The organism is Kiritimatiellia bacterium (genome assembly GCA_025054615.1).
GTDB lineage: Bacteria > Verrucomicrobiota > Kiritimatiellia > CAIVKH01 > CAIVKH01 > JANWZO01.
On sequence record JANWZO010000020.1, the window covers coordinates 1 to 40964 of the forward strand.

Sequence of the window (40964 nt, forward strand, 5' to 3'; positions counted from 1 at the left end):
TCAGGGAAGCGGTTGATGAATTAGGAGGCCTTCATCGCCCTCGTCCGCGCCCGCCTCGAAAAAGCCCAAAGCGTGTGATGAATAATCCAATCCATGGAGGGTCGGGTTCCACCCCGACCATTGGAGGGACGGGTTCCACCTTGTCCCCAAAAGGCTCGCGTGGAACCGGGCCCTCCACGGTCAGGATGATTACGCGGATGGATAGATCGGTCTTCACCGCTAGGATTTTGGAATTGAAATGACCTCCAGATCGACCGGTTCACGCGGCCTTCCACCTTTGCGACCTCCGCACCCATCCGCGCCGACGATGCCGCAGATAACTGTATCCTCGCTGGACCCGCCTTTGACTATCGGACACGTTCGCTTGTTTTGCTCCTTCGAAGTTACTCCGATTGAAGGTGGCGTCCCTCCGCCTTCATTGGGTCAGTTCAATCGAGTGAGCTAGGGGCATTTTCAAAGCGTGATGACGTGGCCTTCGACCGCGCTTGACAGGCTGGCGAGGGGGAACCTATGGTCGAAATCTAGTGTCATTTGGTGCAGTAAGCCCCGCTAATAGGAGTCTGTTCATGGCCAAGAAGAGTTCGGCAACCAAAGCCAAAAAGTACGTCTACTTCTACGGGTTCGGCAAAAAGCACACGGAAGGCGATGCGTCCATGCGCGCGCTACTTGGAGGCAAGGGCGCGAATCTCGCCGATATGGCGCTGGCCGATCTGCCCGTTCCACCCGGATTCACAATCACAACCGAGGCGTGCGCCTACTACTCCAAGAACGGTGGAAAATATCCGCCCGGGATGTGGGAGCAGGTGCTCGAGCAGCTTGCCAAGCTGGAGAAAATGATGGGCAAGAAGCTGGGGGATGCGAAGGATCCGCTGCTCGTTTCCGTTCGCTCCGGCGCGGCGATCTCGATGCCCGGCATGATGGATACGGTGTTGAACCTCGGCATGAACGACAAATCCGTGCTCGGGTTTATTGAAAAGACGAACAATCCGCGCGCCGGCTGGGACTGCTACCGCCGGTTCCTCGACATGTTCGGCGACGTGGTGATGGGCCCGAGCACCGGGCTTACGCATCACGATTTCGAGGTCGAGATGAGCAAACTCAAGGCGAAGTACGGGGCGAAGGAGGACACCGACCTCACGGCGGACCAGCTCAAGGAGCTTTGTGAAATCTACAAGCGCGTCTATTACGAGAAGGTCGGCAAGCCATTCCCGCAGGATCCAATGGAGCAGCTCCGACTCGCGATCAACGCCGTGTTCAATTCCTGGAACTCCGAGCGCGCGGAGAAGTACCGCCAGATCAACAAGGTCACCGGATTGCTGGGGACGGCGGTCAACATCTGCACGATGGTCTACGGCAATATGGGCAATACCTCGGGCACGGGCGTGGCGTTCACGCGCGATGGAGCGACCGGCGAGAACAAGCCCATGGGTGAGTATCTCGTCAACGCACAGGGCGAGGACGTGGTGGCCGGCATCCGGACGCCGAAGCAGCTCGAGGAAATGGCGAACGAGCCGGATCCGGCGTGGAAGGCGGCGGACAAGCAGCTTCGCGAAATCATGCACAAGCTTGAGCGCCGCTACAAATATCCCCAGGACGTCGAATTCACCGTCCAAGAGGGCAAGCTGTGGATGCTTCAGACCCGCAACGCGAAGCGCACGGGTCTCGCCGGCGTCCGCTGGGCGGTCGAAATGGCGACCGGCAAGGATTTCTACACCGGGAAGAAGCAGGACAAAATCCTGACGCCGGAGGAGGCGATCAACACGGTCAGCGGGCAGGATCTCGAACAATTGCTCTTCCCGATCTTCAACGCCAAGGCGGAGGCGGTCGCGGAGAAACTCACGACTGGTCTTCCGGCAGGGCCTGGCGCTGCCGTCGGCAAGATTGTGTTCAGCGCCCACGATGCCGAGGCCATGGTCAAAGCGAATCCGAATGAAAAACTGATCCTTGTGCGTCATGAAACGTCGCCCGAAGACGTCGGCGGCATGTGGGCCGCGCAGGGCATCCTCACGTCCACGGGCGGCATGACTTCGCATGCGGCGGTCGTGGCGCGCGGCTGGGGCAAGTGCTGTATTGCCGGCGCCGGCGCCCTGCAGATCGATTATGTGAACAAAACCGTCACGTGCGGTTCGGTTGTCCTCCACGAGGGCGACTGGATCAGCCTGAACGGCTCCACAGGCACGGTCTATCGCGGGCAGATTCCGACGGAATCGAGCCCGATTGTCGCGGCCATCGTCGAAGGGAACAAGGAGGCGACAAAGCATCCTATTTATCGGATGTATAAGCAGATCTCTGACTGGGCGGACCAGATGCGGAAGATCAACGTGCGGACGAATGCCGACACGCCCAAAGATGCCGAGATCGCCGTCCGGTTTGGCGCTGAGGGTATCGGCCTTTGCCGTACGGAGCACATGTTCTTCGAAGGCGACCGAATCTGGGCGAAGCGCGAATTCATTCTCGCGGAGACGAAGGAGGAGCGGGAGCGCGCCCTCGCGAAACTGCTGCCCTACCAGCGCAGCGATTTCGAGGGAATCTTCGAGGCGATGGATGGCTACCCCGTCACAATCCGTCTCCTTGACCCGCCTCTGCATGAGTTCCTCCCGAAAGATGACAAGGGCCAGGAGGAAATGGCGCGCCGCATGAACGTGCCCGTCGAGAAGATTCGCCAGCGCGTCAATCAGTTGCACGAGATGAATCCGATGCTGGGGCATCGCGGCTGCCGGCTGTCGATCACCTATCCGGAGTTGATCGTCATGCAGACGACGGCGATCATCGAGGCGGCGATCAACGTCTCGAAGCGCCGCATCAAGGTTCTGCCCGAAATCATGGTGCCGCTTGTCGGCAACAAAACGGAGCTGGATTTCTGCGAGCAGATCATCCGCCAGACGGCCGACAAGATCATCAAGGAGCGCAAGGCGAAGCTGACTTATTTGGTCGGCACAATGATCGAGGTGCCCCGCGCGGCGGTCACGGCCGATGAAATCGCGTCGACCGCGCAGTTCTTCAGCTTCGGCACCAACGACCTGACGCAGATGACGCTCGGCTTTAGCCGTGATGACATTGGCAGTTTCCTGCCAGACTATCTCGAGAAAAAGATCCTGCCGTACGACCCGTTCCAAAGCCTGGATATCAATGGCGTCGGCAAGCTGATTGAGATGGCTGTCAAGAAGGGTCGCGAAACCCGGCCGGACCTCAAGTGCGGAATCTGCGGGGAGCACGGCGGGGATCCGAACAGCGTCAAATTCTGCGCGAAGGTGGGCCTCAACTATGTGAGCTGTTCGCCGTTCCGCGTGCCCATCGCGCGACTGGCGGCGGCGCAAGCCGCAACGGCCAAGAAGTAAGCCTTCAGGTCGTTTCCTTTCGAACAGGTGGGCCGGCCATAGTGGCCGGCCCGCTTGTTTTTGCGGGTGGCGCTGCACCCGTATGGAGTTGGCCCACCGCGAATTTTGGCGGGGCCCGGAGGAGTGAACGGATCTCTGCCCGATGCCGAGACCTTTACCCGGCGCGGGAAGGTTCTTTTGCGGCCGCTCGCCGCTGTGCGATGGCGCGGTGGGTAGTGACCGCTAGAGTGATGATCGTGAGGGGCACCACGAAGCACGCGATACCGACCATTACCCGCTGCGCATTCGGCCAGTGGGCGCCCAGCACGATTTGCTCAACGATGTAAAAGATGTAATAGCCCAGAAACAAAGCGCCCTCCCATCGCGCAATGCGGTGGCCGGTGAAAAAGATCGGGAGGCAGACGATCGCCACGGCCATCATGACGGGCACATCGAACCAGAGTGATTGCGGCGGGGCGGAGATGCCCTCGGGCGCGACGATGGCGGAGAACCCGAGCACGGACAGGAGATTGAAAATGTTGCTGCCAACGAGGTTCCCCACCGCGATATCCCGTTCACGCTTGAGCGCCGCGACTACCGAAGTGGCGACCTCGGGCAGAGAGGTGCCCGCCGCGACAATTGTCAGCCCAATGACGAGTTCGCTAACGCCAAGCCAGCGCGCGATGGTGATACAGGATTTGACCAGCATTTGCGACCCGACAACCAGGAAGGCCAGTCCGAGCAGGCAAAAAAAGATGTTGATCAGGATATCGCGCCGCGTATAGGCGCCCTCACCGAACTCGGATGCGTATTCTTCCAGGATTTCCTTTGACTCATCTCGGCTCTTCCGAATGCAGAAAACCGTGTAGCCTATGATGCCGGCGGCAAGCACAAATCCCTCAGCGCGGTCCACAAGACCGTCCGCTGCAAAAATCCAGGAGACCAAAGAGGCGCCAATCATGATCGGTACGTCGATCCATATCAGCCGGGCATCCACCTCGAGGCTGCTGATCAGCGCGCAAATGCCGAGGATGAACAGGATGTTGAAAATGTTGCTTCCGACGACGTTCCCGAATGCCAGGTCCGATTCGCCCATCCAGGCTGAAAAGGTACTGATGAACAATTCTGGCGCGCTCGTTCCGTAAGAGACGACGGTCAGACCGATCACCAGCGGCGATACTCCGAGACCCGCGGCGAGGCGCGAAGCGCCCCGGATCAGCAGTTCTGCGCCCCACACCAGCAGCGCAAAGCCGCCGATAAGAAGGGCGATCGTTATCCAGCTCATACGCGCGAAAGATGCTCAAAGGGCTGCGCGAACGCAAGCGGATGCGTTCCAGTCATTTCGTTTCCTTCAACTGCAGAGCCCCCTCGAGTTCGCCGAAACCGGCTCGGGGCAGGTCGGTCCACAGCGTGCCGGGGCCCGTGTGCAAGACGTTAATCCGAACCGATGGATTGAGCGCGCGAGCAAATTCCCAGAGCGAATAGGCTTGGGGATCGCCAAAGGCGCGCGTGCGGAGGGTTAGCCCCCGGGCGCGCTCGCCCTCCACCAGTTCCACGACTCTGGCTGCGGCCTCGCCGAGCAGACGCGTCCTTTCCGCGCGGACCTCAGCGGTTGCCTTCTCGATCTCGGCGACCTTTTTGAGCGTTTCGGCCTGGATCTGGGCGACCTGCCGTTCCTGGTCGGCGCGAATCTCCGCGCGCAGCTTTTCGGTCTCCTGGGCGACCTGCTCGCGGCGCTGTTCGATCATCTGCAATTCGGTATTCAATTCCGCCTGTTTTCGGGCGGTGTTTTGCTTTTCCTTGTTCGTCAGGTCCTGTTCGATCGCGATGCTGGACTGCTTGATGGGGGAGAGGATTTCCTCCGGCACATTGACGTGGCGGATCAGCGCGTTGTGGATCACGATCCGCTTGTCATCGAGCGCCTCGCGGAGGGCTTCGGTCAATTCGTTTTGGAATTTCTCACGCCCTTCCCCGACGATGAAATCCTTCGCGCGATAGGCCGAGCCTTTCAGGCGGGAGACGGAAAGGATCTGGGGCATAATGATTTTGTCCACGACCGCGGGCAGGTCGCCATACGTCCGATAAATCCACGCGATATGTTCGGGCAGCAATTCGAATTCGACGGTCATGTCGAGGCTGATTTCGAAGCCGTCGCGCGAGGGGAATTCGACGAACTGGTTCAAGCTGAGCATCGCTTCACCGGACGGTCCGGGCGCCGCCGGAAGAGGCCGTCCAGGCCGAGCGCTCGGCAGCGGGCTGTCGGAGGTGGCGAATTCCATTTCTGAGGGCATCAGTTGCACCGCCGCCGCGCCACGTTCGCGCGCCAGGTATTCCCGGCGTTTCTCCGCCTGGTCGAGCAGTGCGCGCTGGCTGAGCATCTCCACTGCTTGGTTTTGGGTGGCAAGTGGCGCCTTGGTGATGACAGCGCCGCCTATCTTCCCGAGCAGCGAGACCTGGTTGATGCCGATTTCGAGGACGTCGACCTTCAATTCCTTGGGATTGATGTAGTAAAGCCCCGGCTGGAGGATGTCGCTCCGCACGCCTTTTTCGCCGGGCCCGGCGAATGCCCCCTCTGGCGGCTGGTTGCCGGAGAGGCTGGTGACGACCCCCGCATAGCCAATGGGGATGCTGACCGCGTCGATGATATCGACCGAATAGCCGTACGGATTGAGGCGATACTTGCCGGGGCCAAGCACGCCGCGTCGGATACCCTTCTGCCCTTCATCCGCCAGAAAAACACCGTCCGGCAGCTCTTCGCCAAATTTTGCAGTGAGAATACCGACCTTGCCAGGCGGGATGAAAATAACAGGTACGATTTCCCAGTCGAAGAGGATGGGATTGCGGAAGTGGCGTCCTTCGCCGAGCGGAGCGGCCTGAATGCCCTTCTGGCCCGGCTCGGCCAGAAGCTGTCCCGGCCGCAGCGGTTCGCCGACTTTTGCGGTAAGGATCGCCATCTCATCCGGCCCCACATAAAACCGGCAGAAGAACCACATCCACATCGCCCAGAGCACCGCGAGCGCAATGGCGCCGGCGGCGGCCGTAAGGAGAAGCCGTTTCATCGCTCGCCTCCTTTCGTCGGAGGTGCCAGGGCGCGGAACAGCTCGCCGAGGCCGCCGTCGCGATCGCTGGTCAGCACGAAACCGATCTGCGGGGCGATTTTCTGATAGAGCGTATATCGGGCGAATGTCAGGCCGTCGCCAAACGCCGCGATCTGGTTGGTGATGACGGCAGCCTGGGCCTCATTGTCGAGCCGGATTACATCCCGCTCGGCCATGGCCCGGGCAATCTGTGCCTCCGCCTGGAATTTCGCCGCGTCGCGCTCAAGGCGCGCGACGTCGAGTTCGCGCTCTGCCGCCGACACGGCAACGGCCTGGTCCTGTTGCGCGCGGATCACGGCACGAATACGAACGGTTTCCTGCTGCACCTTCTCTTTGTTCTGGATAGCCAACATTTCCTGACGGACCAGTTCCGCCTTGGATTTGGCTTGTTCAATCTGTTGCTCAAACATCCGCGCGTTTTGAACGGCCACCTCCCGTTCGCGGATCACGCCGGCAATCTGGTCGGGCGGCCGGATGTTGCGGATCAGGACGGACTTGATCGAAACGCCCCACGGGGCGCATTTGTCCCGAAGATGCGCCTCGAGGTTGTCCTGGAACTGCTGTCGGGTTTCCCCAACGATAAAATTGATCGCGGGTTGTTTGCTGCCTTCGATCCGGCTGAACCCGCGGGCGCGGGGAAGGATGATTTTCTGAAGCACATCATCCATATCACCGATCCGGTGGGTCAGCAGGGCTGCGCTGGCGCGGTCGATGCTGAACTCGATCGTGCCCTCGACGTGGACCATAAAGCCGTCGAGGGTGAGAAAGGTGATCGCATCGTCTCCGCTCATTTCAAAGCGCTGGCTTTGCAGGTTGACCTCGACGACGTTGACGATGTAGGGGTTGAGATAATAGGTGCCGGGGTCGAGGACCTCCCGGACCACGCCCTTACGGCCCTGAGGAACGAGGAAGCCATTTCGCTCCTCGGCCGGGATATCATGGGACAGGATGTCTTCCCCGATCAGCGAGGTTACAACGCCGACATGACCCGGGCGGATCGTCGTCGCATCGAATAATTCCACGTGGAAGGCATACGGATTGATTCGGTATTTGCCGGGCCGGAGCACCTCCGCGAGAATCCCTTTGGTTCCCTCGCGCGCGATGATTTCACCCGGCGGCAGGTTGGATCCATACAGCCGAGTCATCACGCCGAGTTTTCCGGCGGGGATGTCCGTCACTTCGTGGAACCGCCAGCCCCATGTGTAGGGATTTTTGAAATAGCGGCCCTCGGGCAAGACCTCGAGCTGGATGCCCTTTTGCCCGGGTTGCAGCGCGAGGATCTGGTCCGGCGGCAGATCGGCGCCCGTTTTACGGATCAGGACGGCGATTTGGTCCGGACCGGGCTCGATTCGGCAGAAATACCAGATGAACACAAAGGAGAGCGCGACCGCGAGTACGAGGAAAATCCCCGCGGTCGCGCCCCGCGCGGCGGGCGGCAACGCGCGGGGAACTCTTGGGGCGCCATGATTTGAGAAAGGGTTACTCCGCATGCGATCACGATATCTCCGGTTCACCGTTGGCGAAAGCGCAGAATGACGGCGATATCAGGTCGCCAAAAAACCTAACCCCTCGCTGATGCTCCCTTAATAAATGTGGTTCAAAAACTTTATCTATGAAGTCATTCTTTCTCTCCGTAGGGGTCTGGATTCTGACGGCAACGCTGCTCCACGCTCAAACCCAGATCGGTTTGCAGGCGGATCGATTCCGGTGGCGGGAATTTGACGAGGGGTCGAAACTACTAGAGGAAAGCGGTGTGATACCGGGAATATTCGTCCGCCACAACAGATCGTTGAGCGACAAACTGGGCTTGCATGGCGAGCTTGTCGCTTTCGCCGGGACCGTGCATTACGATGGCGGTATTCAATCGCCCGAGGGTTTTATTCCCTTGGAGTCGCGTACCCGTTACACGGGGCTGAGGGCCGATGTCGATGCCTCCTATGCCTTTGGCGGCGAAGCCGCAATCGTGAGCCCTTTCCTCGGGATTGGCGCCCGGTATTGGCTGCGCGAGATCGGTCGCTTCATGCCCAACGGCTATGACGAGTACTGGTTCATGCCCTACGGCCGGGCCGGGGTTCGGCTCGATGTGCCCGCGAGCGGGAAGCGAGCTGATTTGTTCGCAACCGCGGCTGTAATTTTGCCCTTCGCGAATGACGAAGTGGTAAAAGGCGTCGAAGAGGCTGACGGAGATATTGAGGTTGAGCCGGACGAGGAGATCGGCTTCGAGGCCGAACTTGGCCTTAAAACAGGGCGCTGGAATCTCTCCGCATACTGGCAACTGCAGGATTTCGGCAAATCGGATTTCGATGAATCCGGCCAGTTCCTGCAACCGGATTCTGAAATGATGATCATCGGGCTCCGGGCCGGAATTTCCTTCTGATGTGCCGGGCCCAATTCAACGAGGTGCGTATATGAATAGACAATTTGTAGGGATGGCTCTGATGTCCGTCTTGCTGACCGGCGCCGCTGCGGCGGAAGACCTGCGGGCCGATGCTTCGCTGAAAGCATCGTCGGCGCGTATTTTTCGGGGCGTGACGCTCAACGACGGATGGGTGCTCGAGCCAGCCGTGCGGGGTCAGTGGCTGCCGTTCGAGATCGGGGCAACCGGTTTTTTCAATCTGGAGGATTACGACGGCGCGGCCGACGAATCGGAGTTTGCGGAAGTCGATTGGGATGTGGCGGTCCGCATCCCTGTGGACACTCCGGCCGTCGCAGTTCGGTACAAGGAATATCATTTCCCTGATCTCGATGAGGAGAACGTGTGGCGTGAGATTTCGGCCGACGGCGAGTTTGGCGGCGTGCCCCTGTCTCCGGGAATCCTGGTTGCGTATGGCTTGGATGGAGCGATCGAGGACTCGTTTTACTCGGAGGCCGGTATCCGTCATGACGCGGCGTTGGCGGATGACGTCAGCTTGAGGCTTGGCGCGCGCGTGGCCTATACAGTCCCCGAGGAGGGCGAGAGTGGCTTCAGCCACTACACGCTTTCGGCCTCGGTGTCTCACGGGATGGTCGAATTTGAAGTCGCGTATGTGGGCCAGCTCGACGACGAGGTGCTCCCGGACGCCTACATTGATCCGGACCTCGGCGTATTCAGGTACGGATACGATGCGAAATTCGCGGTGACCGCCGCGCTTCGGCACCGCTTCTAAACACCCGGGCCCGACGAGGGGCCGCACGGGAAATTGTCTTCGCAAAAGCCGCTACGCGCGCTAGCTTCCGCGCGTGGGTTTGAGGCGTCTTCGATGATTCGATCCAAATTCGGCCCGCCGGATTGGGCGCGCGATGCCATTTGGTATCAGATTTTTCCCGAGCGGTTCCGAAATGGATCCGCGCGGAATGATCCTCGGCCCGAGGATTTTTTGGACGAACCGATCGACGGCTGGCGCGTGACCCCCTGGGGGATGGACTGGTACGCGCTCGACCGCTGGGAGCGGCCTTTCGGCGACTTTTGGAGAACCGTCTTCTGGCGGCGGTACGGCGGCGACCTGATCGGAATCCGCGAGAAACTTGGATACCTGCAGGACCTCGGGATCAACGCGATCTATCTAAATCCGATTTTCATGGCGCCGTCGCTGCACAAATATGACGCCTCTTGCTTGCATCATGTCGATCCCTCGTTTGGCCCCGATCGTGCGGGGGATCTCAAGAAACTGGCGCGCGCTCGGGAAACAGAAGATCCGGCTTCGTGGATCTGGACGGAGGCCGACTTATATTTTCTCGAATTTCTAGCGGATGCGCACTCGAAGGGAATTCGGGTGATCCTCGATGGCGTCTTCAACCATTGCGGCCGTCGTTTCTTTGCTTTTCAGGATGTCCTCAGGTTCGGCCGGCACTCGAAGTACGCGGACTGGTTCAGGATCACGAAATGGAACGCCGACGGCACATTCGAATACCAAGGCTGGTTCGGCCACAAGATGTTGCCCGAATTCGCCCGAACCCCGCAGAACCTTGTGCCGCCGGTGCGCAAATACATATTCGAAATCACCTCCCGCTGGATGGACCCTAATGGGGACGGGGACCCATCTGATGGCATCGATGGATGGCGCTTGGATGTCGCATTTTGCGTGCCGCTCGGATTTTGGCGCGACTGGCGCAAACATGTGAAGCGCATCAATCCCGAAGCGTATTTGACCGCCGAAATCGTTGGACGAGCGGATGATTATCTTCGCGGCGACACGTTTGACGCGGTGATGAATTACATGTGGCTGTTTCCAACGATCAATTTTTTCGCACCGCATGCAAAGGAATTCCCAGCCTCTACATTGCGCAAGCGTCTGAATGCGCTGCGCCGCGCCTATCCGCGCGCCGCGCTGCCCGTCCTACAGAATCTGCTGGACTCCCATGACGTCGGACGCGCGGCGTCGATGTTAGAAAATCTGAGGGAGCGCATCGAAAATTTTGGGGAATACTTCGAGTTTTCACGCGCCAAAAACCGGCCCGCGTTTGTCACAACTCGGCCTGGGCCGGACGCGTGGCAGGCCCTCCGGCAGGCACTGCTGTTCCAAATTTGCTTCGAGGGAGCGCCCATGCTGTATTACGGCACAGAGGTCGGCATGTGGGGCGCAAATGACCCGTGCGACCGCCAGCCCATGTTCTGGGACGACATAGAATACGAAGACGAGCGACACACGCCCCAAGGGCTTTCGGATCCTGCACGCCGACAGGTGGACCAGGAATTACTCGCATTTGTCCGCCGTGCGATCGGCCTCCGGCGCCAGCACGCCGCCCTTCGGCGGGGCGACTTCCACTGGGTGAGGACCGCTAATGAATGGGTTGCCGCATTTGAACGCCGAGGAATGGGAGAGCGAATCCGCGCATACTTTAATACCTCGGATGCGCCTGCTTCCGTGCCACTCGCTCGCGGCTGGAATGATCTCTGGAATGGAGGGTCTCTCGCGCGCAATCCAAAGGTGCCTGCGAGAGGATGGCTCCTAGCTATCCGAGGCGCTTAAGGGCAGGAGTGCCAAGCAAGTGGTTCACAGCGTCCGCGCGGGTTCGAGCCGCGCTATAGATCGCGAGAGTCGCCACGAACATAGACTTGGTCGGCGATCGGTGCCGGATACCGGGACACGAGTGAACCCGTGCGTTCCTCGCAGACCCATTCCGCGACAGCGGAAATGATGCATCCGATACGACGCTACTCCGTCTCGCCGGTCGGCTCCTCGTCGTCCCCCTGAAGAACAGGCAGCACCGGCGGAATGGCCGGAGGCGATTCGGACGGTTGTTCACGCGACCGAGCGGCCTCGAGCTCGGCCCGGATGGCGTCGACGTTTACGCCGTTCCGCCGCAGTTTTTCAGCGACTTTTTCGTTCTCCGGATCCAGTCGGAAAGATTTTGTCCACCAGTCGACGGCCTCTTCGAGGATGCCCAGTTTTTCGTAAATGTCCCCCAAGTGGTCGGTCAGTGTGGGGTCATCCGGCATTAGCGAAATCGCGCGCTCGATTTCCTCCCGCGCCTCCTCATAACGGCCTTGCATGAAATAAATCCATCCACGCGTATCGATGTATGCAGCGTTATCGGGCGAGATTTCGAGCGCTCGGTTGACCAGACGGAGCGCCTCATCCAAGTTGAGGCCGCGTTCGGCCCACATGTAGGCGAGATAATTCAGGGCATCGACCCACGCATTGTAATCCTGGAGCCGCTCGGGCGTGGGGGCCATCTCGATGCATTTTTTGAACAGTGCGGCGGCTTCGTCAATTTGCCCTAGCCGCTCTCGAGCGGCGCCGTACCAGAAATAAAAGGACGCCGTGAGGATGTCATCGGCGAGATCGCTTTCGCGCGCGAGGGACTCGGCCCGTTCAAAAGCGGCTGCGGCCTCCTCGTAGCGCTTCATGTGGCCGGCCAGCAGGCCCTGGTAAAGAAAAACATAAGGATTGTCGGGCTCGACCTCGGCGAGCTGGCGGAGCGCGTCGAGACCCGTCTGCCTGCGCTTCGGATCGGTCTCCCGCATAATTGCGCGGGTGATCAACTCTAGAAAATCGCTATTGTTCTTGAGTTCGTCGTCGATCAAACGGACGGCAAGATCGATTCGCCCGGCGTGCAGCGCCACGAGGGCGTGTGTCACATTGAAGTAGGGCACGAGTGGGGACTGCTCGCCCTCTCGAAACCGATCGCGAAGCTGTTCAAAGAGGGAAAGCGCCTCTTCGAGCTGGTTCTGCCCGAGCCGTGTGTAGGCGAGCATCTCGATGAGACGGTTGTTCTCCGGGCGCCTACGGATTGCGTCCTCCAGTAGGGTTTGCGCGTCCTGGTTTCGCTGCTGGCTTAGCAGCAGAAGCGACAGCCGAAGGATAGCAGTTACATCGCCGGGCTCTAGCTCCAGCGCGCGCCGGTAGGCCGCCTCGGCTGCGGTGGGATCGGTCGCCATTTCATGGAGATGGCCGAGCATGATTTGCCGAAAAACATTAGTCGGCTGCTCGTCGGCGAGTCTGGCCATGGCGAGCACGGCGGCCGGCGCCTCAATCTGGCGCACCATCGCGGTCAGCAGGCTCAAGCGCCATTGAGCGTCGGGGGACTTGAGCCGCTCCACCTGCTCGATGGTTTCCAATGCCTTTCCGAGCTGGCCGCTGATGTTGTACAGCATGGCCAGGTGGAGCAGGGTCGCTTCATCGCGAGGTCCGCGAGAGACGAGCGGCTCGAAGATGCTGAGCCCCTCCCGGGCCGACCGGGCCGCGGCCTGCGGATCCTGGAGCGCGCTGGCGCGGCGAACAAGGATTTGGCCGGTCATCCGCACGAGATCCTGCTTTTCCCGCGCTCGCTCCAAGCCGCTCTGGAGCAGGTCGAGGGCGTCCTGGAATCGGCCCGCCCGCGCGAGCATCGCCGCGATCTCCAGGTAGGGCACCGGATCCCCAGGGTCGACTCGAATCGCCCGCCGGTAATAGCGGAGTGCCTCGTCCTGCCGCCCGGTAATGCGATGGATGACTGCCGCAAAGACTTGCGCCCGGGCCGATGCGGACCGCCGGTCAGCGAGGCGTTTTACAATCTCGCACGCCTCCTCGCCGCGCTGATCCCGCACGAGCATCAGCGCGACGCGGAACTGAAGTTCTTCGTTCTCCGGGTCCAGCTCGGCCGCCCGCAAAAAATTCGAAATGGCGCTGCCGTCACCCCATTCAGCGCTGATGCCGACAGCATAATGCGCGAGGGCGTCGGCAAAAGCTGCCCGCTCGGGCGGCAGGGATTTATCCGGCGCGAGGACCGGTTCGTCGGGTTCGGGGCGCTGCGATGGAGCCCGCGGCGTCGCGCAACCGGCCGCAGCCGCGGCGAGACACATCACCACCCCGAGCTGTAGTAATCCGGCCCGGCGCATAATGGAATTTGACGTTCGTATGAGGGTAGCGGGCGTTAGGAGCCCCACGTGCGCTTCTTGTGGCGCAGCATGCGCAAGCGTTTCCGGCGCTTGTGCTTGGCCATCTTCGCGCGTCTCTTTTTCTTGACGGAACCCATACTCTCCTTTGTGCGGGCTGGCAAGACGCCCAACCCAACTGAATTTATGGAATGACTTTGTTGAGGGAAAGTTCAATGATGCCTTCCGCGCCGGCCGCTTTCAATTTCGGAATCAGGTCGCGCACGACCGGCTCATCCACGACCGATTCGACAGCATACCAACCCGTTCCGCTCAACGGCATCACCGTCGGCGCATGAAGAGCCGGCAGCAGGCGCACCACGGGGTCGAGCTGGGCGGCGCTGACATTCATCTTGAGAAGCACTTTCGTCTCCGCGGCGAGCGCGCCACGCAGGAGAAGCGCAATATTTTCGATCTTCGCGCGCTTCCACGGGTCCTGCCATGCTGTCTTGTTGGCAATAAACCGCGTGGTCGACTCCAGTACGGTATCCACAATCCGCAGGTTGTTGGCGCGGAGCGAGGAGCCAGTCTCGGTGATTTCGATGATGGCATCTACCAGATCCGGCGCCTTGACCTCCGTGGCGCCCCAAGAAAATTCGACATGCGCTTCAACGCCGTGCCGGGCGAGATACTGCCGGGCCAGCCCTACCGCCTCGGTCGCGATTCGTTTGCCCTGCAGGTCCTTCACCGACTGAATGGGCGAGTCGTTCGGCACCGCCAGAACCCATCGAACGGGCCGCAACCCTTGTTTTGCGTAGACGAGATTGGCGACCTCGTGGACGTCGGATTGGTTTTCGACGATCCAGTCGTAGCCGGTCAGGCCAGCGTCGAGTAAGCCCTGTTCGACATACCGGCTGATCTCTTGCGCGCGGATGAGGCGCGCATCGATTTCGGGATCGTCCACGTTCGGCACATAAGACCGGGAACCTGCCGTGATTGTGAACCCGGCCTTTTTCATCATCGCAAAGGTGCTTTCCTGCAGGCTGCCCTTGGGCAGGCCCAGCACGATTTTTCGGGGTATCGTCATCCGTTTTCTCCGCCTCCCGCGGGGACCGCGCGGCCGGCGGCGAATGACCGCCAAAGCTGCTTCCCGCGGCGTCATGAGCCGCTCAAGCTATCGAATCGCGGTGTCCCTGTGCAATGACAAATCCGCAAACAGGCCGGGATGCAGCGCCCTCGCGAGATGTTCGAGGCTGTCCACCAGCCGGGGTCCCGGCCGATTGAAAAACTGAGACCCGTCGAAAAAGAGCACGTGTCCGTCGCGGACGGCGGGGATCGACTGCATATCCGGGCGGCTTGAAATCCGCCCCCAATCAGCCCGGGCCTGGTCCGGGGAGTAACCGCAACACGCGATCGCCAGGACGTCCGGCTTCGCACTGGCGATTTCATCCCAACCCACGCGTCGCGAGGGGCACCCTTCCTCACCCAACACGTTGACGCCGCCCGCCAGCCTCACCAGCTCCGGCGTCCAGTGCCCCGCGCAAAACGGCGGGTCAAGCCATTCCAGGAAGGCCACGCGGGGACGCGCAGAGAGATCATCCGTTCGCGCCCGAATTGCGGAGATGCGTGCACGCAGAGCGTCCACGGCCGCCTGTGCGCCGAAGGTCGCGCCCGCCGCCTCGCCGAGGGCCTGCATCCCAGCCAACACATCGTCCAAACGCGAAGGCTGTAGAAAAAGCACATGAGGAGGCGGCGAAAGGCGTTTGGCGAGCGACGAGACAGCCCCCTCGGAGACCGCGCACACGCCGCACAGGGCCTGTGCGACGATCAGCGAGGGGCGAAGGTCCGCGATGAGTTTTTCATCCAGATCGTAGAGCGGCTCTCCGGCGTGCGCACATTCGCGTACGAACCGATCGATCTCCGCGCTCGTGGCCCCGGCCGGTAGCCGGGAACGTGTCACGCGGGGGTATTGCGCGACCCACGCCGGATGGTCGCATTCATGCGAGACGCCAACGAGAGCATGGGCCAATCCGATCGCGCACACCATTTCCGTTGCGGCGGGGAACAGCGTCACAATTCGGGCAGTATCCGTCATCTTGCCGATCCTGCTCATCTCCACAGCACACTCATTTCGGACAAGCGCCCGGACTTCAAGGGCCTGGGGTCTTCCCGCTGAGTTGTCTATTTGCGGCATCTACAGAATTTGACTCGGCCTGGATGTTTTTGCCGAGTCTGTAATTTCCATGGCATGGAAATGGCGGCGAAAATTTTTCCATGGCATGGAAACAGTGGAGGAAATTTTTTCCATGGCATGGAAAAGCTGTGCGAAAATTTTCCATGCCATGGAAAATCGGGACGAAAATTTTCCATCGCATGGAAGCGCGCCGGCCATGCGGCACCGAATTCCGGAAGGCGTGAATCGAAAAGGCGGGACGCGGCGCCGCGGGTCCGATATGATCCTCGCTCGTGACAGCGCTTGCGCGGCTTCATCGGGCGCCAGGGGCGATGGCGCCGCGCGGCTGCGTCGACCCGGAGGAAATCAGCCATGAGCCACGGGAAAGGATTGGAAGGAGTCATCGCGGGAACGACGGCCATCTCCGAGATTCATGATGGAGTCGGTGGGATCCGGTATCGAGGGTACGAGCTGAGCGAACTGTGCGAACGGTCAACCTTTGAAGAGGTGGCGTTTCTATTGCTGCACGGCCGGCTGCCCGACCGCGCGGAGTTGAGTGCGTTCCGGCAGACGCTGGTCAACCTTCGGGCGCTCCCGGAGCGCATGCGCCTGCTGCTCGAACAGTTGCCCGCGGACGCGCATCCGATGGATGTGTTGCGGACTAGTGTCTCGGCGATGGGCTGCTTCGAGCCCGAGAGCCGCTTTCGGGACCAGTTTGCGGTAGCGTACCAGCTTATCGCGAGCCTGGGCTGCTGCGTCGTGTACTGGTGGATCTACCACCGGCAGGGCCGCCGCATCGATACGCGGATCGGCGATGACACGATCGCGGGAAATTTCCTGCAGACGTTGCTCAACCGGACGCCCGACCGGGCGCGCCTGCGCGCGCTCGACGTTTCGCTGATCATCTATGCCGAGCACGAATTCAACACCTCCGCTTTTGCCGCCCGAGTGATCGCGTCCACGCTGTCGGACTTTCATTCGGCCATAGCCGGGGCCATCGGTGCGCTCAAGGGCCCACTTCACGGCGGCGCAAACCAGGCGGCGATGGAACTGCTGGCGCGTTTTCGGACGCCGGAGGAGGCCGAAGCGGGTATTCGCGAGATGCTTGGACGCGGCGAGAAAATCATGGGATTCGGCCACCCGGTGTACAAACACCGCGCCGACCCGCGAGGCGATTTGATCAAGCCGTGGGCCGTCCAACTGGCCAGCGAGTCGGAAGAGGGGCGTCGAATGCTCGCCGTCGCCGAGCGGATCGAGCGGGTGATGCGCAGCGCGGGCAAGCCGGGGCCGAATGTCGATTTCTATACGGCTATCGTCTATGAGCAGATCGGGATTCCGGCTCCGTTGGCCACGGTCCTCTTTGCCCTGGCGCGGACAGTCGGCTGGTCGGCGCACATCCTCGAACAGCGGGCGGACAATCAGATCATTCGGCCGTCTGCCCGATATGTCGGCCCGGCCCCGCGGCCCTATCCGGGCTAAGGCTTTCTTGATCCCCGAGACCTTGGCCGCGCCAGGCCGAGCCCAGCCAGCCAACGCGCGACGCGCCGAGCCGCGTCCATTTCCTTCCCGTGAAAGCTGTGGTCCGCTCCGGGCACGATCTGCACGTGCTGGTTCGGCGAGCGAAGGAGGGCGCAAAGCCTTTCAGCCATCGCGGGAACCGGCATGCAGGCATATTGCTCGCGTTCGGGCAGCAGAACGAGCGCTGGGATCTGCAGGGATCCGAGTTCGGCCATCGGTCCCTCGAATCGGAACAACCGGGCTTCAATGCGCGACGGGTCGGCGATGCTCAGGAAGCGCCGCGCGGTGAACCCAAGAAACGCCGGCTCGCCCTGCAGGCGGAGAATTTTACGGCCCTGTCCCTGGTTGACCATGCGCCTGGCGACGCGTACAGCCGTCGAAAACCGCGCGCCCAGTTCGCGCCGCGCGATTGCGTAGTCATCGCCTGGCGCCGCGAACACCAGCGCCTGGACATCGAGGGGGCGCCGCAGCCGCACGTAATACAAGGCTTTCTGGCATCCGGTGCTGTGCCCGATGAGGATAAATCGCCGGTAGCCGCGCGATCGTCCGAAGGCAATCGCGCTGTCGAGATCGAACCGACAATGCTCGAACACCTCGTCAGCGGTCTGATGCTCGGCGCCCCGATTGTTGAACGAAAGCACGTCGATGCCGCGGGCGGGCAACAGGCGGAGAAACGCCTTTTTGAATGCGGACCGGTAGAAATTGCTGTGCATGCCATGCACGAAAATGGCGAGAGTCGGACTGCGCCGATCGCTGCGCGCCCAGAAACCATCCAGCGGCCGTTTGCAGCCTTTGGCGCACAGTTCGACCAGCGCGCCGTCAATCTTCCGGTGTTGCATCTTGAGATCAGAGAATCCAGTCTGGCGGGGTGCTGTGGATCGTTCAATGCGAATAAACAGCCTCATTGTATCAACGTGGATCCTCTGCGCGGCGTGTGCATCCGCCCAGATCCCGCCGGATTTCGGGGAGACGTTTCAGCGCGTGGCATCGCTCGTCGACCGCGAGGACCTCACCGCGATGGACCTGGCAAGAGGCTCGATGGATGCTGCCCGCCTGATCGCCGTGGGTCCCGCGGCCCTGGATGAAATGGGATCGAGGTTCCGAGGGGCTGCAACGTTCGGAGAGGCGGCTACATCCGGCTTATACCTCGCCGCGTGGGGCGGCAGCGCCCACCTTGCACTGATCAAACGCGAGTTGGAGTCGAATCCCACCAAGCGCGGTTGGCTCCATCGTTTGGTCGGCACAGAAGAGGCATTTTTGGCGCATCTAGACTCCGGAGGCCGCTATCAGCCGCTGCTTCAACTCATGCCGGATGTCGGTGGTGTACGCGCGCTGACTCATCTCCTCATGCGGTCTAAGGATCCGTTGGTCCGGCGCGCGGGATTGTTCTGGGGCTACTGGTTGGCCGATCGTGCCTACTGGAACGCCGTTCGCGCCCTCGCGAAAACCGAGCGGGACCGCACGACGCTGCGGCTGGTGCAGGAAATCTTGAAACGGGCTAGCGAATAGCAGGCGCGAGTCTGCACAGGCCCGGATCATCCAGATTTCGCGGGCGGAGCGTTTGGCAACCGAATTGAGGACTGCCGGTTTTGATTCGAGCGCGCGGCGGGCTGCACCGAGATTCGTGAGACATGGTATGTTCAAGCGACCCCCAAAATGGACGCGATGACGATTTGTCCCCGTGTGCTTCTGGACGATGAGGCGATTCTTGCAGTCGACAAGCCAGCCGGCCTTTTGGTGGCGCCGGATCGCTACGACAAAAACGCGCCGCACCTGATGGCGTGGGTCCACCGCGAATTCGGGCCGACCGTCTTCAACGTCCATCGCCTCGACCGCGACACCAGCGGCGCCGTGCTATGCGCAAAAACCAAGGCTGCGCTGGATGACCTCAGCCTCCAATTCGAGCGTGGCGAGGTGGACAAGGAGTACGTTGCGCTCGTCCGTGGACGGCCGCCCGCCCATCAGGGGACGATCGACCGGCCGATTGTGGTGGATCTCGAGCATCCTGGCCGGATGAAGGCGGCCCGGCGCGGCAAACAGGCCATCACGGTTTATGAGGTTGTGGAGAGGTTCCGTGGCTACTCTTGGCTTCGACTGCGCCCGAAAACCGGTCGCACGCACCAACTGCGGGTGCACCTTCAATACATCGGCTGTCCGATCGTCGCCGATCCCTGGTATGGCGACGGGCGCCCCCTGTTGCTGTCCGAGATCAAGCGCGGATACAAGCCGCCGCGCGAGGGCGAGCGGCCGTTGCTCAGCCGGCTCGCGCTCCATGCGCATCGACTGACCTTCCGCCATCCGCTTCGCGGCGATCAGATCGTTGTCGAATCGCCGATTCCTAAGGAAATGGACGCCGCTCTCAAACAGTTGCGCAAGTGGGCTGCATGACGTATCCGACCGAACTGGAGGCTTTCTGGCTTCGCGAGGCGCGCACCGTGTGGGGCGCGCGGAACGAGTCGGAGCTGATCGAATGCGCGCGGCCGTACGTCCAGGCGTTGAGCGATCGATTTACGGTGGATCGCGGGCGCGCCATTGAACTGTACGCGGATGATCCCGCATCGCGAGCGGCATATGGGTTGTTTTTCTTCCCTCAAACGTTTGCGCGGACGCTGAAGGTTCTTGAGGAATGTTGGCGGGCGCCGACCGGCGTGCATGAGGTGCGGATTTTGGATCTCGGCGCAGGCACGGGGGCGGCCGGTTTTGCCGCGCTGTCGATGCTCGGCGGGAGGCGGGCGATCCTGTGCGCCGTGGACCGCTCGCGTGAGGCGCTGGACGCGTTGCGACGTCTGGCCGAATCGGCCCGCGCGTTATGGCCGGCTGCCGAGGTGCAAACTGTACAGCGTGACCTGACGGAACCGCCGTCCGCACCGGATTTGTTTGATCTGATCCTGTGCTCCTTTGCCCTCAACGAGATTGCGGAGGGCTGTCCCTCGTTCGACGCGGCCGAATGGATTTGCAGCCAGATGGACCGCCTGAAGCCGGAGGGATTGCTGGTGCTGATCGAGCCTGCCCTTCGCTCCTGCGCGGAGCGGCTCGAGCGATTGCGGGATCGTGCGGCCGCGGAGGGATGGGCCAACATCGTTGGCCCGTGCCCGCATCACGGCCCATGCCCGATGCTCGCGGAGGGGCGATTCTGGTGCCATGAAGTGCGATCGTGGCAGCCTCCGCGGATCGCCGAAACGATCAACCGCCTCCTCTACCGGGATCTGCCGCACCTGAAGTTCAGTTTCCTCGCGGTCCGCAGATCTCGCGGCCGGGGCGCCATCAGCGACGCGCACCGCGGGCGGCTGGTTGCTCCACTCACGCCGCAGCGCGGGAAATTTGTCACGCGGGTCTGTTGCGCGGACGGCCAACTCCGGGAGTTGGAAATTCTCACGCGGAGCTTGGACGCGGCCGGTCGGGCGACTCTGCGCCGCATGGAGCGCGGCACGCGGGTGGCGTTTGTTCCCGATCGCGTCCTCGGCGACGGCACCCTCCGCGCAAGCTCTCTAATCGCTTTAGAACCGAACGGGCCGACTCACTGACCCTGGCCGAGCGAGAAGCCGGGTTTGCCGTCGAATTCGTAAAGGTGCTCGGTCTTGACAAACTCGATGCCGGCGTCAGCGATTCGGCCCAGAAGCGCGAGGATGTCCCGATGCGTGGTCGCGGCGCTGGACGGCGCAATGAAACGGCAGCGCCAGTGGTCCACGCAGAACGTCTCGGGCAGGCCGTCCGGCCAGACCTTCACGCCGCGGTTGGTGACCATCTGCAGGTCCAGCGGCGCGGCGGCGCATTTGCGCAGCCGATCTCCCAGCGCGTTCGCATCGTGGCGTCCGCAGACAAAAACATCGACGCCGACCAGTTTCTTCACCGTAGGAGCGGGCGGTTTGATGGGTGGGATCGCGATGCGGCCGCCCACGTATTTGGACGCCGGCAGCCTCTCGGGTTTTTGGCCGAGGCGCGCGATGACGGCCTGCGCAAACTCCAGCGTGCCGAGTTTGGCGCGGCTTCGCGACGGCGTGTAGAGGTCGGCGGTGTGCTGGCCGTCCTCAATGGTTTTGAGCCAGGCATTGTGGATGGTCTCGGCGTGGTCGTTCAGGCCGAGGTGCGCGAGCATTTTGACCGCGCTGAGCAGCAAGCCGGACGGATTGGCAATCCCTTTGCCGGCAATGTCAGGGGCGGACCCATGAATCGCCTCAAACATCGCGAAGTGTTCGCCAATGTTGGCAGAGGGAGCTAGGCCGACGGAGCCGGAAATTTCCGCTACAATATCGGAGACGATATCGCCGTAGAGATTAGGGGTGACCACGACGCTGAACAGCTCCGGCGCATCGGCGATTCGCGCCATGCCGATGTCCACGATCATGTGGTTGCGCTCGATGTCCGGATATTCGGCGCCGATCTCTTCAAACAGCTTGTGGAACAAGCCGTCGGTCATCTTCATGATGTTGTCTTTCGTCATGCAGGTGACCTTGCGCCGCCCGCGGTGCCGCGCATATTCGAAGGCGTAGCGGATGAGCCGTTCGCTGCCCGGGCGCGTGATCAGTTTGAGACACTGATAGACGTCTTCGGTCTGGCGGTGCTCGATGCCGGCGTACACATCCTCCTCATTTTCGCGGATGATCACGACATCCATGTTGGGGTGCTTGGTGTCGACGAAGGGGTGATAGGAGCGGACGGGCCGGACGTTGGCGAAGAGGCCCAGCGCCTTGCGCAGCGTGACGTTGAGGCTCTTGTAGCCGCCGCCCTGCGGCGTGGTAATCGGCGCTTTCAACAGCACACCGGTCTCGCGGAGGACGGACCAGGTTTCGGGCGCGATGCCGGCCGAATGGCCCCGCAGATAGACTGCTTCGCCGAGTTCGATTTCTCGGTAGGCCAGCGGCGCCCGCGCGGCGTCCAGCACCGCAAGGGTGGCCTCCATGATTTCGGGACCGATTCCGTCCCCACGAGCAATCGCAACGGGATAGGTATTCATAGCGATAGCCGGGCTCCTCTAGGATTGTTAGTTTTTCGGCCCATCATATTCCAACGAAGAATGATGGACGACAATCCGCAAATGACCCTGCTCGTCTTTGATGAACTGCCAGGTCTTGTCCACGGTGGTGATCTTGCCTTGTCGATCGGTCAGGCGCACCTTTCCCATGGTGGTTGCTGTATCGCCGTCGATATAAATGGCCGCGTTTTCGACCTCCACGTGGGTCCATCCAAGTAGGGCGAACCCTGTGTCTTCTGGGAACGCCGGATTTCCGCCGATGAAATACGACAGCGCCCCTTCTCGTGTGGTGCGGAACGTGTGGGGCGCGCGGGTAAGTGTCGGTTTGAACAGTACCGCGCCGAGTTGATACGCATAGGCCGAATCGATCAGCGCCTCGGCGCGGGCGACCGCGGCGGCGTGGCCGCCCTGAGCGAATGCCTCGCCGATTTCGACGAGACCTCGCCCCCATGCCTGTTGCGCGGCCAAGACTTCTTTTTCGCTGATGGCTCGGTTGACTACCGCAACCTCTCCGAGGGCGGAAGATGCTGCCGCTAGGAGCACGGCGGCGAGGATTCGTGCCCGTGAGTTCATGGGGCGTCTCCTTTCATGGGTTTGACTTCAGTTTCAGAATTCAACAGCCGGTGAGCCATTGCGCGAAGCTGTAGTACATCGGGAGGCCGATGAGCAGGTTGAACGGGAAGGTGATGCCGAGCGAGCAGGTGAGATAGATGCCGGGATTCGCCTCCGGCAAGGCGGCACGGACGGCGGCCGGCGCGTCGATATAGGAGGCGCTGGCCGTAATGGCCCCGAACACAAACGCTCCTCCGGCCGACAGCCCCAGCGCGTGCCCGAGGGCAACGCCGGCCAGGCCGTGCAAGGTCGGCGCGGCGATGCCCCAGGCCAGCAGTTTGGGCCCTAGTTGGACAAATTCCCGAAGTTGGCGTGCCGCGACCATCCCCATCTCGAGGAGGAACAACACCAGCACGCCATAAAATCCGTCCTTGAACACCGGCTTGATGGGCGCGAACCCCTTTTCGCCAATCACGGCGCCGATGACGAGGCCGCCGAGCAGCAGGATCACGCTGCGGCCGCGGAGCGTGTCGATCAGGATTTCTCGAATGGGCACCGACCGCCCCGCGCGCTCGCGCTTGAGGGCCATTCGCGCGCAAAACAGCGCCGTGAGAATGCCCCATTCCATAATGGTGACAAAAACCGGCATATAGGGCTCCGCCGGGTGGCCCTGTTGCGCCGCGAAATTTAGCGCCGCGAGGAAGGTCACTGACGAGACCGACCCGTAGAGGGCGGCCAAGCCCGCCGCGTTGGGGGTGGACAGCCGGAGGATGCGGCGCGCCGCCCAGAAACTCCACGTGGGGATCGCCAGTGCGACCGCGGCTGCGCCCAGCATCGGCTTCCACAGCGCCGACCACGGTTGCGACGCCAGCTCCACTCCGCCCTGAAGCGCGATCGAAAGGACCAGGTAAATGGAGATCGCATTTAGCACAGGCGGCGGGAACTCGAGTTCGCTGCGGATCAGCGTCGCGAGCATGCCGACAGCGAAGGCCAGCACAAGCGGCGAGAGCAGGTTCTGTAGCAGCAAGGCGTGAGCTTCAGTCATGAGGAGGGCTCCTTCCCGGCTCGCGCGTTGACGATCTGTCGCGAGCGAGCTAGGCTTATTTCATTCATCAATTGTGATTCGCTATTCATATTTCGCGAAAAACAATTGACGAAATATATTTCGTATCATGGGCCTGTCAAGTCGGTTGTCTGCAAAAAAAAAGCGCCCGCACGAGTGGACGTTTCTGACCAACCACTCGCATGTATTGCTCTGTCTCGCCCAACAGCCTGACATGGTGCTGCGCGAAGTGGCCGAGCGCGTGGGGATTACCGAACGCGCGGTGCAGAACATTGTGGCCGACCTCATCGAGGCGGGCGTGCTGATCCGTGAGCGCGTGGGGCGGCGGAACCACTATCGCATCGACCCGCGCCGCCCGCTGCGCCACCCCATCGAGGCCCACCGAACGGTGGCGGATCTGCTGCGCCTCGTTGAGCGCTGAGTTTCGGTCCGCGCTGCGTGCGAGGTCGCGGTGCGGTCAATCGGCGGTTGCTACACCCGGACCTTGCGGGTACAAACGCGCCATGTTTCGGAAATATGCCGAACACTATTTCCGATTGTCGTTTCACGGCACCACGGTGCGGACGGAGCTGGTCGCTGGAGCGACGACGTTCGTCACGATGGCGTATATCCTCTTCGTGAATCCGGCCGTGTTGGCGACGGATTTTGCGGGAAACCCCACTGGGCTAGACCCACAGGCGGTATTCCTCGCCACGGCCCTTTCGACGGCTTTCGCCTCGGCGCTTATGGGTTTTTATGCGAATCTTCCCATCGCTCAGGCGCCGGGGATGGGGAACAACTATCTTTTCGTGTCGGTCGTCATGGCGGTGGGGGCGCTCGGATATGCGCAGCCATGGCGCATTGCGCTCGGCTGTGTGTTTTGGTCCGGCGTTCTGTTTCTTGCGCTTTCCCTGGCGCGGGCGCGCAAGGCCATCATCGATGCGCTGTCGCCCAGCCTGCGGTCCGGCATTTCCGTCGGCATTGGTCTGTTTATCACTTTCATCGGCCTGAGAAACGCGGGGGTGATCGAGGGCAAGCCTGGCACGTTGCTCGGGTTGAACACGGATTTGGATTTTCGGGCACTCCTGGTGTTTGCGGTAGGGCTGCTGACGATGGTGGTGGCCCACGTCCGCCGGTGGCCCGGATCCATCCTCGCGGGGATCGGGGCTTCGGCGGCACTCGCCTTGGGGCTGGGTCTCACGCAGGCGCCCGCACGGTGGTTCGGTTGGCCCGAGATCCGCGAGCCGGCCGCGTTCCGGTTCGACCTGGCCGGCTCGCTGTCGTTGCAGTTTCTGCCATTCATCCTGATGCTCGCTTTCACGGACATGTTTGATACGGTGGGTACACTGGTCGGCGTCACCGAACGCGCGGGGTTGGCCCGAAACGGAGAAATTCCGAATGCAAATCGAGCGCTGATTTCCGACGCGGCAGGCACTGTCGTGGGCGCCGCGCTCGGGACCAGCACGGTCACGACCTACATCGAGAGCGCGGCGGGCGTGGAGCAGGGCGGGCGCACCGGCTTAATGGTGGTTTTCACGGCCGCCTGTTTCCTACTCTCCATTGCTGCGGCGCCCGCCGTGGAGGTCTTTGCCGGCCACCCAGCCGTGACCGCCCCGGCGCTGATTTTCGTCGGATTATTTATGTCGTTGGAAATCCGGCGCATCCGCTGGGATGATCTGTCCGAGTCGCTGCCGGCGTTCCTTACGCTTTTGCTCATTCCGCTGCTGTTTTCGATTGCGGACGGGATCGCGATCGGCATGATCGCCTATGCCGTGGTGAAAGTCGCATCGGGTCGCGCCCGCGATGTCCGATGGCCCATGTGGGTGGCCGTGGTCTTGCTGGCGGTGTTTCTAGCGACGGTTCGCGCGCGGTTGGGCTGATTCCATGTTTCCGCTTCGCGACACCATTCCAAGTCGTTGCGCGCCGATTGCCACGTGGGCGATTATTGCGGCCAACGTGGTTGTGCACGTTCTGGCGTCGCTGCTGCCGCCCGACGCGCACGAGCTGGTGATCCGTGTGTTTGGCCTCGTTCCCGCGCGAATTCTCGATCCGCTCTGGCAGGATCGCGTCGGCTGGTTTGGCGCGGGATTGCCGCTGTTGACGCACATGTTTCTGCACGGCAATTGGGCGCATCTGATCGGCAACATGTGGACCATGTGGATTTTCGGGGATAACGTCGAGGATCGCATGGGCCCGGGCCGTTTTCTGGCCTTTTACCTGCTCTCCGGCCTCGCCGCCGCACTGGCCCAGGTTTACATGTTTGCCGATTCGAACATCCCGATGGTCGGCGCGTCCGGCGCCGTTGCCGGCGTGCTGGGCGCCTACCTTATTATGTTCCCCCGATCGGAAGTGATCACATTGGTGCCGATCCTGTTCTACCCGCTCTTTTTCTCGCTGCCCGCGGTCACCTACCTCTTCATCTGGTTCTTCACGCAGATCTGGTCTGCGGCGATTGAGGGCCTGCTGCCGCGCACGCACGGCGGCGGCATCGCATGGTGGGCGCATATTGGCGGGTTCGTATTCGGCCTCGTGGCGCATCCGTTCTTCCGCGCGAGTCGGCGATGCCGGCCGCGCCGATTTGAACAGGACGAGTTCGGCATCGAGGGCGCCTGGCGCCCGTGGAGGTAAGCGATGGATTTCGGCCAGATTTTCTGGATGTTTTTTATCCTGACCGCGCTGCAGCCGGTGATCCGTCAGCGCATGCTCGAGGGAGCGCGCCAGCGGTTGATTGCGCGCATCGAGAACCGACGCAAATCGCGCGTGATCCTCCTGGTGCACCGGCAGGAAACGATGAGCCTGCTCGGCTTTCCGATCATGCGCTACATCGACATCCAGGACGCGGAGGAATTGCTGCGCGCGTGTGAGATGACGGACGAGTCCGTCCCTCTGGACATTGTCCTGCACACCCCTGGGGGCTTGGTTCTGCCCTCGCTCCAGATCGCGCGGGCGGTCCGCCAGCACAAGGGCAGGGTAACCGTCTTCGTCCCGCACTACGCAATGTCGGGCGGCACGTTGATCGCGCTGGCGGCGGACGAGATTGTGATGTCGCCGCATGCGGTGCTCGGGCCCGTCGACCCGCAGCTCAATGGGATGGCGGCCGCGTCCATCCTGAAGGTCGTTGAAAAGAAACCGGTCTCGGAAATTGATGACCAGACACTGATGCTTGCCGACAACGCCGCGAAGGCCATCGCACAACTGAAGGACGCGGCGCGGGAACTGCTCACGAGGACCCTGCCGGTGGAAAAGGCCGAGCCGCTGGCCGCGCTTCTCGCCGGAGGGGAACGTTGGACGCATGATTTCCCGATCACCGCGTCGATGGCGCGGGAGCTTGGCCTAAACGTCAGCACCACCATGCCGCGCGATGTGATGCAGCTGATGAGCCTTTATCCGCAGCCGAAGCGCGGCACCGCCAGCGTCGAATATCTGCCCGAGCGCCGCATCGGCCGTCCACGCGCTGGCGGTTCGTGAACGAGGGGAGGACGCCCCCTGTAGAAGGTCTCTGGCCTACGGGTACTGGCCGGGACGGTCCAGCCCCATCGTCTCTGGAAAGCCGAACAGGAGATTCATGGTTTGCAAGGCGTTACCGGCCTGGCCCTTCATCAAGTTGTCAATGTGCGAAATCACGCGCAACTTGTTGGTGCGTTCGTCGACATCGACGATCAAGTTGCAGTAATTGCTGCCGCGAACGTGGGCCGTACCAATGGCGGCGTTGCGGTCATAAATTCGGACGAAGATGTTCCCCTTGTGGAAGTCGCGGTAGGCGTCCATGACCTCCTTGCGCCCGATACCGGGGCGCAGTTCCCCATAGAGGCAGGAGAGAATGCCGCGGCACGCCGGCACCACCTGCGTCGTAAACGTGACGGCAACTGGCTGACCGGCCAGACGGCTCAGTTCGCGCTCGACCTCAACGACATGCTGATGACCCGTCAGCCGGTACGCATTCATGTTGTCGTACCGGGCGGGGTAGTGAAAGCTCGGATTCGGCTTTTTGCCCGCGCCGCTGACGGCGCTCTTGCAGTCACAAATGAGGCTGTCGAGTTCGACCAGCTTGTGCGCCACCGCCGGAGCGAGGCCGATTTCCACGCCAACGGCGAAGCAGCCGGGATTCCCCGCCAAGCGAACAGATCCGTTCAACTGGGAGCGGCGCAGCTCCGGAACGGCGTATACGGAGAGCGGCAACAAATCGGGCGCCTTGTGTTCCGTGGGTTTTCCCAGCCGGCGCGCATACTCCGCGTATTCCTCTGGCGTTTGGAACCGGAAATCTCCGCTGTAATCAATCACTCGGGCCCCTTTCTCGAGCTCGGCGCGCGCGCCGGTCATTCCAACGCCGTCGGGCGTAGCGAAGAAGACGACATCGGCCGGCTCCTGCGCTGCCGGATCGTCCGGCTTCAAAATGGGCAGGTCGATGAAGCCGTCCAAGTGTGGATAGAGCTCGCTCATTTTCATACCGGTGTCGGCCGCGGCAACGAGCGTCCGGATCTTCACCTCGGGGTGCCCGAGCAGCAGTTCGGTGATGCCCACGCCGCCGTATCCGCCCGCGCCGATGATTTTTGCCGTGATCATGGAGCCTCCGTTCGATGTTCGCGCGCATCATAGGACAGCCCTCGCGGGGCGCCATCCGAAAACGCGGGAATCGACGCGCTAGATCCAGAATCGGGCAGATGATGTCCGTAAAAATGTCGCTCGGCCAGCGCCCTGTAGGCAGCGCCTGCGGCGGCTGGGCCGCCGCAAACAAAAAAAGGGCGCGCGCGGCATCTTTTCGGGGAGGGAGAAGGAGGAGGCGATGCCTTTCGCGCGCCCAAAAATTTCCTTCGCCAAAGGCGCCGCGTCAGAGAACAGTCACTCGGCGAGGCTCGTCTCCGCGCGTCGCCTTGGGGACGACGATAGTCAATACGCCGTCCACATATTTCGCCTCCATATTATCACCCTGCACGGGACCCGGCAAGACGAGAACGCGCTGAAACCGACCCGTGCGTCGCTCTTGCCGGATGATCCTGCCGGAAGGGTCCCGCTCATCCTTCACTTCGGCGGTCTGGCCGGAGACGCTGAGGGTCTGGCCGTTCAGATTCACCGAGATTTCGGATTTGTCCACGCCGGGCAGATCGATGCGGACAATGTATTTGTCGCCTCGGTCCTCAATGTCCGCGCTCGGCGAGAAGAGGCGGGGCGCCAGTCGATCCCTCGCGCCAAACGGCGAGGAGCCAAACCGCCGGAAGGACTCGTCGAACAGCCGCATCATCTGCTCGCGGATTCGTTCCATTTCCGCGAATGGATCTCCCAGAGGACCTGGGAAAGGATCTGCGAACCAGTCATCCCGATCCGGTTGCGTCGGCGTTTGGACCGACGGGTTTGCGCCGGTCCGCTGGCCTGGGGAGACGGACGGTTCTGTCCGCTCGCTTCGGACCGCGAGAAGCCCCTGATTGAGTTGCATCTGGTAGAGCACGTAACCCTGGACCGCCACGGCCGCAATCAGAAGGGCCAGAATCGCGCCGACGATCCAAGGGCCGAATTTTCCCACTTGAATCATCGTAATCTACCTCCTTTCGATCTAATTTGACCGGCCACGGGGCTGGGGCGTTGAATCGTGCCGCTGCCGCGATGTTTTCTTTGCCCGCGGCGCCGCAGCGGATATATTGCAGAAGATTTCGGAGGACCCATGAGCGCAACGCGCCTCGAAAAGGATTCATTCGGCGAGCTTGCTGTGCCCGCCGATGCTTATTACGGCGTCCACACGTGTCGCTCTCTTCAAAATTTCAATGCGGCCGGAGAGCCCGTTCCCCGAGAAATCATTCACGGCATCGTCAAACTCAAGCTTGCCTGCGCAAAAGCCAACCATCACCTCGGGCTGCTCGATGACAAGAAAACCGGAGCCATCCTCGCAGCTTGCGAACGAATTCTGAGGGGCGAACTCGACGATCAGTTCCCGATCGATTGTTTCCACGCCGGATCGGGAACATCCTGTAACATGAATGTCAACGAGGTCATCGCCAACGTCGCCAACGAAGCTCTCGGCGGCCGGCGCGGCGACCGCGGGCTGGTCCACCCGAACGACGACGTCAATAAGGGCCAGTCCACCAACAACATCTTTCCCTCGGCGATCCGCGTGGCGAATGTGGATCTCACCAAAAATACGCTCGCGGCCCTGCGCCAGCTCATCGCGCGGTTAGAAGAGAAGGCGGCGGAATTTTCCGACGTGATCAAGAGCGGTCGCACGCACCTTCAGGACGCCGTGCCCATGACGCTAGGTCAGGAGTTTGGCGCATGGGCCCATGCGCTGAAAAAGGCGGCGCGGCGCATCGAGGAGGGTCGCGATAAACTGCTCGAAATTGGAGAGGGTGGCAATGCGATCGGGACAGGGATCAACACCAAAAAGGAGTTTCGCCCGCTGATCGCGAAATATCTCGCCGAATACACGGGCGATGCGTATCGGCCCGCCGAAAACGGCATCGAAATCACACAGTTTCTGACCGACAAGGCCGAAATGTCCGGTGCCCTCCGGTTGGCCGCGATGGACATCAATAAGATTTGCAATGATCTCCGGCTGCTCTGCTCCGGGCCCAACACGGGATTGGCGGAAATTGTCCTGCCCCCCGTCGAACCGGGCTCTTCGATCATGCCCGGCAAAATCAACCCGAGCATTGCCGAGGCGACCAACATGGCGATGATGCAAATCATGGGTCACGACGCAGCCGTCCAAATCGCTTGCGGCGCGGGCCAGTTGGAACTCAACACGCACATGCCGCTCATTGGTCTCAACATGGTCAAATCGCACCGCATCCTTGCGCGAGCAGCTGTCTCGCTGGCGGAAAAATGCGTCGCCGGAATTCGGGCAAACCGGGACCGCTGTTATCAATATTTCGAGACCAGCGGCGGCCTCGCCACGGTGCTGAATCCCATTTTGGGCTATGACAAGGTTGCCGCGCTGGTCAAGGAGGCGCTGGCGACCAAAAAGACCGCAAAACAGTTGGTCGTCGAAAAAGGGCTCATGACCGCCGATCAATTCGACGAGCTGGTCAGGAACAGTACCGGTCCCAACTTGTGAGGTGTGACGCGCCGCGAATGACATTCGCATCTTGCATGAAGGTTTCATTACGGAGTTGGCTTGGTCAGGAGTTGCAATGAGCAAACCTTGTTTTCTCTGTTCCTCTGTCGGGCGAAAGGTCGTTGCAGCCATTTCGGGCATCGCGTTGATGCTCTTCATCGTCGTGCACCTCGCAGGGAATCTGACCTTGCTCGTTCCCGACCAGGGGGCGACGTTCAATGCGTATGCACACAAACTCAACTCCCTGGGACCGCTGCTGTGGGTCGCTCGCGCGGGGCTGTTGATTTTCTTTCTGGGCCATGTGATTACGGCGATCGGCGTCCGCCTCGACGAGCGTCGTCTGCGGCCGATCGGATACGAGTTGCGCGCCAGTAAGGGCGGTCCGAGCAAACAAACCTGGTCGTCGAGGTCAATGCTGATCACCGGTCTGATCCTCTTGGTGTTTGTGCCGTTCCACATATGGATGTTTTCGCTTAACCAGGGTGCGCCGCACGCGAGGGTGGTTCAGGATGGGGTTGAAATGAAAGACGTCTACCTTGCCGTCGTGAAGGGTTTCAAAGATCCTGTGAAGGCGTGGGGCTATGTGGTCGTGATGGTGCTGCTCGGATTCCACCTTCGCCATGGATTTTGGAGCTCTCTCCAGTCACTCGGCGCACTGAGTGCAAGGTGGACGCCGGCAATTTATGCGGCGGGTCTGGTGTTCGCGCTGCTCATGGCGATCGGTTTCCTGATTTTGCCCCTCTACATTCTGTATGCCGGCCCGGACCCCGCGACACTCCGATTGGCCGCTGGGGGATGAGGGTCAAGCCGTCTTAGGCCCTTCGTCGAAATTCAGCGTTTTCTCCTGCGATCGCGGAGATCAGGGGTAGGCCGTTTCATCGGCCACGACCGAACAGAATCGGCCTGTCCTCTGGCGACTTCCTCACGGCTGCCAGGCTTGGGGAGAGGGAGCGCCTCATGTTTTAGCGGAGCGACAAGCGCGAGGCCCGGATCACATCTTGATACAATTTCGTAGCTTTATTCAAATAATATTACAAGAATGTTTTTCCGGTTCGGATTTCAGCAGAGCCCGTGTTTCATAACCTACTGAACAACAGTTTCTTGCGTTCTAATCACCGCATGGCACGGAGATTGCTTGCCATTTCGGCGTGATTTCTCCGAATTCATTGAATGAATTCCATTACGATGAGATCGGCGCATATGACGAATTAATCGAAGGAGGCGAATTTCGTCCCCATGCCCGGGCGATTGGCGAGATGTTGCTCGCGCAGCCCTGGGAGGTTCTGGTCCGCCATCAACAATCCGCCGAGCGGATGATGCGCGATCTCGGGGCGACCTTTACCGTCTACGGGAATGCGGAAGGGACGGAGAAGATCCTGCCGTTTGACATCGTGCCGCGGCTGGTGACGGCGTCTGACTGGGACCGGATTGAGAGGGGGCTGATCCAGCGCGTCGAGGCCCTTAATCTGTTTCTGCAGGATGTATATGGCGCCCAGCGGATGATCAAAGAGGGGCGGATCCCCGCCGAAGTGGTGCGATCGGCTGCGCATTTTCGGCAGGAATGCGTGGGTCTCGAGCCTCCGCTGGGTGTCTGGTGTCACATCACCGGTACAGATCTGGTTCGAGACGAAAAGGGCGATTTTTACGTGCTGGAAGACAATCTGCGCTGCCCGTCGGGCGTCTCCTATGTGCTGGAGAACCGCCGGGTAATGAAACGCATTTTTCCGGAGCTATTCCAGCGGCTGGGCGTGCGGCCCGTCGAGGATTACCCCGACCGCCTCCTCGATGTGCTGCAGGCGATCGCGCCAGAGCACCGAGCCAAGCCAAGCGTTGTTGTCCTAACCCCTGGACCCTACAACTCGGCGTATTTCGAGCATTCGCTGCTCGCGCGGGCCATGGGCGTGCCGCTGGTACAGGGCGAGGACCTTATGGTGCATCAGGGCCGAGTCCTCCTGCGGACGACAAGCGGCTTGGAGCCGGTCGACGTCATCTATCGTCGAATTGACGACGATTTTTTGGACCCTTTGGCCTTTCGGCCCGATTCGGTGCTCGGAGTGCCCGGACTGATGGAGGCCTATTGCAGCGGAGGCGTTGCGATCGCCAACGCGCCGGGGACGGGCGTCGCGGACGACAAGGTTGTCTACGCCTACGTGCCAGAGATGATCCGATTTTTTCTGGATCAGGAACCTATCCTGCCCAACGTCCCGACCTATCTGTGTTGGGTCGAATCCGACCGGAACTACGTCCTCGAGCACATCGACCGACTGGTCGTCAAAGCGGCCAACGAATCCGGCGGATACGGCATGTTGATCGGGCCGGTGGCGACGCGAGCGGAACTGAATGACTTTCGCAACCGCATCCGGGCGGCGCCGCGGAATTACATCGCGCAGCCCGTCATCTCGCTGTCCACCGCGCCTGTCCTTGTCAAGGATCGTTTCGAGCCCCGTCATGTTGATCTCCGTCCATTCATTCTTTATGGGCATTCGATCCGCGTGTTGCCCGGCGGTCTCACGCGGGTGGCGCTGAAGAAAGGTTCGCTCGTCGTCAATTCCTCTCAGGGCGGGGGTAGCAAGGATACCTGGGTTTTGTCGGAGGACACATGCTGAGCCGGGTCGCACAATCTGTCTACTGGATCGGCCGCTACATCGAACGGGCTGAGAACATCGCCCGCTTTGCCGAGGTGAATCAATATCTGACGCTCGACCTGCCGCCAGGCGCCGGCGAACAATGGGAGCCGCTGATCGACATCACGGGGGACCGGGCCGAATTTTTCGACAGGTACGGCGAAGCGACGCGCGAGAATGTGCTGCGGTTTCTGACGTTCGATACGCGCTATGCCAATTCGATTGCCTCCTGCATCCGCCGCGCGCGCGAGAACGCCCGCTCCGTGCGCGACGTCATTACGCTTGAGCTGTGGGAGCAGATTCACCGGTTTCACGAGATGATCACAGCGGCGGCCGAGCGATTTTCCGGCGGCATGATCCCCTATGAGTTTTACTCGCAGGTCCGCAACGCGAGCCATCTGTTGCACGGATTGGCCGATGACACCATGTCCCACGGCGAAACCTGGCACTTCTTGCGCCTCGGCCGGATGCTCGAGCGAGCCGACAAGACCGCGCGGCTGCTGGATGTGAAATACTTCATCCTCCTGCCGTCCGTCGACGAGGTCGGCATGCCGTGGGACGACCTGCTGTGGTGCGCAGTGTTGAAATCCGCCAGCGCGCTGGAAATGTACCGCAAGCGGTTCGGGCGCGTGCGGCCGGATCGAATCATTGAATTTCTTATTCTCGACCGGACGTTCCCGCGATCGGCGCTCTACTGCATCGACCGCGCGCAGGGCCACCTGCATGCCATCAGCGGAACGCCGGCGGGCGCGTTCCGGACTCCGCCCGAGCAGCAATTGGGCCGGCTACACGCGCGTCTGACCTATGCCCGCCCAGAAGACCTGGTGCTCGCCGGCCTTCACGAGGTGCTCGACGAGCTGCTCGCCGACCTCAACGCCATCAGCCGGGGAATCCACGACACCTATTTTTCACCTGGGCCTGCGACCATCCGCACGGAAGCCATCCTGGTCTACAACCCGCAGCAACAGCAGCAGTAGCGCCAGCCCATGCTGTTCAACGTGCGCCACACCACGCTCTACCGGTACAGCGCGCCGGCCCTGCTGGGTCCGCATGTGTTGAGGCTGTGTCCCCAGCAGGCGCCCGGTGTCCGCGTGATTCGCTGGTCGATTGATATCCGACCCAAGCCCGTTGGCGAGACTGACTACATCGACGATGCGGGAAATTTTGTGCATGCCGCCTGGTTCGCGGGCAGTACCGAATCCCTGAGCATCGCCACCTCGATCGAGGCGCGCACGATCCCGCGCAACCCGTTTGATTTCATCGTCACGAACCCCGGCGCGCTGGTGCTGCCCGCCAAGCTGGACCACGCGCGTCTATTGGCTCCCTATCTCAAGCCGGTCCAACAAAGCGGCGCCGTTGCGCGCCTGTCGGCAAAGCTTGCCAAGCAGGCCGGGTCGCGAACGCTCGAATTCCTCCGCATCGCCGCCGAGCACCTGGCCGGATTCCACAAGACCATTCGGGAGGAGGGCCCGCCCCAACCACCATCCAAAACTCTCGCCAGCCAAACCGGCGCCTGCCGGGATCTGACCGTCCTTTTCATGGACCTTTGCCGGTGGCAGGGCCTTCCCGCCCGATTCGTCAGCGGTTACTGGCGCGGTCGCCGCCCCGTGGATCGCCACCACCTTCACGCGTGGGCGGAAGTCTATTTGCCGGGCGCTGGCTGGCGAGGGTATGATCCGACCTGTGGACTGGCCGTCAGCGACGAGCACCTGCCGCTGGCAGCGGCGCCCGCCCCCGAAGGCGCCGCTCCGGTTGAAGGAACCTACGGCGGCGGTGCTATTGAATCCACGCTGTCCTGGCAAATCCGAATCGACGTCCGGCCGTGAAAGGAGTGCTCTATGACGTTTTGCCTCGGGATGAAAGTGAAAGATGGACTTGTTGGCATTGCGGACACTCGCGTGACATCCGGCACCGAGTGCATCCGGGCCCGGAAGATCTCAACCTATTTTGGCGACCGCTATGCCTTCTTCATGATGACGTCCGGGCTCCGCTCCGTCCGCGACAAGTCCCTGACCTATTTCGAGGAGGCGCTGGATGCGCGACTCGGCGAATGCGACAGGCTCTTCAAGGCCGTGAACCTCTTCGCCGAACAGGTCCGGCGCGTCGCCAAGGAGGACCGAGAGGCGCTGATGGCCTCCGGACTCCATTTCAACATCCACACCCTTATCGGCGGGCAGATGGCCGCCGACAAGGAGCACAAGTTGTTCCTGCTTTATCCTGAGGGAAACTGGGTCGAGGTCGGGCAGGGGACGCCTTATCACATCATCGGGGCCTCCGGCTACGGAAAGCCCGTCCTTGACCGAACGCTCAAATACACCGACCCGATGCGGTTCGCCCTGAAGGTCGGCTGCCTCGCTTTCGACTCCACCCGCATCAGCGCGGCCGACGTGGACTTCCCCATCGACGTCGTGCTTTATCCGTCCGGGTCGTTCGAAATGATCGAGCACCGTTTCGAAAAACAGGACCTCGCGGACATGTCGGCGTGGTGGCAGGAACGACTTCGGAAATCCGTTTCCGAACTGCCGGAAAACTGGATGGAGACCCTGTTGTCTCGCGCCGCGGAGATCGACCCTCGACGCCAGATCGCTGTTCATCCCACCTGAAGCCGAGCTTCGCTCCCGCGGAAAGACGCCCCCCTCGACAGGGTCTGCAAGAACCACCCACGTTCCGGCACGCTTGCCAGAACCAGTCTGAACGCGCCTCCGAATCGACAGCCCGCGGTGTCTCTCGCTGGTGGACAACCGCGGCGGCCCGCACGGCGAACGGGAATCGCCATCACCGGAAACCATCGCGACCTCCTCCGCCGCCAGTGGAGAGGCCGCCTAGCGCATGTCCAGCGCAAACCGGAGGGTCCCGCGTAAATTCCGCTTTCCTTAGTGCAGAAAAATCAAAATCATCGCAGACCGTTGAGGAGCCCATTTGATGAAGACAATCCAGAAGCTTCTCGTTGCGAACCGTAGTGAGATCGCCATCCGCGTGTTCCGGGCCGCCAACGAATTGGGGATCCGCACTGTTGCGATCTACAGCCATGAGGACCGCTTCGCTTTGCATCGCTTCAAGGCGGACGAAGCCTACCTGATCGGCGAAGGAAAGGGGCCCGTCGCCGCCTACCTCGACATCGAGGGAATCGTCTCGCTGGCAAAGCGGGTGGGCGCGGACGCGATCCACCCTGGTTACGGATTTCTTTCCGAAAATGCCGATTTCGCCCAGGCCTGCGCCGATGCCGGCATTCTGTTCGTTGGGCCGACACCCGAAATGCTCAGGACCTTTGGCGACAAGCTCGCAGCCAAGCGCCTGGCCGCCCAGGTCGGCGTGCCGACAATTCCCGGAACGGAGAAACCGGTCAAGCCTGGGCCCGCGCTAAAAAAAGCCGCCGAAAAAGTCGGCTACCCGCTGATCCTCAAAGCCAGTTTTGGCGGCGGCGGCCGCGGCATGCGCGTGGTGGAAAAGCCTTCCGAGTTGGAGCCCAAGCTCGAGGAGGCGATGCGTGAGGCGGGCGGCGCATTTGGAAATCCAGCGGTATTCGTCGAGCGCTACATCCGCCACGCGCGGCACATCGAGGTTCAGGTGTTGGGCGACGGGCGAGGAACCGTGTTACACCTGTGGGAACGGGATTGCTCGGTGCAACGGCGCCACCAAAAGGTCGTGGAGATCGCCCCGGCGCCGAATCTCGACCCCGCGGTGCGCGCCGCGCTCTGCGATGCCGCGGTCCGCCTCGTCCGGCAGGTCAATTACCTCTGCGCCGGCACGGTCGAATTTCTCGTCAATGCCGACACCAATGAATTTTACTTCATCGAAGTCAACCCGCGAATTCAGGTCGAACACACCGTGACGGAGATGGTCACCGGAATCGACATTGTCCGCGCGCAGATCCTGCTTGCGCAGGGCGTACCGTTCGACGATCCACAGCTCGCGATCCCGCCCCAGGACAAAATCGAAACGCGCGGCTTTGCGATCCAATGCCGCGTCACGACAGAAGACCCCTCCAACCGCTTCATTCCCGATTACGGTCGCATTACGACCTACCGCTCCGCCGCTGGATTCGGCGTCCGCCTCGACGGCGGCACGGCCTACGCGGGCGCAGTGATCACGCCGTATTACGACTCGCTCCTGGTCAAGGTCACGACCTGGGCGCCGACATTCGAGCAGGCTATTCAACGGATGGACCGCACGCTTCGCGAATTCCGGATTCGCGGCGTGCAGACGAACATCCCATTCCTCAACAACCTTATCCTACACCCCACGTTCCGGAGCGGCCGGGCCATCACCACGTTCATCGACGACACGCCCGAATTGTTCCGCTGGCCGCACCGTCGGGACCGCGCGACCAAGCTCCTCACGTACATCGGCGAGGTCATGGTCAACGGCAATCCGGAGGTCAAGGGCCGGACCGACGGCCGCGCGCTCGAAACGCCGAAACCACCGCCCTGCGCGCTGGACCAGGCGCCGCCGCCCGGCATGCGCCAGCGCCTGCAGGAGCTGGGACCGCGCAAATTCGCCGAGTGGGTCCTTTCGCAAAAACGGACACTGATCACCGACACGACGATGCGCGATGCGCACCAATCGCTGCTCGCCACGCGCGTCCGCACCTACGACATGCTGCGCATCGCGCCGTTCGTCGCGCGCCGCCTCCACGGCCTATTCAGCCTCGAAATGTGGGGCGGCGCCACGTTCGACAGCGCGATGCGATTCCTGAAAGAGGATCCCTTCGAGCGCCTCGACCAACTGCGCGCGGCAATCCCCAATATCCTCTTCCAAATGCTGCTCCGCGCGGGCAACGCCGTCGGCTATACAAACTACCCCGATGACGTCGTCCGGCGTTTCGTCAAAGGCGCGGCGGAACACGGCATCGACGTGTTCCGGATTTTCGACTGCTTGAACTGGCTGCCCAACTTGCGTCCTGCCATGGACGCCGTGCTAGAGGAAACCCAGGCCATTTGCGAGCCGGCCATTTGCTACACGGGGGACATCCTCGATCCCAAGCGCGACAAATACACGCTCGACTACTACGTCAAAATGGCGAAGGAGCTCGAAAAGGCCGGCGCGCACATCCTCGGCATCAAGGATATGGCCGGCCTCTGCAAGCCCTACGCCGCGCAAAAACTCGTCCGCGCGCTGCGGGAGGAAATCGGGATCCCCATCCACTTCCACACGCACGACACCGCGGGCGTGCAGGCTGCCGCCATCATCAAGGCCGCTGAGGCCGGCGCCTCGATCGTCGATTGCGCCGTCGCGTCGATGAGCGGCCTGACCAGCCAGGTCAATCTCAACTCGATCGTCGAAGCGTTCCGCAACACCCCGCGCGACACGAAACTCGACATCCACGCGCTGAACGCCTACTCCGCCTATTGGGAGGCCGTCCGCAAACTCTATTACCCGTTTGAATCCGGCATGATGGCGAGCACGGCCGAGGTTTATCAGCATGAAATGCCCGGCGGCCAGGTCACGAATCTGCAGGAGCAGGCGAAGAGCATGGGACTCGGCCCGCGATGGCCCGAGGTTGCCCGCATGTACGCCGAGGTGAACAAACTCTTCGGCGACATCATCAAGGTGACCCCCACCAGCAAGGTGGTCGGCGATATGGCGCTGTTCATGGTCGCCAACAACCTGAAGCCCGAAGACCTGTTCGACGAATCCCGCAACATTTCCTTCCCCGCCTCCGTCGTCGAGCTGTTCGAAGGCCGGCTGGGCCAACCCCTCGGTGGCTGGCCCAAAGACCTGCAGCGCATCATCCTCCGCGGGAAAACGCCGATGGCCAAACGGCCGGGCGAGCTGCTGCCCCCGACCAATTTCGAAAAGGTCGCTCGGGAGCTCGAGGAGAAGATCAAGCGCGAGCCCACAGAGACGGATCTGCTGAACTATCTGATGTACCCGTCGATCTTCCTCGAGTTGGAGCAGCACCGCAGACATTATAGTGACACGTCGATCTTGCCAACCGATGTCTTCTTCTACGGCATGCGCCCCGGCGTTGAGATCACGGTCGAACTGGAGCCCGGCAAGGCGCTTATCGCCAAATTCCTGACGGTCAGCGAGCCGTCGGAAGACGGCACTCGTGAGGTGTTCTTTGAGCTGAACGGTCAGCCCCGCACCGTGCGCGTCGCCGATCGCTCGCGGAAGGCGGCTGCGCCGCAGCACGTCAAAGCCGACCCGGACAACCCGGGCCATGTCGCTTCGCCGATGCCCGGCAAGGTCTCCACCCTCACGGCGCAGGTAGGGCAGGCGGTCCAAAAAGGCGAGAAACTGCTCAGCATCGAAGCGATGAAAATGGAGACCGCCGTCTATGCGCCGACCGACGGGGTTATCAAAGAGATCCGCGTCAAACCCGGCTCCCCGGTCGAAAGCCGCGACCTTCTCCTCATCATCGAACCTCGCACCTCTTGAGCCGCCGTCCTGCGGCCGGCGTCCAAGTGCGTGACACGACGGGTGGCAGCGGGAAGGTCCGCGCTATCGGATGGTGGGGTCGCTACCTGACGCCGCAGGAACGGAGAGGAAGCTACGGATCGGATTCTTCCTCAAAATGCGCGCCGATCTGGCTCAGCGTTTCCCGCACCTTCTGATTCAGGGTCGATTCTCGGATTCCGCCCGATGGCGAGCGCGCCGTCACAATGACCTCCACCTCCAGCTCCGCGCCGTCATTCCGTAGAGGACCAATGACCCCGCGCACGACATCCGTGAGTTTGTCCCACGGTACCTGCGCATGCACCTTATAGAATCGAATGCCAGATTCGCTCGGTTGCGACGGCGAGCAGGCAGAGGCCGCTGTTTCTCTCACGGCAGTAGGTTCCGGCCCGGCTGCGACTGCACGCCCGCCTTCGGGTGGCGGAACGGCTTGGATTGCTGCCGCTCGCACGAGGATGGCCCCATCGTCCAGGTCGTCGGCCGAGAGTGCGACGCGGAAAAGGATCTCATCGCCCATGCGGATACCAAACAGGCCGTCCCGAACACCCTGCACAATAGCCTCCCGCACCACCTTCTCGCTCTCCAACATTGGCAGATGCGGATACTTCAAGAACGCCTCGACGATCTCGCCCACAGGTTTTTCGTTATCATCCGGCCGCAGCGCCTTCTCCAAGACTCGCCGCGGCGGCAACCGGCTCACCAACACATCCTCGGCGCGCAGAAAGTCCCCCACGCGTCGGGTCAGCAGCGACCTTTCCCCCACGGTCGGCAGTCCCAGATCAAACCAGGCCGCTTCCGTCCCGCCGGCCTTCGCCACGTGCCGATAGGTGCTGATTATCCGGAAGCCGATGCCGTCTTCGGCGTCCTTCATTTTGCTCATCAACCACTGCTTGTTCTCTTCGTGTAATTGCTGGTGCAGCGTCCGATCTTCACGAATTGCGCGGAGGGCGA

Annotated in this window: 33 protein-coding genes; 19 read left to right on the forward strand and 14 right to left on the reverse strand. The window is 61.6% G+C overall.

The window, feature by feature from the left end; genetic code table 11:
• The first annotated feature begins 566 nt into the window (after positions 1 to 566).
• Positions 567 to 3338, forward strand: coding sequence for a pyruvate, phosphate dikinase (ppdK, locus tag NZ740_08920; protein MCS6772129.1), 2772 nt, complete (start codon positions 567 to 569; stop codon positions 3336 to 3338).
• Between the two features lie 154 nt (positions 3339 to 3492).
• On the opposite strand, the gene NZ740_08925 is transcribed toward ppdK, so the two are convergent.
• Genes NZ740_08925 through NZ740_08935 form a run of 3 tightly spaced genes read right to left on the reverse strand, consistent with a single transcriptional unit; the run spans position 3493 to position 7905 of the window.
• The gene (locus tag NZ740_08925; GenBank protein ID MCS6772130.1) at positions 3493 to 4602 is read right to left on the reverse strand and encodes a calcium/sodium antiporter; all 1110 of its coding nucleotides are present in this window, start codon (positions 4600 to 4602) and stop codon (positions 3493 to 3495) included.
• Positions 4603 to 4654: 52 nt separating this feature from the next.
• Positions 4655 to 6376, reverse strand: coding sequence for an SPFH domain-containing protein (locus NZ740_08930; protein ID MCS6772131.1), 1722 nt, complete (start codon positions 6374 to 6376; stop codon positions 4655 to 4657).
• Complete coding sequence (locus NZ740_08935; protein ID MCS6772132.1) at positions 6373 to 7905, reverse strand: SPFH domain-containing protein; 1533 nt, start codon at positions 7903 to 7905, stop codon at positions 6373 to 6375. Before NZ740_08935 ends, NZ740_08930 begins: the two co-directional genes overlap by 4 nt.
• A 122-nt stretch (positions 7906 to 8027) precedes the next feature.
• Here NZ740_08935 and NZ740_08940 point away from each other — a divergent pair, with 122 nt between their 5' ends.
• The 3 genes from NZ740_08940 to NZ740_08950 all read left to right on the forward strand — a co-directional run bounded on the left by NZ740_08940 (position 8028) and on the right by NZ740_08950 (position 11364).
• The gene (locus NZ740_08940; GenBank protein MCS6772133.1) at positions 8028 to 8792 is read left to right on the forward strand and encodes a hypothetical protein; all 765 of its coding nucleotides are present in this window, start codon (positions 8028 to 8030) and stop codon (positions 8790 to 8792) included.
• A gap of 31 nt (positions 8793 to 8823) precedes the next feature.
• The gene (locus NZ740_08945; GenBank protein ID MCS6772134.1) at positions 8824 to 9561 is read left to right on the forward strand and encodes a hypothetical protein; all 738 of its coding nucleotides are present in this window, start codon (positions 8824 to 8826) and stop codon (positions 9559 to 9561) included.
• 93 nt (positions 9562 to 9654) lie between these two features.
• Positions 9655 to 11364: a glycoside hydrolase family 13 protein gene (locus NZ740_08950; protein MCS6772135.1), complete on the forward strand. Its 1710-nt coding sequence runs from the start codon at positions 9655 to 9657 to the stop codon at positions 11362 to 11364.
• A gap of 185 nt (positions 11365 to 11549) precedes the next feature.
• Here NZ740_08950 and NZ740_08955 read toward each other — a convergent pair whose 3' ends face one another.
• The 4 genes from NZ740_08955 to NZ740_08970 all read right to left on the reverse strand — a co-directional run bounded on the left by NZ740_08955 (position 11550) and on the right by NZ740_08970 (position 15786).
• The gene (locus tag NZ740_08955) at positions 11550 to 13715 is read right to left on the reverse strand and encodes a tetratricopeptide repeat protein (GenBank protein MCS6772136.1); all 2166 of its coding nucleotides are present in this window, start codon (positions 13713 to 13715) and stop codon (positions 11550 to 11552) included.
• A gap of 35 nt (positions 13716 to 13750) precedes the next feature.
• Positions 13751 to 13852, reverse strand: coding sequence for an AURKAIP1/COX24 domain-containing protein (locus NZ740_08960; protein MCS6772137.1), 102 nt, complete (start codon positions 13850 to 13852; stop codon positions 13751 to 13753).
• 44 nt (positions 13853 to 13896) lie between these two features.
• Positions 13897 to 14778 carry an ATP phosphoribosyltransferase gene (hisG, locus tag NZ740_08965; protein MCS6772138.1) on the reverse strand — a complete coding sequence of 294 codons (882 nt, stop codon included), beginning with the start codon at positions 14776 to 14778 and terminating at the stop codon, positions 13897 to 13899.
• An 87-nt stretch (positions 14779 to 14865) separates the two neighbouring features.
• Positions 14866 to 15786, reverse strand: a complete 921-nt coding sequence (locus tag NZ740_08970; GenBank protein MCS6772139.1) for a cobalamin-binding protein — start codon at positions 15784 to 15786, stop codon at positions 14866 to 14868.
• Positions 15787 to 16236: 450 nt separating this feature from the next.
• On the opposite strand from NZ740_08970, the gene NZ740_08975 reads away from it, so the two are divergent.
• Positions 16237 to 17343: a 2-methylcitrate synthase gene (locus NZ740_08975; protein ID MCS6772140.1), complete on the forward strand. Its 1107-nt coding sequence runs from the start codon at positions 16237 to 16239 to the stop codon at positions 17341 to 17343.
• Here NZ740_08975 and NZ740_08980 read toward each other — a convergent pair.
• Positions 17340 to 18221, reverse strand: coding sequence for an alpha/beta fold hydrolase (locus NZ740_08980; GenBank protein MCS6772141.1), 882 nt, complete (start codon positions 18219 to 18221; stop codon positions 17340 to 17342). The genes NZ740_08975 and NZ740_08980 overlap by 4 nt on opposite strands.
• Positions 18222 to 18363: 142 nt before the next feature.
• Between NZ740_08980 and NZ740_08985 the strand changes: the two genes are divergently transcribed.
• The 3 genes from NZ740_08985 (at position 18364) to NZ740_08995 (ending at position 20906) form a co-directional block, all read left to right on the forward strand.
• Positions 18364 to 18891 (forward strand): hypothetical protein, encoded by a 528-nt coding sequence (locus tag NZ740_08985; GenBank protein ID MCS6772142.1) that lies wholly within the window; start codon positions 18364 to 18366, stop codon positions 18889 to 18891.
• A 156-nt stretch (positions 18892 to 19047) separates the two neighbouring features.
• Complete coding sequence (locus NZ740_08990; protein ID MCS6772143.1) at positions 19048 to 19770, forward strand: RluA family pseudouridine synthase; 723 nt, start codon at positions 19048 to 19050, stop codon at positions 19768 to 19770.
• A complete protein-coding gene (locus NZ740_08995) occupies positions 19767 to 20906 on the forward strand; it encodes a methyltransferase domain-containing protein (GenBank protein ID MCS6772144.1) in 1140 nt (379 codons plus the stop codon). Before NZ740_08990 ends, NZ740_08995 begins: the two co-directional genes overlap by 4 nt.
• Here the strand turns inward: NZ740_08995 and NZ740_09000 are convergent.
• From NZ740_09000 to NZ740_09010, 3 genes are read right to left on the reverse strand one after another with little or no spacing between them, the layout of a single operon-like run.
• Positions 20900 to 22336 (reverse strand): NADP-dependent isocitrate dehydrogenase, encoded by a 1437-nt coding sequence (locus NZ740_09000; GenBank protein ID MCS6772145.1) that lies wholly within the window; start codon positions 22334 to 22336, stop codon positions 20900 to 20902. The genes NZ740_08995 and NZ740_09000 overlap by 7 nt on opposite strands.
• Before the next feature lie 27 nt (positions 22337 to 22363).
• Positions 22364 to 22927 carry a hypothetical protein gene (locus NZ740_09005; protein MCS6772146.1) on the reverse strand — a complete coding sequence of 188 codons (564 nt, stop codon included), beginning with the start codon at positions 22925 to 22927 and terminating at the stop codon, positions 22364 to 22366.
• Positions 22928 to 22967: 40 nt separating this feature from the next.
• Positions 22968 to 23951 (reverse strand): sodium-dependent bicarbonate transport family permease, encoded by a 984-nt coding sequence (locus tag NZ740_09010; protein MCS6772147.1) that lies wholly within the window; start codon positions 23949 to 23951, stop codon positions 22968 to 22970.
• Positions 23952 to 24078: 127 nt separating this feature from the next.
• Between NZ740_09010 and NZ740_09015 the strand changes: the two genes are divergently transcribed.
• The 4 genes from NZ740_09015 (at position 24079) to NZ740_09030 (ending at position 27416) form a co-directional block, all read left to right on the forward strand.
• Positions 24079 to 24390, forward strand: coding sequence for a winged helix-turn-helix domain-containing protein (locus tag NZ740_09015; protein ID MCS6772148.1), 312 nt, complete (start codon positions 24079 to 24081; stop codon positions 24388 to 24390).
• An 82-nt stretch (positions 24391 to 24472) separates the two neighbouring features.
• On the forward strand, positions 24473 to 25828 hold the full coding sequence (locus tag NZ740_09020) for an NCS2 family permease (GenBank protein MCS6772149.1): 1356 nt from the start codon (positions 24473 to 24475) through the stop codon (positions 25826 to 25828).
• A gap of 4 nt (positions 25829 to 25832) precedes the next feature.
• Positions 25833 to 26576 (forward strand): rhomboid family intramembrane serine protease, encoded by a 744-nt coding sequence (locus tag NZ740_09025; GenBank protein MCS6772150.1) that lies wholly within the window; start codon positions 25833 to 25835, stop codon positions 26574 to 26576.
• 3 nt (positions 26577 to 26579) lie between these two features.
• A complete protein-coding gene (locus tag NZ740_09030; GenBank protein ID MCS6772151.1) occupies positions 26580 to 27416 on the forward strand; it encodes an ATP-dependent Clp protease proteolytic subunit in 837 nt (278 codons plus the stop codon).
• A 36-nt stretch (positions 27417 to 27452) separates the two neighbouring features.
• Here NZ740_09030 and argC read toward each other — a convergent pair whose 3' ends face one another.
• Positions 27453 to 28511, reverse strand: coding sequence for an N-acetyl-gamma-glutamyl-phosphate reductase (argC, locus tag NZ740_09035; GenBank protein ID MCS6772152.1), 1059 nt, complete (start codon positions 28509 to 28511; stop codon positions 27453 to 27455).
• Between the two features lie 265 nt (positions 28512 to 28776).
• On the reverse strand, positions 28777 to 29475 hold the full coding sequence (locus tag NZ740_09040; protein MCS6772153.1) for an Hsp20/alpha crystallin family protein: 699 nt from the start codon (positions 29473 to 29475) through the stop codon (positions 28777 to 28779).
• Between the two features lie 129 nt (positions 29476 to 29604).
• Between NZ740_09040 and NZ740_09045 the strand changes: the two genes are divergently transcribed.
• The 7 genes from NZ740_09045 to NZ740_09075 all read left to right on the forward strand — a co-directional run bounded on the left by NZ740_09045 (position 29605) and on the right by NZ740_09075 (position 39995).
• Positions 29605 to 30990, forward strand: a complete 1386-nt coding sequence (locus tag NZ740_09045) for an aspartate ammonia-lyase (GenBank protein ID MCS6772154.1) — start codon at positions 29605 to 29607, stop codon at positions 30988 to 30990.
• 76 nt (positions 30991 to 31066) lie between these two features.
• Positions 31067 to 31789, forward strand: coding sequence for a succinate dehydrogenase cytochrome b subunit (locus NZ740_09050; protein MCS6772155.1), 723 nt, complete (start codon positions 31067 to 31069; stop codon positions 31787 to 31789).
• A 349-nt stretch (positions 31790 to 32138) separates the two neighbouring features.
• Positions 32139 to 33596 carry a circularly permuted type 2 ATP-grasp protein gene (locus NZ740_09055; GenBank protein MCS6772156.1) on the forward strand — a complete coding sequence of 486 codons (1458 nt, stop codon included), beginning with the start codon at positions 32139 to 32141 and terminating at the stop codon, positions 33594 to 33596.
• The gene (locus NZ740_09060; GenBank protein MCS6772157.1) at positions 33590 to 34591 is read left to right on the forward strand and encodes an alpha-E domain-containing protein; all 1002 of its coding nucleotides are present in this window, start codon (positions 33590 to 33592) and stop codon (positions 34589 to 34591) included. The genes NZ740_09055 and NZ740_09060 overlap by 7 nt, the downstream gene beginning before the upstream one ends.
• A 9-nt stretch (positions 34592 to 34600) precedes the next feature.
• On the forward strand, positions 34601 to 35440 hold the full coding sequence (locus tag NZ740_09065; GenBank protein MCS6772158.1) for a transglutaminase family protein: 840 nt from the start codon (positions 34601 to 34603) through the stop codon (positions 35438 to 35440).
• Positions 35441 to 35452: 12 nt separating this feature from the next.
• Entirely contained in the window at positions 35453 to 36217 is a 765-nt protein-coding gene (locus tag NZ740_09070; protein ID MCS6772159.1) for a peptidase, read from the forward strand.
• A 319-nt stretch (positions 36218 to 36536) separates the two neighbouring features.
• Complete coding sequence (locus NZ740_09075) at positions 36537 to 39995, forward strand: pyruvate carboxylase (protein ID MCS6772160.1); 3459 nt, start codon at positions 36537 to 36539, stop codon at positions 39993 to 39995.
• A 112-nt stretch (positions 39996 to 40107) separates the two neighbouring features.
• Here the strand turns inward: NZ740_09075 and NZ740_09080 are convergent.
• Positions 40108 to 40964 (reverse strand): hypothetical protein (locus NZ740_09080; GenBank protein ID MCS6772161.1); only part of this gene is annotated, 857 nt, incomplete at its 5' end.

Excerpts from the sequence above, each read along its gene's own strand:
- ppdK (MCS6772129.1), top strand. The coding sequence starts at position 567 with ATGGCCAAGAAGAGTTCGGCAACCAAAGCCAAAAAGTACGTCTACTTC.
- NZ740_08925 (MCS6772130.1), bottom strand. The coding sequence starts at position 4,602 with ATGAGCTGGATAACGATCGCCCTTCTTATCGGCGGCTTTGCGCTGCTG.
- NZ740_08930 (MCS6772131.1), bottom strand. The coding sequence starts at position 6,376 with ATGAAACGGCTTCTCCTTACGGCCGCCGCCGGCGCCATTGCGCTCGCG.
- NZ740_08935 (MCS6772132.1), bottom strand. The coding sequence starts at position 7,905 with ATGCGGAGTAACCCTTTCTCAAATCATGGCGCCCCAAGAGTTCCCCGC.
- NZ740_08940 (MCS6772133.1), top strand. The coding sequence starts at position 8,028 with ATGAAGTCATTCTTTCTCTCCGTAGGGGTCTGGATTCTGACGGCAACG.
- NZ740_08945 (MCS6772134.1), top strand. The coding sequence starts at position 8,824 with ATGAATAGACAATTTGTAGGGATGGCTCTGATGTCCGTCTTGCTGACC.
- NZ740_08950 (MCS6772135.1), top strand. The coding sequence starts at position 9,655 with ATGATTCGATCCAAATTCGGCCCGCCGGATTGGGCGCGCGATGCCATT.
- NZ740_08955 (MCS6772136.1), bottom strand. The coding sequence starts at position 13,715 with ATGCGCCGGGCCGGATTACTACAGCTCGGGGTGGTGATGTGTCTCGCC.
- NZ740_08960 (MCS6772137.1), bottom strand. The coding sequence starts at position 13,852 with ATGGGTTCCGTCAAGAAAAAGAGACGCGCGAAGATGGCCAAGCACAAG.
- hisG (MCS6772138.1), bottom strand. The coding sequence starts at position 14,778 with ATGACGATACCCCGAAAAATCGTGCTGGGCCTGCCCAAGGGCAGCCTG.
- NZ740_08970 (MCS6772139.1), bottom strand. The coding sequence starts at position 15,786 with ATGACGGATACTGCCCGAATTGTGACGCTGTTCCCCGCCGCAACGGAA.
- NZ740_08975 (MCS6772140.1), top strand. The coding sequence starts at position 16,237 with ATGAGCCACGGGAAAGGATTGGAAGGAGTCATCGCGGGAACGACGGCC.
- NZ740_08980 (MCS6772141.1), bottom strand. The coding sequence starts at position 18,221 with ATGCAACACCGGAAGATTGACGGCGCGCTGGTCGAACTGTGCGCCAAA.
- NZ740_08990 (MCS6772143.1), top strand. The coding sequence starts at position 19,048 with ATGACGATTTGTCCCCGTGTGCTTCTGGACGATGAGGCGATTCTTGCA.
- NZ740_08995 (MCS6772144.1), top strand. The coding sequence starts at position 19,767 with ATGACGTATCCGACCGAACTGGAGGCTTTCTGGCTTCGCGAGGCGCGC.
- NZ740_09000 (MCS6772145.1), bottom strand. The coding sequence starts at position 22,336 with ATGAATACCTATCCCGTTGCGATTGCTCGTGGGGACGGAATCGGTCCC.
- NZ740_09005 (MCS6772146.1), bottom strand. The coding sequence starts at position 22,927 with ATGAACTCACGGGCACGAATCCTCGCCGCCGTGCTCCTAGCGGCAGCA.
- NZ740_09010 (MCS6772147.1), bottom strand. The coding sequence starts at position 23,951 with ATGACTGAAGCTCACGCCTTGCTGCTACAGAACCTGCTCTCGCCGCTT.
- NZ740_09015 (MCS6772148.1), top strand. The coding sequence starts at position 24,079 with ATGGGCCTGTCAAGTCGGTTGTCTGCAAAAAAAAAGCGCCCGCACGAG.
- NZ740_09020 (MCS6772149.1), top strand. The coding sequence starts at position 24,473 with ATGTTTCGGAAATATGCCGAACACTATTTCCGATTGTCGTTTCACGGC.
- NZ740_09025 (MCS6772150.1), top strand. The coding sequence starts at position 25,833 with ATGTTTCCGCTTCGCGACACCATTCCAAGTCGTTGCGCGCCGATTGCC.
- NZ740_09030 (MCS6772151.1), top strand. The coding sequence starts at position 26,580 with ATGGATTTCGGCCAGATTTTCTGGATGTTTTTTATCCTGACCGCGCTG.
- argC (MCS6772152.1), bottom strand. The coding sequence starts at position 28,511 with ATGATCACGGCAAAAATCATCGGCGCGGGCGGATACGGCGGCGTGGGC.
- NZ740_09040 (MCS6772153.1), bottom strand. The coding sequence starts at position 29,475 with ATGATTCAAGTGGGAAAATTCGGCCCTTGGATCGTCGGCGCGATTCTG.
- NZ740_09045 (MCS6772154.1), top strand. The coding sequence starts at position 29,605 with ATGAGCGCAACGCGCCTCGAAAAGGATTCATTCGGCGAGCTTGCTGTG.
- NZ740_09050 (MCS6772155.1), top strand. The coding sequence starts at position 31,067 with ATGAGCAAACCTTGTTTTCTCTGTTCCTCTGTCGGGCGAAAGGTCGTT.
- NZ740_09060 (MCS6772157.1), top strand. The coding sequence starts at position 33,590 with ATGCTGAGCCGGGTCGCACAATCTGTCTACTGGATCGGCCGCTACATC.
- NZ740_09065 (MCS6772158.1), top strand. The coding sequence starts at position 34,601 with ATGCTGTTCAACGTGCGCCACACCACGCTCTACCGGTACAGCGCGCCG.
- NZ740_09070 (MCS6772159.1), top strand. The coding sequence starts at position 35,453 with ATGACGTTTTGCCTCGGGATGAAAGTGAAAGATGGACTTGTTGGCATT.
- NZ740_09075 (MCS6772160.1), top strand. The coding sequence starts at position 36,537 with ATGAAGACAATCCAGAAGCTTCTCGTTGCGAACCGTAGTGAGATCGCC.